Source organism: Clostridium beijerinckii, assembly GCF_036699995.1.
Taxonomy (GTDB): Bacteria; Bacillota; Clostridia; order Clostridiales; family Clostridiaceae; genus Clostridium; species Clostridium helianthi.
The window spans coordinates 5,260,755-5,307,500 of record NZ_CP144906.1 but is presented as its reverse complement, the minus strand read 5'-3'; the positions used below and the strand labels follow the sequence as shown (position 1 = coordinate 5,307,500).

40 protein-coding genes, 4 tRNA genes and 3 rRNA genes (2 of these 47 running past the window's edge) are annotated in these 46,746 nt (G+C 30.7%); 40 read left to right on the top strand and 7 right to left on the bottom strand.

The window, feature by feature from the left end; translation table 11 throughout:
* From PZA12_RS23810 to PZA12_RS23785, 6 genes are all read left to right on the top strand, one after another.
* Positions 1-2,003, top strand: a 23S ribosomal RNA gene (locus PZA12_RS23810); it begins 908 nt to the left of the window's first position.
* Positions 2,004-2,142: 139 nt separating this feature from the next.
* A 5S ribosomal RNA gene (gene rrf, locus PZA12_RS23805) occupies positions 2,143-2,259 on the top strand.
* Between the two features lie 44 nt (positions 2,260-2,303).
* A tRNA-Ile gene (locus tag PZA12_RS23800) sits at positions 2,304-2,380 on the top strand.
* Position 2,381: 1 nt separating this feature from the next.
* Positions 2,382-2,457, top strand: a tRNA-Ala gene (locus tag PZA12_RS23795).
* 256 nt (positions 2,458-2,713) lie between these two features.
* Positions 2,714-3,151 carry a hypothetical protein gene (locus tag PZA12_RS23790; protein ID WP_012061050.1) on the top strand — a complete coding sequence of 146 codons (438 nt, stop codon included), beginning with the start codon at positions 2,714-2,716 and terminating at the stop codon, positions 3,149-3,151.
* A 45-nt stretch (positions 3,152-3,196) separates the two neighbouring features.
* The gene (locus tag PZA12_RS23785; RefSeq protein WP_103698087.1) at positions 3,197-3,649 is read left to right on the top strand and encodes a VanZ family protein; all 453 of its coding nucleotides are present in this window, start codon (positions 3,197-3,199) and stop codon (positions 3,647-3,649) included.
* Positions 3,650-3,942: 293 nt separating this feature from the next.
* Here PZA12_RS23785 and PZA12_RS23780 read toward each other — a convergent pair whose 3' ends face one another.
* The gene (locus tag PZA12_RS23780; RefSeq protein WP_103698086.1) at positions 3,943-5,442 is read right to left on the bottom strand and encodes a hypothetical protein; all 1,500 of its coding nucleotides are present in this window, start codon (positions 5,440-5,442) and stop codon (positions 3,943-3,945) included.
* A 272-nt stretch (positions 5,443-5,714) separates the two neighbouring features.
* Here PZA12_RS23780 and fusA point away from each other — a divergent pair, with 272 nt between their 5' ends.
* The 4 genes from fusA (at position 5,715) to PZA12_RS23760 (ending at position 11,067) form a co-directional block, all read left to right on the top strand.
* On the top strand, positions 5,715-7,796 hold the full coding sequence (gene fusA, locus PZA12_RS23775; protein ID WP_103698085.1) for an elongation factor G: 2,082 nt from the start codon (positions 5,715-5,717) through the stop codon (positions 7,794-7,796).
* A gap of 253 nt (positions 7,797-8,049) precedes the next feature.
* Positions 8,050-8,286, top strand: a complete 237-nt coding sequence (locus PZA12_RS23770; RefSeq protein WP_012061046.1) for a hypothetical protein — start codon at positions 8,050-8,052, stop codon at positions 8,284-8,286.
* A 111-nt stretch (positions 8,287-8,397) separates the two neighbouring features.
* Positions 8,398-9,351, top strand: coding sequence for an ROK family protein (locus PZA12_RS23765; RefSeq protein WP_077837826.1), 954 nt, complete (start codon positions 8,398-8,400; stop codon positions 9,349-9,351).
* A 483-nt stretch (positions 9,352-9,834) separates the two neighbouring features.
* Positions 9,835-11,067 carry a competence/damage-inducible protein A gene (locus PZA12_RS23760; protein ID WP_103698084.1) on the top strand — a complete coding sequence of 411 codons (1,233 nt, stop codon included), beginning with the start codon at positions 9,835-9,837 and terminating at the stop codon, positions 11,065-11,067.
* A gap of 171 nt (positions 11,068-11,238) precedes the next feature.
* On the opposite strand, the gene PZA12_RS23755 is transcribed toward PZA12_RS23760, so the two are convergent.
* Positions 11,239-11,970, bottom strand: a complete 732-nt coding sequence (locus tag PZA12_RS23755) for an NAD-dependent protein deacylase (protein ID WP_103698083.1) — start codon at positions 11,968-11,970, stop codon at positions 11,239-11,241.
* A 189-nt stretch (positions 11,971-12,159) separates the two neighbouring features.
* Here PZA12_RS23755 and rrf (PZA12_RS23750) point away from each other — a divergent pair.
* Positions 12,160-12,276 (top strand): 5S ribosomal RNA (gene rrf, locus PZA12_RS23750).
* Positions 12,277-12,281: 5 nt separating this feature from the next.
* Positions 12,282-12,357, top strand: a tRNA-Phe gene (locus PZA12_RS23745).
* A gap of 222 nt (positions 12,358-12,579) precedes the next feature.
* Here the strand turns inward: PZA12_RS23745 and PZA12_RS23740 are convergent.
* Together PZA12_RS23740 and PZA12_RS23735 are read right to left on the bottom strand one after the other, a co-directional pair.
* Positions 12,580-12,990, bottom strand: a complete 411-nt coding sequence (locus PZA12_RS23740; protein ID WP_077837823.1) for a DUF3785 family protein — start codon at positions 12,988-12,990, stop codon at positions 12,580-12,582.
* Positions 12,991-13,136: 146 nt separating this feature from the next.
* Positions 13,137-13,814 carry a uracil-DNA glycosylase gene (locus tag PZA12_RS23735; RefSeq protein WP_078114190.1) on the bottom strand — a complete coding sequence of 226 codons (678 nt, stop codon included), beginning with the start codon at positions 13,812-13,814 and terminating at the stop codon, positions 13,137-13,139.
* A 180-nt stretch (positions 13,815-13,994) separates the two neighbouring features.
* On the opposite strand from PZA12_RS23735, the gene PZA12_RS23730 reads away from it, so the two are divergent.
* Positions 13,995-14,741, top strand: a complete 747-nt coding sequence (locus tag PZA12_RS23730; RefSeq protein ID WP_012061040.1) for a peptidylprolyl isomerase — start codon at positions 13,995-13,997, stop codon at positions 14,739-14,741.
* Between the two features lie 290 nt (positions 14,742-15,031).
* Here PZA12_RS23730 and PZA12_RS23725 read toward each other — a convergent pair whose 3' ends face one another.
* Positions 15,032-15,676: an HAD family hydrolase gene (locus tag PZA12_RS23725; protein ID WP_078114191.1), complete on the bottom strand. Its 645-nt coding sequence runs from the start codon at positions 15,674-15,676 to the stop codon at positions 15,032-15,034.
* Between the two features lie 224 nt (positions 15,677-15,900).
* Positions 15,901-15,976: transfer RNA gene (locus tag PZA12_RS23720), tRNA-Pro, on the bottom strand.
* A 343-nt stretch (positions 15,977-16,319) separates the two neighbouring features.
* Here PZA12_RS23720 and PZA12_RS23715 point away from each other — a divergent pair.
* From PZA12_RS23715 to rsmI, 3 genes are all read left to right on the top strand, one after another.
* Positions 16,320-17,558 carry an NlpC/P60 family protein gene (locus PZA12_RS23715; protein ID WP_078114192.1) on the top strand — a complete coding sequence of 413 codons (1,239 nt, stop codon included), beginning with the start codon at positions 16,320-16,322 and terminating at the stop codon, positions 17,556-17,558.
* Positions 17,559-17,749: 191 nt separating this feature from the next.
* Positions 17,750-18,499, top strand: a complete 750-nt coding sequence (locus PZA12_RS23710; protein WP_078114193.1) for a tRNA1(Val) (adenine(37)-N6)-methyltransferase — start codon at positions 17,750-17,752, stop codon at positions 18,497-18,499.
* 1 nt (position 18,500) lies between these two features.
* Positions 18,501-19,346: a 16S rRNA (cytidine(1402)-2'-O)-methyltransferase gene (rsmI, locus tag PZA12_RS23705; RefSeq protein WP_103698082.1), complete on the top strand. Its 846-nt coding sequence runs from the start codon at positions 18,501-18,503 to the stop codon at positions 19,344-19,346.
* 103 nt (positions 19,347-19,449) lie between these two features.
* Here the strand turns inward: rsmI and PZA12_RS23700 are convergent, their stop codons facing one another.
* On the bottom strand, positions 19,450-19,695 hold the full coding sequence (locus PZA12_RS23700) for an AbrB/MazE/SpoVT family DNA-binding domain-containing protein (protein ID WP_012061035.1): 246 nt from the start codon (positions 19,693-19,695) through the stop codon (positions 19,450-19,452).
* A 550-nt stretch (positions 19,696-20,245) separates the two neighbouring features.
* On the opposite strand from PZA12_RS23700, the gene PZA12_RS23695 reads away from it, so the two are divergent.
* The 24 genes from PZA12_RS23695 to PZA12_RS23580 form a co-directional block, all read left to right on the top strand.
* A complete protein-coding gene (locus PZA12_RS23695; protein WP_012061034.1) occupies positions 20,246-20,836 on the top strand; it encodes a DUF1836 domain-containing protein in 591 nt (196 codons plus the stop codon).
* Between the two features lie 156 nt (positions 20,837-20,992).
* Positions 20,993-23,278, top strand: coding sequence for an ATP-dependent DNA helicase (locus PZA12_RS23690; protein ID WP_103698081.1), 2,286 nt, complete (start codon positions 20,993-20,995; stop codon positions 23,276-23,278).
* A 237-nt stretch (positions 23,279-23,515) separates the two neighbouring features.
* Positions 23,516-24,697, top strand: coding sequence for a DegT/DnrJ/EryC1/StrS family aminotransferase (locus PZA12_RS23685; protein WP_077842506.1), 1,182 nt, complete (start codon positions 23,516-23,518; stop codon positions 24,695-24,697).
* Positions 24,698-24,782: 85 nt separating this feature from the next.
* A complete protein-coding gene (locus PZA12_RS23680) occupies positions 24,783-25,358 on the top strand; it encodes an acyltransferase (RefSeq protein ID WP_077842505.1) in 576 nt (191 codons plus the stop codon).
* Between the two features lie 112 nt (positions 25,359-25,470).
* Complete coding sequence (locus PZA12_RS23675; protein WP_077837813.1) at positions 25,471-26,787, top strand: nucleotide sugar dehydrogenase; 1,317 nt, start codon at positions 25,471-25,473, stop codon at positions 26,785-26,787.
* Positions 26,788-27,017: 230 nt separating this feature from the next.
* Positions 27,018-27,872: a YihY/virulence factor BrkB family protein gene (locus PZA12_RS23670; RefSeq protein ID WP_103698080.1), complete on the top strand. Its 855-nt coding sequence runs from the start codon at positions 27,018-27,020 to the stop codon at positions 27,870-27,872.
* A 124-nt stretch (positions 27,873-27,996) separates the two neighbouring features.
* Positions 27,997-28,338 carry a single-stranded DNA-binding protein gene (locus PZA12_RS23665; RefSeq protein WP_077837811.1) on the top strand — a complete coding sequence of 114 codons (342 nt, stop codon included), beginning with the start codon at positions 27,997-27,999 and terminating at the stop codon, positions 28,336-28,338.
* 751 nt (positions 28,339-29,089) lie between these two features.
* Complete coding sequence (locus PZA12_RS23660) at positions 29,090-29,419, top strand: DUF6514 family protein (RefSeq protein WP_103698079.1); 330 nt, start codon at positions 29,090-29,092, stop codon at positions 29,417-29,419.
* Between the two features lie 72 nt (positions 29,420-29,491).
* Positions 29,492-29,863, top strand: a complete 372-nt coding sequence (gene acpS / locus PZA12_RS23655) for a holo-ACP synthase (RefSeq protein ID WP_103698078.1) — start codon at positions 29,492-29,494, stop codon at positions 29,861-29,863.
* A complete protein-coding gene (locus tag PZA12_RS23650; RefSeq protein ID WP_103698077.1) occupies positions 29,863-31,371 on the top strand; it encodes an NAD(P)H-hydrate dehydratase in 1,509 nt (502 codons plus the stop codon). Before acpS ends, PZA12_RS23650 begins: the two co-directional genes overlap by 1 nt.
* A gap of 65 nt (positions 31,372-31,436) precedes the next feature.
* The gene (locus PZA12_RS23645) at positions 31,437-32,069 is read left to right on the top strand and encodes a germination lipoprotein GerS-related protein (RefSeq protein ID WP_103698076.1); all 633 of its coding nucleotides are present in this window, start codon (positions 31,437-31,439) and stop codon (positions 32,067-32,069) included.
* Positions 32,070-32,295: 226 nt separating this feature from the next.
* Complete coding sequence (locus PZA12_RS23640) at positions 32,296-32,553, top strand: hypothetical protein (RefSeq protein ID WP_012061023.1); 258 nt, start codon at positions 32,296-32,298, stop codon at positions 32,551-32,553.
* A 9-nt stretch (positions 32,554-32,562) separates the two neighbouring features.
* Positions 32,563-32,916, top strand: a complete 354-nt coding sequence (locus PZA12_RS23635; protein WP_009172938.1) for a type II toxin-antitoxin system PemK/MazF family toxin — start codon at positions 32,563-32,565, stop codon at positions 32,914-32,916.
* A 226-nt stretch (positions 32,917-33,142) separates the two neighbouring features.
* Positions 33,143-33,964 (top strand): transketolase, encoded by an 822-nt coding sequence (locus PZA12_RS23630; protein ID WP_012061022.1) that lies wholly within the window; start codon positions 33,143-33,145, stop codon positions 33,962-33,964.
* Positions 33,964-34,908, top strand: coding sequence for a transketolase family protein (locus tag PZA12_RS23625; RefSeq protein ID WP_103698075.1), 945 nt, complete (start codon positions 33,964-33,966; stop codon positions 34,906-34,908). Before PZA12_RS23630 ends, PZA12_RS23625 begins: the two co-directional genes overlap by 1 nt.
* Positions 34,909-35,070: 162 nt before the next feature.
* Positions 35,071-35,925, top strand: a complete 855-nt coding sequence (locus tag PZA12_RS23620) for a YitT family protein (protein WP_077842500.1) — start codon at positions 35,071-35,073, stop codon at positions 35,923-35,925.
* Between the two features lie 126 nt (positions 35,926-36,051).
* Positions 36,052-36,738 carry a cell division ATP-binding protein FtsE gene (ftsE, locus tag PZA12_RS23615; RefSeq protein ID WP_077837806.1) on the top strand — a complete coding sequence of 229 codons (687 nt, stop codon included), beginning with the start codon at positions 36,052-36,054 and terminating at the stop codon, positions 36,736-36,738.
* Complete coding sequence (ftsX, locus tag PZA12_RS23610) at positions 36,728-37,618, top strand: permease-like cell division protein FtsX (RefSeq protein ID WP_077842499.1); 891 nt, start codon at positions 36,728-36,730, stop codon at positions 37,616-37,618. The genes ftsE and ftsX overlap by 11 nt, the downstream gene beginning before the upstream one ends.
* 161 nt (positions 37,619-37,779) lie before the next feature.
* A complete protein-coding gene (locus tag PZA12_RS23605; RefSeq protein ID WP_077842498.1) occupies positions 37,780-39,042 on the top strand; it encodes a S41 family peptidase in 1,263 nt (420 codons plus the stop codon).
* Positions 39,043-39,053: 11 nt separating this feature from the next.
* Entirely contained in the window at positions 39,054-40,424 is a 1,371-nt protein-coding gene (locus PZA12_RS23600; RefSeq protein WP_103698074.1) for a signal protein PDZ, read from the top strand.
* A 275-nt stretch (positions 40,425-40,699) separates the two neighbouring features.
* On the top strand, positions 40,700-42,673 hold the full coding sequence (gene uvrB, locus PZA12_RS23595) for an excinuclease ABC subunit UvrB (protein ID WP_103698073.1): 1,974 nt from the start codon (positions 40,700-40,702) through the stop codon (positions 42,671-42,673).
* Positions 42,674-42,749: 76 nt separating this feature from the next.
* On the top strand, positions 42,750-45,575 hold the full coding sequence (gene uvrA, locus PZA12_RS23590) for an excinuclease ABC subunit UvrA (RefSeq protein ID WP_103698072.1): 2,826 nt from the start codon (positions 42,750-42,752) through the stop codon (positions 45,573-45,575).
* Positions 45,576-45,942: 367 nt separating this feature from the next.
* The gene (locus PZA12_RS23585) at positions 45,943-46,386 is read left to right on the top strand and encodes an FHA domain-containing protein (protein WP_077842494.1); all 444 of its coding nucleotides are present in this window, start codon (positions 45,943-45,945) and stop codon (positions 46,384-46,386) included.
* Between the two features lie 152 nt (positions 46,387-46,538).
* A protein-coding gene (locus PZA12_RS23580) for an FtsW/RodA/SpoVE family cell cycle protein (protein ID WP_103698071.1) crosses the window boundary here: on the top strand, positions 46,539-46,746 show its start. It continues 1,013 nt past the right edge of the window; only the first 208 of its 1,221 coding nucleotides appear in the window; its start codon is at positions 46,539-46,541; its stop codon lies beyond the right edge, outside the window.

The following is a 46,746-nucleotide window of genomic DNA, read 5'->3' as shown; positions in this document are numbered from 1 at the left end:
AATAGGCTAGGGGGCATAGCGCTTACCGAACCTTATCAAACTCCGAATGCCACATACTATCAGTCCGGCAGTCAGACTATGAAAGATAAGTTCCATGGTCAAAAGGGAAACAGCCCAGATCGTCAGCTAAGGTCCCAAAGTGTAAGTTAAGTGGAAAAGGATGTGGGATTTCTAAGACAACTAGGATGTTGGCTTAGAAGCAGCCACTCATTAAAAGAGTGCGTAATAGCTCACTAGTCAAGAGATCCTGCGCCGAAAATGTCCGGGGCTCAAACTTACCACCGAAGCTACGGGTTCACGTTTTACGTGAGCGGTAGAGGAGCGTCGTAATCGGGCTGAAGTCGTACCGTAAGGAGCGGTGGACTGATTACGAGTGAGAATGTTGGCATTAGTAGCGAGATGTAGGCGAGAATCCTACAGGCCGAATATCTAAGGTTTCCTGAGTAAAGTTTGTCTTCTCAGGGTTAGTCGGGACCTAAGGCGAGGCCGAAAGGCGTAGTCGATGGACAATTGGTTGATATTCCAATACCACTATAATCGTTATTATCGATGGTGTGACGGAGAAGGATAGGATGTGCTAGCTATTGGATGCTAGTCTAAGCGTTTAGGGAGTTGGGATTGGCAAATCCGTTCCAACAATTCTGAGGCGTGATGGGGAAGGTTCTACGGAACCGAAGTATCTGATTCCATGCTTCCAAGAAAAGCATCTAGAGAGAGAAGTAGTGCCCGTACCGCAAACCGACACAGGTAGATGAGGAGAGAATCCTAAGGCCGACGGAAGAATTGCAGTTAAGGAACTAGGCAAATTGACCCCGTAACTTCGGGAGAAGGGGTGCCTGAGAAATCAGGCCGCAGAGAATAGGCACAAGCAACTGTTTAACAAAAACACAGGTCTCTGCTAAAGCGAAAGCTGATGTATAGGGGCTGACGCCTGCCCGGTGCTGGAAGGTTAAGGGGAACACTTAGCGAAATATCGCGAAGGTGTGAACTTAAGCCCCAGTAAACGGCGGCCGTAACTATAACGGTCCTAAGGTAGCGAAATTCCTTGTCAGGTAAGTTCTGACCCGCACGAATGGCGTAATGACTTGTGCACTGTCTCAACTGCAAATCCGGCGAAGTTGTAGTGCGAGTGAAGATGCTCGCTACCCGCGATTGGACGGAAAGACCCCGTAGAGCTTTACTGTAGCTTAGCATTGAATTTCGGTATTGTCTGTACAGGATAGGTGGGAGACTGGGAAACTAGGGCGTCAGCCTTGGTGGAGTCGTTGTTGGGATACCACCCTGATAGTATTGAAGTTCTAACTGGATGCCATGAAACTGGTGACAGGACATTGTTAGGTGGGCAGTTTGACTGGGGCGGTCGCCTCCTAAAATGTAACGGAGGCGCCCAAAGGTTCCCTCAGAACGGTCGGAAATCGTTCGAAGAGTGTAAAGGCAGAAGGGAGCCTGACTGCGACACCTACAAGTGGAGCAGGGACGAAAGTCGGGCTTAGTGATCCGGTGGTACCTCGTGGGAGGGCCATCGCTCAACGGATAAAAGCTACCTCGGGGATAACAGGCTGATCTCCCCCAAGAGTTCACATCGACGGGGAGGTTTGGCACCTCGATGTCGGCTCGTCGCATCCTGGGGCTGAAGTAGGTCCCAAGGGTTGGGCTGTTCGCCCATTAAAGCGGCACGCGAGCTGGGTTCAGAACGTCGTGAGACAGTTCGGTCCCTATCCGTCGCGGGCGTAGGAAATTTGAGAGGAGCTGTCCTTAGTACGAGAGGACCGGGATGGACTGACCTATGGTGTACCAGTTGTTTCGCCAGAAGCATAGCTGGGTAGCTAAGTCGGGAAGGGATAAACGCTGAAAGCATCTAAGTGTGAAGCCCACCTCAAGATGAGATTTCCCATAGCATAAGCTAGTAAGACCCCTTGAAGACTACAAGGTTGATAGGTCAGAGGTGTAAGTGCGGCAACGTATTTAGCTGACTGATACTAATAGGTCGAGGGCTTGACCAATATAATCAAGTTGTAATATACATTAAAGAAACTGTGTGCAATTTTGAAAGAACAAAGTTTTTTCAAAAAGGAAACTCGCTCAACGAAGTTGAGGAGTACAGTTCATGAAGCCAAATCAAAGATTTGGAATGAACTAGCATCTCGTGATGATGGCATAGAGGTAACACTCCTTCCCATTCCGAACAGGAAAGTTAAGGTCTATAGCGCCGATGGTACTGCATGGGAGACTGTGTGGCAGAGTAGGACGTTGCGAGGTAATCTTGTAGATTACAAGAGTTAAGTTAAAGAAATTTAACTTACGGATCTTTAGCTCAGTTGGTTAGAGCAACCGGCTCATAACCGGTAGGTCTAGGGTTCGAGTCCCTGAAGGTCCACCATGGGGGTATAGCTCAGTTGGGAGAGCACCTGCCTTGCACGCAGGGGGTCAAGAGTTCGAATCTCTTTATCTCCACCATTGAAAACTATGAATTTTATTCATAGTTTTTTTATTTTTTTATTATAAATATTATTTAACAACAATATTTATTACTAGCATGAGTTATATGATGCAGAAAATAGTAGAACAACAGTATAAAATAGGCTAAAAATACTAATTGTTAAAGTATACAATGAATGAATTATAATATATAATTTATATGTAAAATATATGTAAAAATGTAATTTAGTATTTTTATTTATTGTATAAAAATTATATTGCGAGGGGTAGGATTATGGTAAGAACTATTGTCTGCAAAAAAGATGGATGTAGCGGTAATGAATTTCATATATCAACAGAAGACAATAAACTTAAATTAGTCTGTAAAGACTGTGGAAGTACTTATTATTATGATGTGAGTTATTATGAATTTATAATGTTATCAAATTGTGCAGAGTGTAATAACGATACATTTAAGGTGTTTAATAATTTAGATAAACAAGGAATATATGCTAAGTGTTCTAAGTGTGGTGCTCCACCAGAAAAAATATACATTGATGATGAAGGTGTACAAGTTACTTATGAAGCAAAGTTGCTACAAGATATAAAGCAGTTTATGTATCAAATTGATCAAAGAATCTGTAGTTTAGAGATGAAAATAGATGGTTTGGAAAAGGGGCAAGAATTATTAGAAGAATCACTTGCTTATATAAATAGATATATGTCTGAGTAATATAATATCTGTGAATTTTAAAATTGTACTTAAAGAGGATGGCGTATGAAGAACAAAAGGAAAATTATTTACTGGTTTTTATTAATAGTTTGGATGATAGGGATATTTATTATGTCTAATCAACCTGCTCAAATATCTGATTCTCAAAGTGAAGGCGTAATAAATATTCTTTCTGCTATAGGTATCAATATGAATGGAATCTTTGGGCAGCTTACTAATTTTATAGTTAGAAAATGTGCACATTTTCTTGAATATATGGTATTATCATTACTAGCATTTAATGTGTTTAAATTGTATTTTAACATCAGAAGGGTTATTTTTGTGACAGTAGCTTTTGTATTTTTTTACGCTTGTTCTGATGAAATACATCAATTATTTGTTTTAGGAAGAGAAGGTGCTTTTAGAGATGTTATAATAGATACGGTTGGAGGCATTACACTAATATTGATTAATCTATTTAGAATGCATATAGTTGCCAAGTTTAATGAAGATAAATAAAAGATAATTTGAATAATTGGGATATAGTAATTTAAGATTAAAACCAAATTAATCATTCAAATTTTAAAATAATATAAATCAGTTAATTATATTAAGGTATGAAAATAAGGAATAAAAATTGTGAAGGCTAAGTATATGATGCAAATTAAGCATTATGTACTTAGCCTTCATTTTCTATAACAGAAATTAAATATGTTATGCAAACATAAGTATAAGTTAGTGAGAAACAAATATAGACATTGGTTTAATTGGAGTAAACAAAATTACAATTACTCTAAAATTACTTATTAAACCTATTTATGAGATGAATTAAATTTTATTTTAAATAGATCATTTACTTTAAATAGAATATAAATAAGAATAAGTATTAATAATCCATCAAAAGTGAAGTTGAACAAAAATAATTGTTTCGCGGTATCAGCCTTTCCATTGCCTACAAAAGGCATTGGAAATTGAAGCATACCTATAAATATAACAGTCCAAAGCAAGAAAATTTTGTTCTTTATTTCAGGATTAGAACTATTTCGAATATATTTATACAGTGAGCATAACAGAATAATAAGATAAATTAATCCTATAAAATATAAATTTCTAGGTAATATTTTTTCCCTTATAGATGACCAAAGTGTGAAACGATGGAAATCCCTAACTGGGGTTGAACTATCAGCTTTTGAGTACTTACCTAGTCCAGTACTAGTATAAAATGCCTTACTTGCGGTATATTTCATGCCATTTAATAAACGAGTAGGGTGAGTTAAATAGAATTTTGCAAGTTTAAAGTTATTTATTTTGCTGTAGAATTTTTCATCAGTTATTTCTGAACCAGGAATATATTTGACATATTCATCGGAATCCAAATAAGCATGTTTCCCAGCCTCAGCTGATAAATCAGGATCTAAGCCTAAATCTACCAAGTCTTGCTCTGGAGTAGTAGATTCGTTTAATACGCCATAAAAGACTGAGTTATACTGGGTGTCTTTACTTAAGTTGTTGCTATTCATATTGATGCGAATAGGATAGATTATCAATAAGCATGTAATAACATATAAAATAGCTAAACTGATTTTATTTAGATTATATCTATTATTCAATAATATTTTACATATAAGAATTATAATAATAGGTAAAGAAGTAATAACTTGTAATTTAGAACCTAAAAATAAAAAGGCTGAAAATAATATATAAAGTATTTTCGACATTAATTTTTCCGTTCCCTTTATTACGTATTTGTATTGAATATAGTTAAGAATGGATGCAACAAGCAATGATAGTGTAGTTATCATCATTGGTTCTCCATATAGGCTATTAAACCAAATTAAATAATTGCCATCAAAGAAAATGAATGCGGTTATTAGTACAACCATCATAGATTTAATATTATTTTTTATATTCAAAGATTTTAATATTATGATAAATGAAAGAATATATATAATACTATAGATGACAGCTAAATATTGAGTTTTAAATATATTATGATCAAGTGATTTGCATATATAATTAACAAGTATTATTAGATAGCTCAAACTACAATTCCAGATGCTTTTAGAATCGGTATTGTTTAAAGGGGTAATCTTATAATCAGTCACAATAAAGTCGTAATATCCTACAGAGTTAGGATTGTTCGTATCTGAGTCTAATAATGACAGACCAGATATATTCATAATTCTATAGAAATCACCTTGGTCAGCAACACCCACTTGGGGTTTTATAAATAGGACTCCGATAGTTATAGAAATTGCAAGTAAAGCAAACCAAAACATATAGAAGTTTCTTAAATTCTTTTTTGCTTTCATTAAATTTTCCTCCACAAAGATAGATTTAAAGTAATAAACATGATTATAAAGATATTAACAGATAAAATTATAATGTTTTTTGGTTAATACTACAAGAAAACATCAAATTAATTTAAAGGGCTACTTCAAAAATAGGATAAATATAAATTTTCAGAAAATTAAGAAAATAAGGAGGATTTAACGAATAGAAATAGAAATATAACATATAGCATTATTAAGTGAAAGGCAGGTGGGAGCCAATCTCTAGGGTAGATTAAGGGTTTGGCAGCATTATGAAAGATTATAGTATTAAAAATTTAAGAAATGTAGGATTAATGGGGCATAATGGAACTGGAAAGACTTCCTTAGCGGAAAGCCTTCTGTATTATTCAAAAATTACAGATAGATTAGGGAATATTGAGGATGGGACTACGGTTTTAGATTTTGATACTGAAGAAAAGAAGAGACAATTTTCTATTGCTCTTTCAGTAGCACCAATTGAATTAGATAATGTTAAAATAAATCTTATAGATATTCCTGGATATGCAGACTTTCAAGGTGAATGTATCGAAGGAATGAGAGCCGTGGATGTAGGTATGATAGTTGTAAGCGGAGTTTCAGGTGTCAAGGCGGGAACTGAAAGAGCCTGGGAATATTGTAACAAAATTAAATTGCCTAGAACATTTTTTATAAATAAATTAGATAGAGAGAACTCGGATTTTAATAAAGTATTAGCATCTCTTAAAGAAAAATTTGGCATCAGCGTGGTGCCTATTCAGTATCCTATAGGAGAAGAAGACAATTTTAAAGGGGTAATAAATATAATATCCAAACAAGCAAGAGTATACGATGTAAAGACCAAGGAAATAAAAATACTGGATATACCTGAAGAGCTCCAGGATGAAGTTGAAAATTGTAAGAAGATGATTATGGAAGCTGTCGCTGAGACTGATGAAGTATTGCTTGATAAATATTTTAGTGAAGGCGAATTGAGTGATGAGGAAATATATAAGGGCCTTATAAGTGGATGTGCTAGTGGAGATATTGCCCCTGTTATGTGTGGAAGTGCTACAAAAGTTATTGGAATGGATTCTTTAATTGATGATATTGTAGAATGTTTTCCATCGCCAGAATATGCTATTCCACAAAAAGCTGTAGACGTTTTAAATGATGAAGAGGTTTTTGTTAATCTCAATCAAGATAAGCCTTTTTCTGCATTAGTATTTAAAACTATTGCAGATCCATTTGTAGGTAGGATATCATTTTTTAGAGTTATTACAGGTGAAGCGAAAGATGATATGACAGTATTAAATGTTAATAAAGATAAGAATGAAAAGTTATCCCATATATGTTTTATTAGAGGTAAGACACAAATACCAGCTAAAAGAATAATAGCTGGTGATATAGGTGCTATTTCTAAGTTACAGTATACAAATACAGGCGATACTTTAGCTAGTTCTGATTTTAAAGTAATATATGACAAAATGAATTTTCCTAAAACAGTTTTCTCAATGGCTGTAATCCCTCAAGCTAAAGGGGATGAGGAAAAGATATCTCAAGCCTTGGCCAAGTTAAAAGATGAAGATCCTGTTTTTCAAATTGATAGAGATGTAGAAAACGCAGAAATTGTAATCTCAGGACTAGGAGAAACACATATTAATGTAATCGCAAGTAAAATAAAAAGTAAATTTGGTGTAGAAGCAGTATTAAGTTTACCAAAGGTACCTTATAAAGAAACTATAAAGGGATTTTCAGATGTACAAGGAAAACATAAAAAGCAGTCTGGTGGACATGGACAGTATGGAGATGTGGTAATTAAATTTGAACGTAGAACAGATGGGGAGGAAGAATTAGAATTTATTGATAACGTTGTTGGTGGCGCAGTCCCAAGAAATTTTATTCCAGCAGTAGAAAAAGGATTAAGAGAGTGTATAACTCATGGTGTTTTAGCAGGATGCCCAGTTATAGGTCTTAAAGCGACTCTTCATGATGGATCATACCACTCTGTAGATTCTTCTGAAATGGCTTTTAAGGTTGCAGCTTCTATAGCTTATAAAAAGGGATTAGAGCAAGCTAAACCTATTCTATTGGAACCTATAATGAAAGTAGAAGTTATATTACCAAATGAATATATGGGAGATGTGATAGCTGATATAAATAAAAAGAGGGGAAGAGTAATCGGAATGGAGCCAGAAGGGGACAAACAAAAGGTTATATCAGAAATTCCGCTTGCCGAAATTAGAAAATATGCTACTGAATTGAGATCTTTAACTCAAGGAAGAGGAGTATTTACAAAAGAATTTGCAAGATATGAAGAAGTTCCAGAGATAGAGGTAGCAAAAGCAATAGAGAGCATTAATGAATTAAGAAAATAACATTATGGAAAGTTATAGATAAAGTTCATTAAATAGGAATAAAGAGTACTCTAGTGTAGGTATTACATAAAGGGTACTTTTTATTTATGTGCTTAATATTTGGGCTTAATAAAGAGAAATAAAATAAAAATTACTATAATTAAGGAATAAGGTAAATTTTACATTAATATATATAGGATAAAATCATGTGCAGAAAGACATAATATTTTAGTAATAGTATATTTTATACAATTTGAACAAGGGGGCCTGTACAATGTCAGATTATAGCATGGATATTAATGGAAACATAGAATTGAGTGATTATAGTAATATATTTGACTATTTAAATATAATAGACAAAGATGATAATTTTGTAATAAGGATAGATAGAAATAATAAGGATGATATAGAATTAATTAATTCTATGCTTCAAGATAACAAATTTAATATCAATTATACACAATATGACGATTTTGGGAACTACTACATAAGCGCCAATAAAGGATCTTGAAAAAATATTATTTAAAATACAGGTTTTATTGGAATAGCATAATATAGTATAATATGTATTAGCAAATTGTTTTTTATTGGTATATTAAATAAAATAAAGGAGAGTTATATTATGCAAAAATATGTTATAGGAGTAGATTTAGGGGGAACTAAGATAAGTACTGCATTATCTAATTTAAATGGAGAAGTGTTATGTCAAACAACAGTTCCTACAAATGCAAGCGAGGGAGAAATTCCAGTATTAAATAGAATTATAGAATCTGTTGAAAAAGTAATTAAAGATGGATCAGTAACTTATAAAGATATAAAAGGAATTGGTATCGGTTCCCCTGGACCTTTAGATGCTGAAAAAGGAACTATAATCTATACACCAAACCTTCCATTTAAGAATTTTAATTTAGTGGAACCTTTGAATAAAAAGTTTGAAGTTCCTGTATTTTTAGATAATGATGCAAACGTTGCAGCTATTGGGGAATATATGTTTGGTGCAGGAAAAGGCGCTAAAGATGTAGTATTCTTCACAGTAAGCACTGGAGTAGGTGGCGGTGCTGTCTTAAATGGAAAGGTATATAGAGGGCACACTTCAAATGCATTAGAAATTGGACATATGACAGTAGCACCAGATGGACCAAGATGTAATTGTGGAAATATAGGATGTGTAGAAGCAACATCATCAGGAACTGCAATTGCAAAAAGAGGGCAGGAAGCATTAGCTAGCAAAGTTGAAACTTCATTAAGAAAGTATGATACTATTACTTCATATGAGGTGTTTACAGAGGCGGCTGCAGGAGATCCAGTTTGCGTGGATATAATTAATAATGCACTGAATTATTTAGGAATAGCTGTAGCTAATGCAGTATCTATATTTGATCCAGAAATTATAATAATAGGCGGTGGTGTATCAAAAGCTGGAGATATTGTTTTTGATACAGTAAGAAAAGTTGTTGATAAGAGATGTTTTAAATCTATGGCAGAATCAGTTAAGATTGTTCCAGCAGGATTAGGTACAGATGCAGGAGTAATTGGTGCGGTAGCATTAGCATTGCTTGAAACAGAAGATAAGTAATGCTAAGAATGAATTAAGTAAAGTAGTGGGATTTTTAGCTTAATCCTAGAACTCTAAAGCATTTAGAATAGACTTTTAGAATAGAATTACAGATAGATGTGAATAAATATTAAAAATTTCACATAAAATTAGAACAAAAAGCTCTCTTTGCAATAAATTTTTTCTTCTCATACATATTACTAAGTTTATTCTAGGTTAATTACTTAATTAGGGAGACTTTTATTTTGATATTTAAAGTATTTACCTATAATAGATCGGGATGAAAAAATTTTTTATATAAGCTATCTCTAGATATACTTAGAGATAGTGTATTATAAAAGAGTATATTTTATATGAAACCTATTCAATAGATTGTTGGATAGGTTTCAATCTTTAACTATGATATAAAAAGAGATTATTGTAATGAGTAACAGTTTAGTAGTATAATTTCTAATTAATAATATTATTGTGGACTTGCAAATTAAATAAGAAGAAGGTAATAAGATGAAAGCAGAGATTATAGCCATAGGAACAGAAATTTTATTAGGCGATATAATTAATTCAAATGCCCAATATTTAGCTCAGGAGTTAGCAGCTCTTGGAATAGATATGTATTATCAGCAAGTAGTAGGAGATAATGAAATAAGAATTATGCATGCATTTGATGAGGCATATAGCAGAAGTGATATCATAATAACTACAGGAGGACTTGGACCAACTGATGATGATATTACAAAAGAAGTTGCGGCTAAATATTTTAATAAAGAATTGATTGAGGATGAAAATTCCACTAAAAAAATAAGAGATTATTTTAAATTTAGAGAAAGAGCAATGACTCAAAATAATTTAAAGCAAGGGTTAATTCCAGAAGGAGCAACTGTTATAAATAATAATAATGGAACAGCACCAGGAGTTATAATGGAAGATGATAATAAGATAATGATCATTTTACCTGGGCCACCAAAAGAAATGAAACCAATGTTTGAAGAATCGGTTAAACCATATCTTCAAGAGAAATCAGATTCAATATTGGTTTCAAGAGTTGTTAAGATACTTGGAATAGGGGAAAGTGCTGTTGCAGAAGAGATTAAGGATCTAATAGACGCTCAAACCAATCCTACAATTGCGCCTTATGCAAAAGATGTAGGAGTAATGCTTCGTATAACTGCAAAGGCTGAAACTAAAGATGAAGCACTAAAATTGATAGAACCAATTGAGGAAGAAATTAAGAACAGACTTGGGGATAATGTTTATGCAACTGAGGATATTAACATAGAAGAAGTTGTAGCTAGGCTTTTGATAGAGAAGAAACTAACAATATCTACAGCAGAATCTTGTACTGGTGGCATGATAGCAAGCTATCTTATTAATTATCCAGGTATATCGGAAGTTTTTTTAGAAGGCGCTGTAACATATTCTAATGAGGCTAAGCATAATAGACTAGGCGTTAATAATGATATTTTAAACCAGTATGGAGCTGTAAGTGAAGAAACCGCAAGAGAAATGGCAATTGGTATTGCAAAGACAGCTAATACTGATGTTAGTATTGTAACAACAGGAATTGCAGGACCAGAAGGCGGTACTTTAGAAAAACCTGTTGGATTGGTTTTTATAGGTGTGTATGTTCAAGGAAAGGTAACGATAAAAAAATGTTTGTTTAAGGGAGACAGAAACAAAGTAAGGCTTCAGGCTACAATTACAGGATTAGACATGCTAAGAAGAATTCTTATTAAATAAATTATGCAAAATAAAAATGCCATAATATATTTCAAACGAAGTAATATATTATGGCTTTACAAATTGTATATAAATAAAAATGGGGGAGAGGCGATTAAATATTGAAGTTAAATACTTCATTATTATTTATTGCCAAATTAAATTTATTTATACATAATTTAGATAAAAAATTTATAATTCTTTTATAGCCTCGCTCAATGTTTTCCCGAAGGAATCGTTAATAACCAAATTAGCCTTGGAATCAGCAGAGGTAGAACTTTTATTTATTAATACAAGATTCTTTCCTTTAAAATAATTGATAAGTCCGGCAGCAGGATAAACAACAAGTGAAGTGCCACCTATAATAAGAGTATCTGCATTAGAAATTGCAGTTATAGAGTCTCTAATTACTTTATCGTCTAGACCCTCTTCATAAAGAACTACATCGGGCTTAACAGTTCCACCACATTTAGTGCAAATAGGAACTCCTTTAGATTGTAGGATAAAATTCACATCATAGAATTCGTGACATTTAACACAATAATTTCGATGAATGGATCCGTGAAGTTCGAATACATTTCTGCTTCCAGCCATTTGATGGAGTCCGTCTATATTTTGTGTAACGATAGCTTTTAATTTTCCCATTTCTTCAAGTTTGGCTAATGCTAAGTGTCCAGCATTTGGTTTAGCATCTGGGTATATAAGTTTTGCTTTATAAAATTTAAAAAATTCTTCAGGATATCTAATATAAAAAGTATGTGATACTAACTGTTCAGGAGTTAATGTAGCATTTAATTTCTCGCTAAACAGGCCATTTGAACTTCTAAAGTCAGGTATATTAGATTCCGTACTGATACCAGCTCCGCCGAAAAAGACTATATTACTACTATTCTTTAATATTTCTGATAACTTTTCAATGCTCATAGAAAAACCTCCAAATTAGAATTTATTTTAAGTATTAAAAACACATTATCATGTATATTTAATTATTGCACAATTGATTAGAAAAATAAAATATAAGCCCTGATAAATTAAACATTTTAAAATATTTATAATAAAAAAATAAAAAATGTGTTGACATAATATAAATAACTCGATATAATACTACTTGTATCTGGTGATGACGGCGTAGAGGTAACACTCCTTCCCATTCCGAACAGGAAAGTTAAGGTCTACAGCGCTGATGGTACTGCATGGGAGACTGTGTGGAAGAGTAAGACGTTGCCAGGTAATATGGCTCGATAGCTCAGTCGGTAGAGCAGAGGACTGAAAATCCTCGTGTCACTGGTTCGATTCCAGTTCGAGCCACCAAAAAAGCACTAACATAAGTTAGTGCTTTTTTCTATATCTTTAGAAAATTATAATTCAGTAAAATCTGTATACAATTTTTTGAATGGTTTAATTAACTTAGTTTACTATTCTAAGGGAATAAAAAATAAATTATATTCGTTAAAAAGATAACATTTAAATTATATTTCTAAATGTTATCTTTTTTAATCTTAACTATTTGTAAAGAAGTTATATAGAAATTCCTTAAACAGTACATTGATCTATATATATTGAGTAGATACCGCAGTTAGGACATACAGTCACACTAACTATATAGCTATCATCAATTTTTCCTAAACCAAAAAGTTTATTAAAAGATGTATTCTTATATTCATTACATAAAGTATTTATTACATATTCATTATCCTTTGTATATATGTAAAAGTGGTACTCTAAGTAACGATAAGATTTATTTATTTGCTCTTGAGTATTACATGCACATTTATCACCATAATATTCTGTTGAAAAACTTACTTCTTCTCCTTCATTTAGAGCATTCAATATTATATCTAAGGAAAGACCTGTAATCTCATTTTCGCCTTCAAAAAATATCCCATCGCAATTATTATCTGTTAGTACGTATTCTTTATTCTCATAAACAAATTTATAATCCACAAAACAACCTCCTCAAAATTAGTGTATAATCAATTATACACCAGCATATGCACAATGTTTAGCAAAACTATATTTAAACATTTAATTTACTTTATAATAGAAAGGCTTAATTTGAATGTAAGCATTGGAAAAAGTAAATTAAATGATTATATATTTTCGATTTGCCAGTCAATTGGTTCTTGATTTGTAGAAATTAGAAAATTGTTTGTTTTTGAAAAAGGTTTACTTCCGAAGAAGCCTCTTGATGCAGATAATGGACTAGGATGAACGGATTTTATTATAAGATGCTTAGGATTAGTAATAAAATCAGTCTTTGAAATAGCATTATTACCCCAAAGTATGAATACTATAGGTGTTTCCTTTTTATTTAGCACCTTAATAACCTGATTTGTGAATTCTTCCCATCCCTTATTTTTGTGGGAATTAGCTTCTCCAGCTCTAACTGTAAGTACTGTATTTAGCAATAAGACTCCTTGATCAGCCCACTTTCTTAAATAGCCATTGTTTGGGATATAGCAACCTAAATCAGTATGTAGTTCCTTATAGATATTAATTAAAGATGGTGGAGTTTTTACACCTGGATTAACAGAAAAACTCAATCCATGCGCTTGGCCAGGTCCATGATAAGGATCTTGACCTAATATAACAACTTTAACTTTATTATAAGGTGTAAAATGTAAGGCGTTAAAGAGATCATACATATTAGGATAAATGGTCTTAGAATTATATTCATTTATCAAAAATTTTCTTAGATTAATATAATAGTCTTTTTGGAATTCTGACTCCAAATAATTTTTCCAATCATTTTTTAATATATCGGACATTAAATCACCCCTAAATTAGTATAACATTTTATGGTGGTTTTATGTATACTATGTATTTTTGATTAAAAATCTAAAATTTATTTAGTTATATTATTGTTAGAAGTAGTAGATACTGTTAAAATGAAGTGTATATAACAAACTGTTAAAAATAATATAAAATGATTATAAAGGAGAATTCACATGGAAAATAAAGTGTTAGCTGTTGCAGCAGGATATGAAATAACAGAAAAAGATTTAAATGCAATAATTAGTAGATATCCACAAGAGCAAAGAGGAGCTTTACAAAGCGAAGAAAAGAAGAAACAATTGGTAGAACAGTTGATTTCATTTGAATTAATGAATAAGTTTGGAAAAGAAATACAATTAGATAAAACTCAAGAATACAAAGACGCTATGGAAAATATATCAAAGGAAGTTATAACTTCAATGGCAATAAATAAAGTATTGAGTGATGTAACAATAACAGATGAAGAAGTAAAGAAATACTATGAAGATAATAAAGAAGCTTTTGGTCAGCCTGCAACAGTTTCAGCTAGACATATTCTAGTAGAAACTGAAGAGGAAGCAAATAAGGCAAGAGAGGAAATCTTAAGCGGTAAGATTTCATTCGGAGATGCTGCAATGAAATATTCAACATGCCCATCTAATCAACAAGGTGGAAATTTAGGTGAATTCTCAAAAGGTATGATGGTTCCAGAATTTGAAGAAGCTGCTTTTACATCAGAAATAGGAAAGGTTACTGAACCGGTTAAAACTCAATTTGGGTATCATTTAGTGTTAGTAGATGCAAAAAATGAAGCCTCAATCAAAAGTTTTGAAGAAGTTAAAGACAGTGTATTAGATAATTTAATTAAAGAAAATCAACATAAAAAATATGATCAAATATTGAAGGAATTAGAAGCTAAATACGGAGTTGAAAGAAAATAGAAATTTCTATTTAATAGTACTATAGTTTCAAAAATAAAGGTAATGATGTATGCATTACCTTTATTTTTTTATTTTAAAGTTCATATGTTATTATTTTAAAATATAATACAATACTGAAATATGATTTTATGTTATAAAAATGTATTCAGCTGTCCCTATATTACAGATCTATACATTAACAGCATGAGAAAAAGCTTGTCTTAAATTTGCATTGTAGAATGCTGAATTATTTTTAGTAATCTAATTATTTGTATGTGAGCGATAAAACAAATATTTATAATACCCGATATCTATAAAAGCTCAGTAAAGGAAGAAATATATTTATCACAATACTTAAGAATTTCAGATATAGGTTCTAAACATAAATCATCTTTTATTCCGATTACCCTCATATTTGCTTTTCTTGCACTTTTCATAGCAGGGAGTATATCCTCAAATACTAAACAGCTTTCAGGTTTTATATTTAACTTTTTTGCTGCTAATAAATATATGTCAGGACAATCTTTTCCTTTAGCGACTTCATCAGTAATAGTGATTGAATCAAAGTAGTCATAAACCCCATTGTTTTTTAAACAAGCCTCAAGCAGTGGGATAGAATTGCTAGTCGCTAATGCAATTTTTATTTTATTATCTTTTAAATATCTTAAAAAAGTTTTTACACCTGATTTGAGTTTTACATTATTAGCGTAATGATGAAATGCTGCATGATGCCAATCACTAAGTATTTCATCCACTGAATCTTCAATTTTAAATCTATTTTTAAAATATACTGCTGTCTGATAAAAACTTAAGTGTTCAATATCGTTTTTTAAGTCATTAGGTACAGCATGTCCTTTCTTTTTGAGATAATCTATGTCGATCTGAGACCATACCCACATGGAATCTACAATAGTTCCATCTAAATCGAAAATTACACCTTTTATATTACTTAGCATTTTACACCTCCAAATAATTGTTATTTATATAAACGAATAAATATTGATACAGCTTAGTGCCAAACTTAATCTTTTATAGGTGCACCTTAGTGTCAATAAATATTATAATTGAAGCATTAGACACGAGTAGGAATTAGTAATACAATATATCTGATATATTAATAAATTACTAAATAAAAAAACTTAAGGATCAATCCTTAAGTTATAATAGTCTAATAATATATTGGTCGGGGTGACAGGGATTGAACCTGCGACCTCATGGTCCCAAACCACGCGCGCTCCCATCTGCGCCACACCCCGATTATACATTAATTATATATTCAAGTAAATCTTATGTCAAGGACTTTAGAAGATGTAATAAATATGGAAAGAAGTTGATTGTAGGCATTAGAATAAATAATTTTGTAATGATGGAAGCTAGAATTGTTAAGTTAAGTTTATTGATGAAAATTTTTATATATAAGCTATAATAAGAATCACAAAGAATAAGCTAGAAAAAGTGGGGAATACGGACGATATTTAGATAATAGTAGGATAAACTAAATTCTCGCTATATATATGAATTGTTCATTCTTATCCAAGGTGTTATAATTATGTAGTAATATAGATTAATGGAGGAGGGAAGGTTTAAAACCGATATTTAATGAGGAGTAGAATTCTAGCTATTATGTTAGCAACCGTAATCGTTGTAGGTAGCTCGATACCAGCGTTTGCGACGCCAGATAATCAACAGTTGAGTGATTCAAGACAGAAATATGCAGAAATTGAAAGTAAGATAACAGATATTCAGAATAAAATTGATGATTTAAATATGCAGATAGAGCCGCTACAATTAACAGTAGATAAGAATAAAAAAGAAATAACAACTATCAATAAAGTTATTGATAGTAGTACAAAAGACATTGAACAATATAAGAAAGAGATTAATACATTAGATTTAGCTTTAGGACAAAGAGTCAAAGCTATGTATATGTCAGGTGATTTAGAATTTGGTTACTTGAATTTTATACTTGAATCAGAATCAACAAGTGATTTCTTTTCTAGAGCAGAGGCAGTTAGTAAAATTATAGGAAAAGACAAATCTGCCATAGAAGATGTTACAAGTAAAAAGGAAGAATTAAATAACAAAATAAAATCCTTAGAAGATAAGAAAGATGAAATAGATAAACTTAATAAAGAAATACAAGTTAGCTTAAGTGAACTCGATGGAAAGAAAAAGGAAGCAGAAACTTTATCAAGTCAAGCTAAGGATGAAAAAAGTAAATTTGACTCACAATACTTATCACAATTAGAAAGAGAACTTGTAAAATCTCAATTTGATGTTATAGGTAACTCTAATAGTTCAGCTGCTGATCTTCAAGGAGCAATTAATCAATTAAGAAATATTAGAGATAATCAAATTAAGAGTGAGATTGTTACTTCAGAGATAAATGATAAAATTGAAAAGGCTAAAACAATGGTAGCTGATAAAAAAGCAGCTGAAGTAAAAGTGGCAACGCCAAGTAGAGGCGGAGGCGGAAAAGTAGCTGTACCATCAGCAGGAAATGCTCAATCTATTCTAAATGAGGCATATGCACAGCTAGGAAAGCCTTATGTGTGGGGTGCAACTGGAGATGCAAGTTTTGACTGTTCAGGATTTACTCAATATGTTTATGAGCATGCTGCAGGAGTAGATATAACAAGAACAACTTATTCTCAAATTGGAGTTGGACAACCAGTTAGCCAAGATCAGCTTCAACCTGGAGATTTGGTGTTTACTCATCCAGGTCACGTTGGGATATATGTTGGTAATGGCCAAATGATTAACGCACCTCAAACAGGTGATGTAGTTAAAGTTGCGCCAGTTTATAGCTTTTATGCTGCAAGAAGAGTTCTTAATTAGTTAACATAAGAAATTAGTTGTTAATATCTGATTTCAAATTATTGTCCTTCTGTAAAAGATCAGAAGGACTTTTTTTATTTTACTTGTATGATATAATGTGGAATATATACTTTAGAGATTAGGTATATACAAACATTGATATTAGATATTTTAAAGTAGAATATTGTAAAGTTAAGTAAAGGAAGAATAATATGAATAATAAATTGCAATATGTGAGAGATGATGAGACAGTAGATGATTTGCAACTTAAGGGATTAAATCTAATTCAAAAGAAGGAGGGATTTAAATTTGGTATAGATGCTGTTTTATTATCTGATTTTGCTTATATAAAAAATAAACATAAGGTGATGGATTTATGTACAGGAACTGGGATAATTCCATTTTTGATATATGGCAAATATAAGCCTGAGCGTGTATATGGATTAGAAATTCAAGAAGATATGGTAGATATGGCTAAAAGGAGCGTAAAATTAAATGGGCTTGAAGGAAATGTATGTTTTATAAATGAAGATTTAAAAAATATAGATTATCTAAAGACACTTGATAAGTTTGATGCAGTGACAGTAAATCCACCTTATAAACTAAACAATTCAGGAATTATAAATCCAAATGATAAGCTTGCTATAGCTAGGCATGAAATATTATGTAATTTAGAAGATGTGATTTCAGCTGCAAGAATTTTATTAAAGGATAATGGAAGACTCTTTATGATACATAGACCTGAAAGATTAGCAGATATTTTTGTCTTAATGAGAAAATATAAAATAGAACCGAAAAGAGTAAAAATGATTCATCCTAAGGTAGGAAAAGCTCCTAATATTGTATTGGTTGAAGGACAAAGAGATGGGGGAGCCTATTTGAAGTGGGAAGCACCATTGTATGTCTATAATGAAGATGGAAAATATACTAAAGAAATAGATTCAATATATTGGAGGTCATGATATGGAAAATGGAAAGTTGTATTTAGTACCAACTCCTATTGGAAACTTAAAAGATATAACATTGAGGGCTCTAGAAACTTTAAAAGATGTTGATATTATAGCGGCTGAAGATACAAGACAAACTTTGAAGTTACTAAATCATTTTGAAATAAAGAAACCATTAATAAGTTATCACAAATTTAATGAGCAAATAAAAAGTGATAAAATTATAGATTTACTAATGGAAGGTAATAATGTTGCCTTAGTTTCAGATGCTGGAACGCCCGGAATATCAGATCCAGGAAGTGTTATTGTTGGACGTTGCATAGAAAAAAAGATAAATTTCGAAGTACTTCCAGGAGCGACAGCTATAACTACGGCATTAGTCTATTCTGGATTAGACACAACTAAATTTTTATTCAGGGGTTTCTTACCAAGAGAAAATAAAGAACGTAAGATAGTCACAAATGAGTTATTGCAAAGTCAGGAAACTATTATCTTTTACGAAGCACCGCATAGACTGACAGATACGCTTGAATTCTTATTAGATACGTTCGGAGATAGAAAAATTGCTGTATGCAGAGAATTAACTAAGATTTATCAAGAAATATATAGGGGGACGTTAAAAGAGGCTGCTCAATATTTTCTAGAGAATAAACCAAGAGGAGAATTTGTTCTTGTTCTAGAAGGAAAAAGACTTGAAGAGATAAAGGAAGAGCAAAGGGAAGAGTGGATTCATTTATCTATTGAAGAGCACATAGTTAAATATATTAATGGTGGTGCGAGTAAGAAAGAAGCAATAAAGCTTGTAGCCAAGGAAAGAGAATTACCTAAAAGTGAAGTATATAAATTCTCAACTAATATATAATTAAGTTAAGAAAATAGACTATCTCAAATTAACTCTTGAGATAGTCTATTATTTATTGATTATATAATTAATTATATAATAGGAAATTAGAATATATCAAATACTATCTGTTTGTTTTAATTTCGTCTAAACATTTAGTACAGATATTCTTACCTTTATAGTTAATTACGTCTCTTGCATCTCCACAGAAAATACAAGCTGGTTCGTATTTCTTTAAGATTATTTGCTCTCCGTCTACATAAATTTCTAATGCATCTTTTTCAGCAATATCCAATGTTCTTCTAAGTTCTATAGGAATAACTATTCTTCCTAATTCATCTACTCTTCTAACTACACCTGTTGATTTCATAAAAAATTCCTCCTAATTCCATGATTCGACATTCTACTATGATATATTACCAAGTATGTAATATAAAGTCAATGTATATTTTTAAATATTTATAAGAAATTACAAATTTCAACTTTAATAAACATCTTATATAAAATATACTACCATATTTTAGAAAAGTCAAGAGGGTTTATTTGTAAAATTATCATATTAATCCAAATTAATAATTTTGAGGAATCTAGATGTACCAATGGTTAGAGAAATGTATATGAATTATATTCATGATTATATAATAGTAAATTTACAAATAAAGTAATATAAGGCATATGTCCGCTTTTTTTGTAGAAATGCAAATACTATAAATAATAATGTCGATTGATTACATAAATTAGATATTTTTTATCAATACTATATTTAAAAAAAATTAGATATGTCATATAATACTATTATTATACTAAGAGTATAAACTAGTAGAAAAATTTTTGCATTACAATGTTTATAATAACTTGTAACAAGTTGATGATTACTATATAATATATAATATAGATTGAGAAAGAATAGGTGCATGATAATGGCAGGAAAATTTGATTCAGATTATATAAAAGAATTAGCTAAAGAAATGTCTAAAAGTACTTCCGTTTCATATGAAGATATTCCTAAATATGATTTGTTTTTATCCCAAGTAATCGATTATTTGAACGATAAGTTTGTTGATGAGAAGTTTACTAACAATATAGTTCAAAATTATACTAAAAGCGAAGTTATAACTAAGCCGGAAGATGGCAAAAAAAGAGGATATACAAAAATGCATTTAGTACAATTAGTACTGCTTAGCCATATGAGGCCCTTATTAACGACGGAAGAAATAAAGAAAGTTTTTCGGCTTGCATTTAATGAAATCAATGACAGAAGCGATGATATACTGTCATGGGAAGAGACATATAAAACTTTCACACAAATACAAAAGGAAAGTTTGGATAACTATTTAGATACGTTTATATCAAATGATGATAAATTAGAAGATATAATAAAGAATTTTGACTTGAAAGATAATGATAAGGAAAGAATTAAAATTTTCCTATTAGTTCTTTCTTTAATAGCAGAAGCAAGTGTTATTAAAAAGTTAGTTCAAAAAATAGTTAAAGAGTATGAAGAAGAATAAATTATATGAGATAAAATATTTACAATAGCAATAAACTAAAAAACACTTACTTAATTAGAACTTGAATTTTGTTAGGCTAATTAAGTAAGTGTTTTATGACTATGTTTATGATTTAATATGGAAAATGTGATTTTAACTATAGTGAGGAATTAATTTATGGATAAAATTCTTATACGAGAGTCTGTGAGAAATTTAGTAGAATTTTGCTTGAAAAAAGGTGATATAGATAATAGGTTTTCTGGAAGTGCTAGGGCAGTAGAAGGAGTAAGAGCACATCAAAAGCTTCAGGAAGATAACGGAAGGATTTATGAGAACTATGAAAAGGAAGTATATTTAACTCATGAGTTCGAGACGAATAAAAGCTTGATCTATATTGAAGGAAGAGCAGATGGAATTATAACGGAAAGAGATAAAATTATAATTGAAGAAATAAAATCAACTTATAAGAATTTTGCATACATTGATGATTTGAATGAGGTCCATTGGGCTCAGGCAAAGGTGTATGCTTTTATTTATGGAAATCAAAATAATCTTGAAGAAATTTATGTGCGATTATCCTACATGCAGTTAGAAACGAATGAGGTTAAGAGTTTTGAAAAAAGATTTGCTATAGGAGAATTAGAAGAATTTATATCTGATTTATTAAGAGAATATGAGAGATTTAGTGTTTTAATATTTAAATGGAAAAACATTAGAGATGAAACTATAAAAGTGCTAAATTTTCCTTTTGAAAAATACAGAGAAGGTCAAAGGAAACTTATTAATGTTTCATATCAAACTATAAAAGAGGGGGAAATATTATTTGTTCAGGCACCGACAGGCATAGGAAAAACTATATCAACCATATTCCCAGCTGTAAAGGCTATAAGCGAAGGAATTGGAGAAAAAATTATATATTTGACAGCAAAGACGATAAATAGGGAAGTTGCTGAAGAAACTTTTGAAAGATTGCGTCAAGAAGGATTGAAATTTAGGACTATCACAATTACTGCAAAAGAGAAAACATGTATTAATGATGATTTTGATTGCAATCCAGAGAAGTGCATGTATGCCAAAGACTATTATGGTAAAGTAAAAAAAGTAATTACAAATATTATCGAAAAGGAAGAAAGAATTTCCACGGAAATATTGAAGGAATATGCCGAAAAATATCAAGTATGCCCATTTGAGCTATCTTTAGATATAAGTACTTATTGTGATGGAATTATAGGTGATTATAATTACATCTTTGATCCAAGAGTATCTTTGAGTAGAGTTCTAGAAAGCAAAGGAAATATAGTTTTGGTGGATGAAGCACATAATTTAATTGATAGGTCAAGAAATATGTATTCCGCATCCTTATATAAGAGCCAAATTCTAAATTGCAAAAAGATAACTAAGGGTAAATTAAATAAACTACATTCCTTATTGGGAAAGATTAATGATTATTTCATTGATTTAAGAAATGAATGCGACCATAGAGAAGTGAAATCATTTTATGAAGAGGAACATCCTAAGGAATTGAGTAAGTATTTGCAGTTATACTTAAAAGAAAGTGAAGAAGTGCTAGTAAGAGGAAATAGATTTGATGGTTATGAAGATATATTGAAATTATATTTTGATATAAATGCTTTTACTTCTACGACACAGCTCTATGATGAAAATTATAGGACTTGTATAGAAAAGGATTCTCAAGAAATCAAGTTGTCTTTATATTGTGTAAATCCAGCTAAGAATTTAAGAGAATACTTAGGGAAATGCTACTCGGTAATATTTTTTTCTGCAACCATATCACCAATAAAATATTATGTAAATATGCTGGGCGGAGATGATAATACATATAGGTTAAAGCTTCCATCTCCTTTCAATAAAGAAAACTTAAAAGTTCATATTAGTCCTATTAATATTAGATATTCATATAGAAAAAGGACCTTATCATCAGTGAAAGATAAAATTTGTGGCTTTATAAAGCAGCAAATTGGAAACTACATGATTTTTTCACCATCATATGCATATATGGAAGAGTTATATAGCCATATGGAGGAGTCGAAGCTAGAAGAATTTAATCTTATGAAACAGAAGCCTAATATGACGGAGGAAGAAAAAAGTGAATTTTTAAGAAGATTTAAAAATAGCAATAATTTATTAATGTTTTGCGTGCTTGGAGGGATGTTTTCAGAAGGAATAGATTTGCCTGGTGATCAGTTAATTGGAAGCATAATAATTGGAGTAGGATATCCTATGGTAGATATGACAAATGAAGTTATAAAGGATTTTTATAAAGAAGATGGTTATGACTATGCGTATGTATTTCCAGGAATAAATAAAATTCAGCAGGCTGTAGGAAGAGTTATAAGAACTGAGACGGACAAAGGAAGAGTTCTGCTTATTGATGATAGGTATATAAACAATAAATATAGTGTTCTTTTACCAAATGAGTGGTATCCTATAAATAAATATTAAATTACCTATAGTTGTATGAAATAAGCTACTAGATTGTATTGTGCATTGTGAATTAAAAATAAGTATGTTAAAATATTCATGGTAGTTTTATGAAATAGTATATCTACATATAATTTTAGTATTTACACTACAATTTAAAAAATATTTAGTTATTGATATCGTCAGTCAGAAGTTTGAGTCGGAGATATATTGGTGATGATTAATAACATATTAAAGTAGAATTAAGGAGCGAGGATAATGAATATTCCATTAATTGATTTAAAAGCTCAATATAAGTCTATTGCTGAAGATTTAGATAGAGTAACTAAAGAAGTGCTTTCTTCTGCGAATTATATTATGGGCAAGAATGTAATTGAATTTGAGAGAGAATTTGCAGGATATATAGGAGTTAAACATGCGATATCAGTGGCGAATGGAACTGATGCATTGGTTATTGCATTAAAATCTTTAGGAATAGGGAATGGAGATGAAGTAATAACTTCGACATTTACTTATTTTGCTTCAGCTGAAGCTATTTCAGCAGTAGGTGCAACGCCTGTTTTTGTTGATGTTGAAAAAGAAACATTTAATATAGATCCAACTAAAATAGAAGAAAAAATTACAAATAAAACAAAGGCTATTATACCAGTTCATATATTTGGACAATGTGCTAAGATGGATGAAATAAATGAAATAGCTAAAAAGCACAATTTAAAGATCGTAGAGGATGCTGCGCAAGCATCAGGTTCTAAATATAAAGGAAAGATGGCGGGAACTTTAGGTGATGCAGCATGCTTCTCATTCTTCCCAACTAAGAATCTTTCATGTGCTGGCGATGGTGGTATGATAGTGACAAATGATGATAATATAGCAACAATAGCAAAAGCTTTAAGAACACATGGAAGTGGAGAAACAGGACAAAAAGCTTATAATTTGCTAAATAATATAAATGATGAGATAGAGACGTCTAAAGATGGTGACGATACTGTATATAATGCTTTAAAATACTATAATTATTTAATCGGGTTCAACTCTAGGTTAGATGCTATTCAAGCAGCAATTCTAAGAGTAAAATTACCACATTTAGATGATTGGAATAGTAGAAGAAGAGAAGTAGCAAAAATATATAATGAAAAATTAAAGGATTCTAATGTAGTTGTACCTACTGTTGATGAAGAAAATGAAACTATATATCATCAATATGTGTTACAATGCGAAAATAGAGAAGATATGATAAATAAACTTAAAGAAAATGGTATAGCAACTGGAGTTTATTATCCAGTCCCATTACATTTGCAAAAAGTATATAAAGATCTAGGATATAAAGAAGGGGATATGCCGGTTGCAGAATATTTATCACATAGAACATTTGCAATACCAGTTTATCCAGAATTAACAGAAAATGAAATAAATTATATAGTTGAAAATATAAAGGCATAATATTAATATTGTAATATGCAAATTCCTATATATTTTGAACTTGAGGTTTACTTAAGGAAAATATTGATAAGTGCGAGGGTTAATTATGGATAAGAATTATTTTGTACATGAATCAAGTTACATTGATAACGACGTAGTGATAGGTGACGGAACGAAGATTTGGCACTTCTCTCATATTATGAGTAATTCTGTAATTGGAGAAAAGTGTAATATAGGTCAAAACGTTGTAATATCGCCTGGTGTAAAAATTGGAGATGGAGTAAAGATACAAAATAATGTGTCTGTATATACAGGGGTTATTTGTGAAGATTATGTATTCTTGGGACCATCTTGTGTGTTTACCAATGTAGTAAATCCGAGAAGCTTTATTGAAAGAAAAAGCGAGTATAAGGAAACTATAATTGGAAAAGGGGCTTCTATAGGTGCTAATGTAACAATTGTGTGCGGCCATAATATAGGAAAATATGCATTAGTAGGTGCTGGAGCAGTGGTTACTAAACACATACCTGATTATGCCTTAGTGGTAGGTAATCCGGCAAGTATAATGGGATATGTATGTGAATGTGGAGAAAAGTTGAACTTTAAAGATGAGCATGCAACTTGTGAAGCTTGTGGGAAAAAGTATAGTAAAGATAGAGAAAAAGTAGAATGTATAGATTAGAAAAATAGGTTTTTATTTATTAACATTTCATTATGTAATTTGTTAATAAAACTTTTTATTAAATTATGTTCTGTGGATAAAATTTTAGACCGTACATTACAGGAGGTATAAGATGTCATTATTAAAACAACAATTATTAGACAAAATAAATAATAAAACTGCAAAAGTTGGTGTGGTTGGTCTTGGTTATGTTGGATTACCATTAGCTGTGGAAAAAGCTAATGCTGGTTATCAAACTATTGGATTTGATGTTCAAGATCAAAAAGTAAACATGGTTAATGAAGGGAAAAACTACATTGGAGATGTAGTAGATGAAAATTTAAAGAAGATAGTAGAAGAAAATACTTTAAGAGCTACTACAGACTTTAGTTTTGTTAAAGATGTAGATACTATTTGTATTTGCGTGCCTACTCCATTAGATTTATATAAGCAACCAGATTTATCATATGTTGTAGATTCAACAAAAAGCGTTGCACAATATCTACATAAAGGTATGCTTGTTATTCTTGAAAGCACTACATATCCAGGAACAACAGAAGAAGTTCTTAAGCCAATACTAGAAGAAAGTGGACTTAAGTGCGGAGAAGACTTTTTCTTAGCTTTTTCACCAGAAAGAGTTGATCCAGGTAATAAGGACTTTAATACTAAAAATACTCCTAAAGTTGTTGGAGGTTGCACACCTGATTGCACAGAAGTTGCAGCAGCATTATATAGAAATATATTAGAGGGAGATATCCATACTGTATCATCTCCAGCCGTAGCTGAAATGGAAAAGATATTGGAAAATACATTTAGAAATATAAATATTGGATTAGCTAACGAAATGGCTATTTTATGTAATAGAATGGGAATAGATGTATGGGAAGTTATAGATGCAGCTAAGACCAAGCCATACGGATTTATGCCATTTTATCCAGGCCCAGGCTTAGGTGGACATTGTATTCCTCTTGATCCATTTTACTTAGAGTGGAAAGCAAAAGAATATGATTATCACACAAGATTAATAGAAACTTCAGGAGAAATAAATGATTCTATGCCTGAATTTGTATTAGATAATGTAATGAAGATTTTGAATAAGAATAAAAAGGCATTAAATGGTGCTAAAGTTCTTTTATTAGGAGTTGCATATAAGAATGATATAGATGATTATAGAGAATCTCCAGCATTCAAGGTAATAGAGCTATTAGAAAAGAATGGTGCTGATTTAATGGTAAATGACCCTTATTGTCCAATTTCTAAATATAAAGGTAAGGTTTATAATTCTGTTGATTGGAAAGAGGTTATAGACGAGTCTGATATAGTAATTATAACTACAAATCATAGCTGTTATGATTACGAATCAATTGTGTCTAGAGCTAAAGTTGTTTATGATACTAGAAATGCAACTAAAAATGTTGTTAATAATAGAGAGAAGATTTATAAATTATAAGTTTTGCAAGGTGTATATAAGCTGATTCTATGTGAGAATGGTACATTAATTCCAATGAGTTACAATTAGATGGAATATACTGTTTATAAGAAGAGCACATCCATAATTTTATGGATGTGCTCTTTTATTACATTTATTAAGGGTACATATAATTTGTGAAAAGCGAATAAAATAAGTACTACATAAAATAAATAGATTTTTAATTAATATAGATAGAAATTGGTGATTAAATGAAATATATAAAGTTAAGTAGCAAAGTTAATTTAATTATACATCTTATAGTAAAAATTAAGAGGGACGATGTGTTTGCACTAGCATCTCAGTTAGCATATTATTTAATATTATCCTTTTTCCCGTTTATGTTATTTTTGATGACTTTAGCTGGGTTTAGCAGCATAAGTTCTAAACAAATACTGGGACAATTAAATGTTATGCTTCCTAGGAGTGTATTGGAATTAACTCAATCGACTGTTGTAGAGATATTTGACAATCAATATACTGGATTGTTAGGAATATCTATATTATTAACGCTATGGACAGCATCATCTGCATTTAAGGCTATAATAAAAAGCATAAATAAGGCGTACAACTTTAAAGAAGAGAGGTCATTTATTAAACTCTCAATTATTTCTATGTTAGGAATATTAGCATTAGCTGTAACTATAATTCTAGCTTTAACAGCGCTAGTATTTGGAAATGTAATAGGTGATTATATTAAAAGTATCAATCCCTTTTATGAAATAGTATTGATTATTTGGAATATATTCAGATATACTTTTATACTAGCTATAATGATATCTATATTTATTTGCGTTTATAAATTTGCTCCTGCTAAAAAGTTGGTATGGAAAGAGGTAATCGCAGGGTCCATATTTAGCACGGTGGGCTGGGTGCTAGTGTCTTTTGTTTTTTCATTTTATATCGATAATTTTAACAATTATTCTAGGTTTTATGGAAGTCTTGGCGCAGTATTTATACTTATGACATGGTTATTTTTAATATCAATAATATTCATCTTAGGAGTGGAGATAAATTTTGTTACATCTGAGTTAAGGGGTAGAAATGGAATGATTAGAAACAGGTAGATAATAATATTGAAAATTTTGTATAAGTTTCTTTTTCTATTTTATTATAAAGTTTGATTTTTTATTGAATAGAAATTACCGAAGTGGGTATAACTTTAGAAGAAAAATATTCAGGAGGTAAAAGATGAATAAAATAATATTATTAGGAAGATTAGTTAAAGACCCTGAACTTAGGCACACTGAAAATGGAGATAAAATTTATACCAAGTTTACAATTGCTGTGCAACGAAATTTTAGATTACCTGATGGAATTAGAGAAGCGGATTTTATACCTATAAAAGTTTGGGGAAAAAAAGCTGAAGTTATAGTAAAATATATGAAAAAGGGAAGCCTTATTACTTTAAGTGGTAGATTAAGGACTGGTAGTTATGAGGATAAGGAGGGAAATAGAAAGTATATAGCAGAGGTTATAGCAGAAGATTTCAAATTTCTTGAGAATAAGAAAAGCCAAACTGAGGCGTTGTAAAAATATTGGTCTAGTTGATTTTAATAATATAAGCTATATGGATAGATAAGTATACTTATTATAGATGAGGTTATCTAATTGTTGGGTATTATTAATGCGTTTAGATAACCTTTGTAATAACATAAAAAGTATATTTTTACTTATAAATAAAAGTAGACTTAAAATAAATATTCTTTTAATAAAATGCTTGGTTGCAAAAAATGCTGATAATATTAGTTTAATTTAATAAAACTAAAAATGAATACTAAAGTCATTAAAGTAAGACAAGCAGTATTTATATAGAAATGCAAAAAAATATTTTTCTTATATTGAAAAATAAATGAAAAATATTTGTAGAAAAAGTGTTGTATTTATGTGAATATGTGTTATAATAATGTTGTAAACGATATCTATTATATGTTTTTCAATTATGGTGAAACAAAAAAAGAGATTATGAGGTGAAAAAAGAGCTATTGGCTCTTTTTTTATTTCTTTATAATAATAAATAAGATTTTAATTGTAAATAAAAGCCATATTGAGTTTTTAAAAAATATATATAGTGTGTTATTCGTCTAATTTCGACAAAAGACTTTTTTTATGTGAAAATTTAAAGAATGTATATGTTGTAAAAAATAAAGGAAGAAGTTTTATTGTCAATAAAAAAAATATAAATCTTGAAAAAGAGGACATGCTTTGACAATTTATTGATACATTATGTGATACTATAGGTTTGTAAACAAGGAATTACTATCTTGAGGGAGTTGAAAGGGTTATGAATTTGGTTGAGGAATATACATCAATTAATAGTGATGCTGATGTAGAGTATAGATATGCATATAGGCTCATAAAGAAGGATTATAAGGGGATAACTGCATATGGAATTGAAATTGAAAGAAAAGATTATATTGGTCTAAAAAATGTGAATTTAGAGAGAGAAAAGATAGATATAATATCAATTCATAGGTACAAAGTAAAACAATTACTTATGAAATTGTTTAATAATCAGGTATCACCACTTCACTTAATTGATATTATAGGGACGTATGTGGATGAGCATGCTTATGAGTTTGATATTGGTATGGGAGAGAAAGCTATAAATTAATATTAAGGTATAGAAATAATTAAATATTTACGCTAATATATGGTAAGAGATTACTAAGAAAGGCGATAAATCATGATTATTGGAATTGGAACAGATATAATAGAGATAAGTAGAATAGAGCGTGCGATAGAAAGAACAAGTGCTTTTATTGAAAGATCATTTACTTGTAATGAGATTGCATATTTCAAATTGAAAGGATTTAAGGGGAATGTAGTAGCAGGAAATTTTGCTGCTAAGGAAGCGATTAGTAAAGCAATAGGAACTGGATTTAGAGGATTTGGATTAAAAGATATTGAAATATTGAGAAATGAGTTGGGAAAGCCAATAGTGAATTTAAGTGATAAAATATATAACCTATTGGAGATAAAAGAATTTAATATCCATGTTAGTATTTCACATAGTAATGAAAATGCGATAGCTTATGCAGTTATGGAGGCAATATAATGTTAGAAATTTTTTCGGCTAAACAATGTAGAGAAATGGATAGAGAATGCATTGATTACATTGGAATTCCTAGTATAGTATTGATGGAAAATGCTGCGATAAGTTTATTTGGGGAGCTTTCAGATAAAGGTGAATCATTTTTAATATTATGTGGAAAAGGAAATAATGGGGGGGACGCCCTTGCATTAGCTAGGCATTTGATATTAGGTGGGAAAAAGGTAAGGGTTTATATTGTAAGTAAAGACGAAAATTATAGTCAAGATTTTAAGATTAACTTTAATATATTAGAAAAAATAATTGAAAAGAGAGACATATTATTTATAAAGTCAGAGAACGATATAGATGAAAACGTAATAAGGGACATTAAAGATTATGATCTATTAATAGATGGAATTTTTGGGGTTGGTCTTAATAAAGATTTAATGGGAATGTTTAAAAGTATTATAGAATGTATAAATTTATATGCAAAATTTGTAGTGTCAATTGACACGCCATCAGGTTTAGACTGTGACTTAGGGATTGAGAGAGGAATTGCGGTTCATGCTAATATAACTTATACATTTGAGGTTGTCAAACAGGGCTTTTTAGATTATAAAGCTATTGATTGTGTCGGGAAAATTAAAATATTAAAAATTGGTATTCCAGAATATATAAAAAAGAAAAACTCTAATAATTTTTATATATTAGAAAAAAAGGAATATAATAAGATGCTTTTAAAAAGGCAGGTTTATGGTCATAAAGGAGATTACGGTAGAGCAGTAGTTGTAGCTGGAAGAATCGGATTTACTGGAGCTGCCTTTATAACTACGGAATGTACGGTTAGAGCGGGTGCAGGATTAACTACACTAGTATGCAGTAGCGAGGTGCAAAGGATACTATCAAGCAGATTAACAGAAGCTATGACATTAGACTGTGAAGATAATGATAACTTTATAGAACTTATAAAAAGAGCAAGTTCTATTGCTTTTGGTCCTGGAATTGGAGTTGGAGAAAGAGAAAAAAGCTTGTTAGAAAAGATAATAAATAACAGTAAATGCCCTATTGTGATTGATGCGGACGGAATATCGATTATAGGGGAAAATAAGTATTTGCTAAATGATTTAAAGGGTAGGGCAATTATTACTCCACATCCAGGTGAAATGGCACGGTTTCTAGGAATGAGTATTGAAGACGTGGAGGCTAATAGAGTTAGCATAGCAAAATCAGTTGCTAAGAGGTATGGAATAATTGTCTTATTAAAAGGGTATAATACCGTAATTTCGAACGGAAAAGAAGTTTATATAAATCCTACTGGCAACAGTAAGATGGCATCAGGAGGCATGGGAGATGCATTGACCGGAATAATAAATGCATTTCTGTCACAAGGAGCTAGCATAAATCAGGCTGCTCTTTTAAGTGCATATATTCATGGGAATATAGCTGATAAATTAAGCAAACAAGTTTACATAGTAAATGCAAGAGATATTATAGCCGAATTACCTAAAGAAATTAACAGTATTATTGATTAATTAAGAATAAAGTCACTAGGATTTTCATAAATAGTAATATGTAGTAATAAATCTTAGGAGGCCTTATGGATTTTAGAAAAGTATTGTTCAATAAAAAAATAATTATAGGTATTTTGGTGCTTATTCCAGTACTTATGATTTTGTTAGTTATTTTATGTAGAGACGTAATTACCCCTTCAAATGAAGATATAATTAGTGAACTGAAAGACACAAAGTATTATAGTAGTAAAGTTGATTATCTGTTTAAGAATTCTAAGTCGGAATTCGAGGAAAATACAATGCAATACTATAGTTTTGATAAGGGGTCAAGAATAGAATTCGGAAATGACTATAACAGAGTTAAGGTTTATAACGGTTCAGAGATAAAAGTTGAGGGTGACGAAGATAAAGAGGGATATACACTTGATAAGGATATAGACGTAATTTATCCTTTAGCATTCATAGAAAATATACTATCTAATAAGCAAGCTGATGAAATAAAAGAGGTTAAAGCAGATTGGGGACCAGGAGTATATTTACAAATAGATATAGAATTTAACAGCAAGAATAAGCATTTAAATAAAGCTGAATTCTATGTAGATAAGGATAAGAAGGTTCCAGTATTATTAAAGATTTTAGATGATGATAATAAAGAGAGAGTAATAGTAAAGTATAGTGATTTTAGAAAAGAAAAAACATTAAGTGATGATTTATTTTGATTTGAATAAATTTATTAATTAGAAATCAAGCCAACATTAATATTAAAAAACGATATACTAAATCTAAATATAAATTAAAGTACATATTAGAAATTTTGTAGAGAAAACATTTAGTAAGAATTATCTAGAGAATGGTAAAGAAGTAATACAAATCCTTTGACAAATTGACATAATTTGCAATATAATCATAGTTATAAGAACTTTTTACTGCTATGGAGGCGAAAAGATGTCAATAATTAATCTAAATAACATGAAAAATAAAAAAATAGTTAACTCAGGGAATAATAAAATTAAAAAAAATAGTGGAATTATGGAGAAATCGTTAATACAATATATTAACGAGGGATTTTCAGCTGATTTTGAAAAACTAATGAAAAATGGTTATCAAGAAATGGCTGAAATAAACTTGGAATATTCTAAATTAGGTTTTGAATATATGTTAGATGATGTTAATGAGTATGAGGCATGGATTTGCGGAGTGTGATTATTTAGAATGGCAAACATTGTGGTAAAAAGAGGGGAAATTTTCTATGCGGATTTAAGTCCAGTTATAGGATCCGAACAGGGCGGGATAAGACCTGTTATTATAATACAAAATGATATTGGAAATAGATATAGTCCTACTGTTATTGTAGCTGCAATAACATCTCAAATAAATAAGGCTAAGCTTCCTATTCATGTTGAAATTTCATCAGAAGAGTATGGATTAAATAGAGATTCTGTTGTCTTATTAGAACAGATAAGAACATTAGATAAGAGAAGACTTAAAGAAAAAATTGGACATATGACTGAAGCGGACATGAAAAAGGTTGATAAAGCATTAGCGGTTAGCTTGAATTTAAGCTAAAGAGAAAACAAAAGGGTTTTATATCTATTAATATTAGGAGTGGTATGGATAATTTTTTATTTGTACTACTCTTTTTATGCGTGAGAATACTCTATATTATATAAATATACTTAAAAGTATATCACATTGATGAATGAGGTATACAAAATATATTTTGTATGCTAGAATAAATATGTTAAAATAAAACATAATATAAATGAGTAAATTAATAATAGGGGGTTGTATAATGAATAATGAATACAAACTTGAAGAAATCTCAAAGTTAATGAGAAAAGATATAGTTTCTATGCTTACAGAATCATCATCAGGTCATCCAGGAGGTTCTTTGTCAATAGCTGATATTATGTCTGTACTATTCTTTAAAGAAATGAACATAGATGTATCTAACGCAAAAGATCCAAATAGAGACAGATTTGTTTTATCAAAAGGTCATGCGGCACCAGCATTATATAGTGCTTTAGCTAGAAAGGGATATTTTGAAGTAGAAGAGTTAAAGAGCCTAAGAAAAACAGGCTCAAGATTACAAGGACATCCTAATATGAATGATTTACCAGGAATTGATATGTCTACAGGTTCGCTAGGACAAGGAATTTCTGCTGCTGTTGGAATGGCATTAGCAGGAAAACTTGATAAGAAGGATTATAGAGTATACGCTATTTTAGGAGACGGAGAGCTTGAAGAAGGCCAAGTTTGGGAAGCATCAATGTCTGCGGCTCACTACAAATTAGATAATTTAACTGCATTTATAGATAATAATGGACTACAAATAGATGGGAACATAGAAGATGTTATGAATCCTGGTCCTATAGATAAAAAATTTGAAGCTTTTGGATGGAACGTTTTGACTATAAATGGTCATGATTATGATGAAATTATAAATGCTATTGCAAAAGCAAAGGAAGTTAAAGGAAAACCAACTGCAATTATATGCAACACAGTAAAAGGTAAAGGCGTTTCATTTATGGAAAACCAAGCAGGATGGCATGGAACTGCTCCAAATAAAGAACAATGTGAGCAAGCATTAAAGGAAATTGGAGGGGAAAACTAATGGGAAATAAAGTAGCAACTAGAGAAGCTTATGGTAAAGCGTTAGTAAAACTTTCAAATTTAAATAAAGATGTTGTAGTACTAGATGCTGATTTATCGAAATCAACTAAAACAGCTGATTTTAAAGCTGTTTCACCAGAAAGATTTATAAATATGGGAATAGCAGAATCAAACATGATGGGAGTTGCAGCGGGGCTTTCAACTTGCGGGAAAATTCCGTTTGCTAGTACTTTCGCAATGTTTGCAGCAGGAAGAGCTTTTGAGCAAATAAGAAATTCTATATGTTATCCAAATTTGAATGTTAAAATTTGTGCAACCCATGCAGGATTAACAGTTGGAGAAGATGGAGCGACTCATCAATCTATCGAAGATATATCACTAATGAGAAGTATTCCAAATATGACTGTAATTAATCCAGCAGATGATATAGAAACTGAGGCAGCAATATTAGCTATAGCAGAATACAATGGACCTTGCTATGTTAGATTAGGAAGATTAGCTGTTAGTACTGTAAATAACATAGAGAATTATAAGTTTGAAATTGGAAAAGGTGTGACATTAGCCGAAGGTAACGATGTTACTATAGTTGCAACAGGACTAATGGTTGAATTAGCGTTAGAAGCTAAAAAAGAGTTGGCTAAATATGGAATTGATGCTAGAATAATAAATATACATACAATAAAACCAATTGATAAAGAGCTATTAGCTAATGCAGCGAGAGAAACAGGAGCAATAGTTACAGCAGAAGAACATAGTATAATTGGTGGTTTAGGTTCGGCAGTCGCTGAAGTTTTAACAGAAGAATGTCCAGTACCAGTATTAAAAGTTGGGATAAAAGATACTTTTGGTGAAAGTGGTAAGCCAAACGAATTATTAAAAGCGTATGGATTAACAGTAGAAGCCATAGTAGAGCATAGTAAGAAAGCTATTTCATTAAAGAAATAATCAACCTAGAATAATAGAATATAACATACCGAAAATGCAAGATACAAAGCTTATGAAATAGCTGAGGATCTTGCATTTTCTATTTTTGAATAATCAAAAATAAACAAGGGAAACTATGAGAGAAATTCTAATATAAATGAAAATTAAAAGGGGAAGATGACAATGAAAAAATCAAAATTTAGAGAATATTTAATAATAACATTTGGGATAATTCTAGTTGCGCTTTCTATTGAGTACTTTTACGCTCCAAATAATATTGCAGCAGGTGGAGTAACGGGAATAGCAATAATTATTAATGCAGTTATACCATCTTTTTCAATAGGTGTAGTGAGTTTTGTTTTAAATGGATTGTTATTTATAGTCGCACTTATATTTATTGATGGAAAATTTGGTGTGAAGACGATTTATGCTAGTTTAGGATTATCAGTTATAATATGGGCAATTGAGAGGTTCATTAAGCCAGTTGCAATCACAAATGACTTAATGATGGCAACTATTTTCGGAACATTAATTTCAGCATTCGGAATGGCTATTATATTTAATGAAAATGCATCAACAGGGGGCACTGATATATTAGCAAAAATGCTAAATATATTTTTTCATTTAGATATAGGAAAATCTTTATTAGTAGTAGATTTTGTAATAACCTTGGCAAGTGCGTTTGTATTTGGAGTGGATGTTGCGTTGTATTCTATGCTAAGTATAATACTACTTGGTTTAATAGTTGATAGAGTTATAGAAGGATTTAATGCTTGTAAAAGTATATTTATTATTAGTAAAAGTAATTATGAGATAAGTAGATATATAATAGATACATTAGATAGAGGATGTACATTTATAAATGGAGTTGGGGCATTTACAGAGAAAGAAACTAATATACTTTATGCCGTTTTAAGTAGGAATCAATTCATAAAATTGAAGAAATTTATAAAAGATGTAGATCCTGATGCATTTATAACAGTTGGGGAAGTTCATGAAGTATTAGGTGAAGGATTTAATGATATAAAACAACATTAATTACCAACAAATGGCTCCAAATTTAATAAAATTGTATAACATTAGAAAGTATTCTTATGTTATAATTAATTTTGTAGGTTTTGCAATTAATTTGCGGAATATACAATAAAGAAGGAGTGTTTGAGTATGATCGAGTTTAGAGGAGTATCTAAAATTTACAATAATAATGTAAAAGCCTTGTCAGATATTAATGTTGAGATAGAAGCAGGAGAATTTGTATTTTTAGTAGGACCAAGTGGATCTGGGAAATCTACTTTTATAAAAATGCTTTTAAAGGAAATTGAACCAACCAACGGAAAAATATTAATAGGAGATAAAGATTTATCAACTATTACTAGGCAGCAAATACCTTATTACAGAAGAAAGATAGGAATGGTATTCCAAGATTTCAGATTGATACCAACTCTTAACGTATATGAAAATGTTGCATTTGCTATGAGAGTAGTAGAAGCATCTCAAAAAGATATAAGAAGAAGAGTTCCAATGGTATTGTCGTTAGTTGGATTATCTCATAAATATAAGATGTTTCCTAATGAATTATCAGGAGGAGAACAACAGAGAGTTTCTTTAGCAAGGGCACTAGTTAATAATCCATCTGTTTTGATTGCTGATGAACCTACTGGTAACTTAGATCCAGATACAGCGAGAGAAATAATGTCATTACTTGAGGATATAAACAAGTCTGGAACTACAGTTCTTATGGCTACACACGCAAAGGAAATTGTTGACTATATGAAAAAAAGAGTTATAGCTATTGAAAAGGGAGAAATCGTTAGAGACGAGAAAAGAGGTAAGTACGAAGATGAAAATTAATACTATTGCACATTTTATTAAGGATGCATTTACAAGCTTAAAGAGAAATAAGACTATTAGTATTGCTTCAGTAATTACTGTTCTTATAACTTTCTTTGTTTTGGGAATATTCGTATTAGTTGCTAATAATATAAACAAAGGAATAAATACTGTTCAGAATAAAGTAGAACTAAAAATATTTCTTAAGGATGATATAAAACTTATTGATCAAAGGGAAATAGAAATAAAATTACGAGAAATTGAAGGCGTTAAAGATGTAATTTACCAATCAAAAGAAGAAGAGTACAAGAATTTTCAAAGTACTACGAATGAAAATGAAGGATTACTAAAAGGATATACATTGCAAAATAATCCTTTTTCAGCATCATTTACAGTTAAATTGGAATCTCCAGAATATGCATCAGCTGTAAGCGAAGGAATAAAAGATTTCGAAGGTGTTGAGACTATAGGTGATCAACAAGAATTAGTAGACAAGATTGTAGGAATAGTAAATGGTGTAAAAATAGTTGGTTTTGGATTGTTTATAATATTAGTAGGTGTTTCAATATTCTTAATAATGAATACTACAAAACTAACTGTATATTCAAGAAGAAGAGAAGTTGGAATTATGAAATTTGTAGGGGCTACTGATTGGTTCATTAGATGGCCATTTGTAATAGAGGGAATGGTAATAGGGTTTATTGGAGCAACATTAGCATGTGGAGCTTTATTTGCAGCATATAATGGACTAGTTAGGTGGATTGCTTCACAATTGGTATTTGTAAGCCTTGTACCAGCAACATTTATATTCTCAACTCTATTATGGCAATTTATGCTTGGTGGTATTATAGTTGGTGGAATTGCTAGTATAATTTCATTAAGGAAATTTTTAGTGGTATAATTTTTGCAAATAAGTGTAAATATAATAAAAATAGGAATAAAGAAAAATAGTATTTTATACTATGAAATCTTGAGAAAAACTTTACAATATAATCCACTTTAATCTATAAAGATATATATTGGGATTATATGTATGATGCATATGAAAGGGAGTCTTTATAGGTGAAGGAATCAAGAAAATACATATTTGCAAATAGAAGGCAAAATAGAAAAATACTTTTAGTACCAACAGTAATCTTTATAATATTTCTTATATGTGTATCCTTTTTAGGAGGAAACTATATTGCTACTAAAGGGATATTTCTAGTAAGAACATCGCCAGAAGTCAAGAGTACAGCTTCGCAGATAAATGATAAGAGTAAATATTCAGCACTTTTTACAGTGAGAGATAAATTAATTGAAAAGTTTGATGGTGAAATTGATGATAATGCTCTTTTAGAAGGAGCGATTAAGGGAATGACTAATGCCTTAAATGATCAATATACCGTATTTATGAATCAAAGCGAATTTGATGATTTAATGAAACAAAGTAGTGGAAGTATGACGGGAATAGGTGTTACTGTAACGTTAAAAGATAAACAGGTAACAATTTTAGATACTGTTAAAGGAGCACCTGCTGATAGGGCTGGACTACAGGAAAATGATATAATAGAAAAGATAAATGATATCGATGTGTCTGGTGACGATTTAAAAAAAGCAACGTCTATGATTGCAGAGGCAAATAATTCAGAGTTAAAACTGACTATTAAGAGAGCAGATACTGATGAATTTGATGTTAATGTAACACCTGAAAAAGTAAAGATTGAATCAGTAAGCGGGAATATGCTAGATTCTTCAATAGGGTATATTCGTATAAAAACTTTCATGAATGAAAATACGGCAGAAGATTTCAAAAACACCATTGATGAATTGAAATCTCAAGGGATGAAAGGCTTGATAGTAGATCTGAGAGAAAATCCTGGCGGGCTATTAACAGAAGCAGTAGGTGTTGCATCACAGTTTATTCCGAAAGGAAAGATAATAACTTACACAATTGATAAATATGAAAACAGAAATGATTCATTATCAATTGGTGGAGATGCTGAAGGCATGCCATTGGTATTACTAGTTAATGAAAATAGCGCTAGTGCATCAGAAGTTGTTACAGGGGCTTTAAGAGATTATGGAGCAGCAACAATTGTTGGGAAAACTACTTTTGGGAAAGGTATAGTTCAGCAAACAGTTAAATTTGATGATAATATCGGTGGACTTAAAGTAACTATTTCTAAATACTATACTCCGAATGGAGAGAATATTCATAAAAAAGGAATAGCCCCAGATTTCGATGTTACAACGCCTGTTGGTATTGATGAAAAGAGCTATGATAAAAATGCTGATGAGCAGCTAAAGACAGCGGTTGAAAAAATAGGAGAAAAGATTCAATAGGGAGGGATTAAATGGGTTTATTTATATATACGCTACGGAGCGTATCTGGCGCTATAGTAACCCCTCCATTAGTATTCTTATTAATACTCTTAATAATGATACTACATTCAAAGAACAAAAAAGTAGTAACTATGCAAAAAATAATTTTAGGAGGTAGTGTAAATTCATCTATTGAACTTACACTATCTCAACTTGTTTTAGGAATTATAGGTGGAATTATAGGAAGCATAATACTTACAAGTTTAGGTGTAGTTTTTAGTGAAAATTCTGGAATATCGTATTTGTTTGTTATATCAATATTATTAATGCTTATAAGACCAAGGTTAATATGCTTTTCTTATTCGGGAGCAATTCTAGGTGGTATAGTAATTATAATTAAATTGATTAATATATTCATTCCTTATAGTTTAGGAGTTTTTGATCTAAATATATTTTATTTAGCAATTCTTATAGGAGTATTCCATGTTATTGAAGGGATATTAGTAATTGTCGATGGAGATAGAGGAGCTGTACCTGTATTTACAAATAGAGATAATAAAATTTTAGGTGGATATGCATTAAAAAGATATTGGGCATTGCCAATAGCAATAATTATTGCTATGAATTGGAATAATTCGATGTTGAGTTATATGACAGAATCTATATCTAATCCAGATTGGTGGCCATTAATTAAATTACCATATGGACTCGCCTTAATAGCTGGAAGTATTATTTCTATAGTTCCTTTTTATATGGTATTAGGTTATTCATCAATTACATTTACAAAAAGTAAAAGAGAAAAAGCTATATCTTCAGGAGTACACATACTAGCTTATGGAATTATTCTAATAGTTTCAGCTCAAATTTCTAGGTTTGGAATTATTGGTGAAATATTTGTTGTGATTTTCATGCCAACAGCGCACGAATTAATGCTTAAGCTTCAGGCAGATCGAGAGAAAAAGCAAGTGGCTAAGTTTGTTAGTGATGAAGAAGGGCTGGTAGTTTTAGAAATGTCAGCGGATTCTAGGATGCGGGAATTTGGAGTTGATATTCAAAGTAAAATTTTATCAGTGAACGGTAAAAAAATTAATTCCGAAGCGGAAGTTTATTCTATTTTAAAGGAAAACTTATATAATGCAGTTTTAAAGATAAAGGATTCTCATGGAATGGTAAAAGATATTCAATTTAGACATAATAAAAACACTAGGCTTGGAATTTTGGTAGTGCCTAGAAATGTAAGCAAGGAAGATATTGTGCCAGTCGATGGAGGAAATTTTAAAAATGTTTTGAATTCATTAAAGGGTTCCGAAAAGGGTTCTAAAAATAAAGTTGAATATAAAATAGAAAAAGAGAATGATGGAAAACATGATAAGGATGTTAAGAATAAAGATAATAAAATGTAATTAGAAGGTGGCTTGGCCACTTTTTTCTTTAGCTAATAATAATATTTTTATTTGAGAGATATTTAAGATAAATTTTATTTTTTTAATAAATAATTTTAATTGCAACTGATTTAAATAAAGTAAACATCTAATAATTATAATATTTTAGATATATGGAGAGTATTAAAGGCATGAGCAAGCATTTAAAATAAATAGGATAATTTATTGACTTAATACTTAAGGAAAAGTAAAATAGACATATAATACGAATGTCTGTTCGGATCGGAGGTAATATAATGGGAGAATTTAAAATACAATCGAGATTTAAACCTACAGGGGATCAACCACAAGCAATCGATAAATTAGTCAATTCCATAAAAAGCAATAATAGAGGTCAAACTTTGCTTGGAGTAACAGGTTCAGGAAAAACATTTACTATGGCAAATGTTATAGAAAAATTACAAAGACCTACTATAATATTAGCTCATAATAAAACTTTAGCAGCGCAATTATGTTCGGAATTTAAGGAGTTCTTTCCTGATAATATAGTAGAATACTTTGTATCTTATTATGACTATTATCAACCAGAAGCATATGTGCCTCAAACAGATACATTTATAGAAAAAGATGCATCAATTAATGATGAAATAGATAAATTAAGGCATTCAGCTACTTCAGCTCTTTTTGAAAGAAGGGATGTAATAATTGTCGCATCTGTTTCCTGCATATACGGGCTAGGTAATCCAGATGAATATAAAAAGTTGACTATAAGTCTTAGAACTGGAATGGAAAAAGAGAGAGATGAGGTTATAAAGAAACTCATAGAAATTCAATATGAAAGAAATGATATAGATTTTTCAAGAGGAACTTTTAGAGTTAGAGGAGATTCTTTAGATATAATTCCTGCTTCGTATTCAAATAAAGGGATTAGAATTGAATTTTTTGGAGATGAAATTGATAGAATAAGAGAATTTGATGTATTAACAGGAAGTATACTAGGAGAAAGAAATCATGTAGCCATAACTCCAGCATCCCACTTTGCAACATCTAGAGAGACTGTTGATAAAGCAATTGGCATAATTGAAGGAGAATTAGAGGAGAGGCTTAGAGAACTTAATGCTCAGGATAAACTTTTAGAAGCTCAAAGATTAAGGCAAAGAACTAACTTTGATATTGAGATGATAAAAGAAATGGGATATTGTAGTGGGATTGAGAATTATTCTAGAATATTAGATGGTAGAGCTTCAGGAACACCACCTAAAACATTAATAGATTATTTTCCGGAAGATTTTCTTATGTTTATAGATGAGAGCCACGTAACATTACCTCAGGTTAGAGCAATGTATGCAGGAGATAGATCAAGAAAAAATACATTGGTAGACTATGGATTTAGATTACCTTGTGCATATGATAATAGACCGCTAAAATTTGAGGAATTTGAAAAGAAAATTAATCAAGTAGTGTTTGTAAGTGCTACTCCATCGGCTTATGAAATAGATAATTCTGAAGAAATCGCTGAACAAATCATAAGACCTACAGGATTGTTAGATCCAGAAATCATTATAAGGCCTATTAAAGGACAAATTGATGATTTATATGGAGAGATTAATAAAACGATAGAGTGTGGATTTAGAATATTAATAACTACATTAACCAAGCGTATGGCAGAAGATTTAACTAAATATTTAATAGAACTTGGTGTTAAAACAACTTATATGCATTCAGATATTGATACGATAGAAAGAATGAAAATAATAAGAGATTTGAGGCTTGGTGAGTATGATGTACTTGTAGGAATAAATCTTTTAAGAGAAGGATTAGATATACCAGAGGTAGCTTTAGTTGCAATTTTAGACGCCGATAAAGAAGGATTTTTAAGATCAGAAACATCATTAATACAAACAATAGGAAGAGCGGCTAGAAATTCAGAAAGCAAGGTTATAATGTATGCTGACAATATAACAAAGTCTATGGATAAAGCAATGAAGGAAACGGAAAGAAGAAGAGCTATACAAAAAGATTATAATGAGAGACACGGAATAGTACCAACAACAATAATTAAAGATGTAAGAGATATTATAGAAGCAACAAAGGTTTCAGAAGAAGTCGAAGAATATAAAGCTGCGGATAAGAAAAAACTTACTAAGAAAGAAAAAGATAAGTTAATTAAGGATCTTACAGAAGAAATGCTTTTAGCGGCAAAAAATCTTCAATTCGAAAGAGCAGCTGAGCTTAGAGATATTATTAATGAAATTAAGGATGGAAAGTAATGGGCAATAATCAATATATGATATATTGCATAAAACTATGAATTATGTATTGTCCATTAAGTAGGAGGTTAGTTTAATGAACGATAAGATAGTAATAAAAGGTGCGAAAGTTAATAATTTAAAGAATGTAAGTTTAGAAATACCGAGAGATAAATTAGTTGTACTTACAGGATTATCAGGCTCAGGTAAGTCATCATTGGCCTTTGATACATTATATGCTGAAGGGCAAAGAAGATATGTGGAATCTTTATCTTCTTATGCACGGCAATTTTTAGGACAAATGGATAAACCGAATGTAGAATATATAGAAGGATTATCACCGGCAATATCAATAGATCAAAAGACTACAAGTAAAAATCCAAGATCAACAGTTGGAACAATAACTGAAATATATGATTATTTGAGATTATTATATGCAAGAGTAGGAATTCCTCACTGTCCAAAGTGCGGTAAAGAAATTACTAAACAATCTGTTGATCAGATTGTTGATAAAATTATGGGTTATGGAGATAGATCTAAACTTCAAGTATTATCACCTGTAGTTAAAGGGAGAAAAGGAACTCATGAAAAGATATTAGAACATATAAAGAAGAGCGGCTTTGTTAGAGCAAGGATTGATGGGGAAATCTATGACTTAACTGAAGAGGAAGTAAAGTTAGATAAAAATAAAAAGCATAATATTGAAGCTGTTATTGATAGAATTGTCATAAAGGAAGGGATTGAAGGTAGACTTACAGAATCTGTAGAAGCGTCTTTAAAGATGGGCGAAGGATTAGTTATAATTAGCGTTATTGGAGGAGAAGAAACTTTATTTAGCGAAAATTTTGCTTGCCCAGATTGTGGAATAAGTATTGATGAGCTATCGCCTAGATTATTTTCATTTAATGCTCCATATGGAAAGTGCGATCATTGTGATGGGCTTGGAAGTCTTATGGAGATAGACGAAAAGCTTGTTATACCTAATAGAGAGCTAAGTGTTATGGAAGGAGCTATAGCAAGCTGGGGAAGTGGAAGACTAAAAGAAGATTCTTGGACATATGCAATACTTCAGGCTCTAACTAAAGAGTATGGATTAGATTTAAGCAAGCCTATAAAAGATTTGGATAAAGAACATGTTGATTTATTGTTGTATGGAACAGGTGGGAAAAAACTTAAAATTGAATATGTGAAAGATGGAGTTAAAGCTATTTATAGTTATGCATTTGAAGGGGAAATTAATGCATTAAGCAGAAGGTATAGAGAGAGTAATTCAGATCTTATAAAGGGTGAAATAGAGCAATACATGAGCAATGATTCATGCCCAAAATGTAAAGGCGCTAGGTTAAAAAAAGAAGTGCTAGCAGTTACTGTTGGTGGAAAAAATATATATGAATTTACAAGTATGTCAATAAAAGAAGAACTTGAGTTTATAAATGGAGTGGAATTTTCAGAAAAAAATAAACTTATAAGTGAGCAGATTATAAAAGAGATTAAAAATAGATTGCAGTTTTTATTAGATGTTGGTTTAGATTACTTAAGTTTATCAAGAAATTCTGGAACCTTATCAGGTGGGGAATCACAAAGAATAAGGCTTGCAACACAAATTGGTTCAGCACTTATGGGAGTTCTATATATATTAGATGAACCAAGTATTGGATTGCATCAAAGGGATAATGATAGGTTAATACATACTTTGAAAAATCTAAGAGATGTTGGAAATACAGTAGTAGTTGTAGAACACGATGAAGATACTATGAAGGAAGCAGATTATATTGTTGATATTGGACCGGGTGCAGGAGAGCACGGAGGAGAAGTAGTTGTTGCTGGAACACTTGATGAAGTTAAGGCATGTGAAAAATCAATAACAGGTCAATATTTAACTGGAAGAAAATCAATTCAAATTCCGGCAGTGAGAAGGAAAGGTAATGGACAAAAAATAAAAATTGTAGGCGCTAAGGAAAATAATTTAAAAAATATAAATGTTTCAATTCCTCTTGGTACTTTAACTATGGTTACAGGAGTTTCTGGTTCTGGAAAAAGTACTCTAGTAAATGAAATACTTTATAAAGGTTTAAATAGATTAGTAAATAAGAGTAAAAATCCAGTAGGAAACCATAAAGAAATAGTTGGTTATGAAAATATAGATAAAATAATAGATATAAACCAAAGTCCGATTGGAAGAACACCTCGTTCTAATCCAGCAACTTATACAGGTACATTTGATATAATTAGAGAATTATTTTCACAAACTACAGAAGCTAAAATGAGGGGATATAAGCAAGGGCGATTTAGTTTTAATGTAAAAGGTGGAAGATGTGAAGCTTGTTCTGGAGATGGAATAATAAAAATAGAAATGCAATTCCTATCAGATGTTTATGTTCCGTGTGAAGTGTGCAAAGGAAAGAGGTATAATAGAGAAACTTTAGAAGTAAAGTATAAAGGGAAGAATATAGATGATGTATTAAAAATGACAGTTGAAGAAGCATTAAAATTCTTTGAAAACATACCTAGAATTGAGAATAAGTTGAGGACATTAAATGATGTAGGACTTGGATATATTAGATTAGGTCAGCCTTCAACTCAATTATCAGGAGGAGAAGCTCAAAGAATTAAGTTAGCATATGAATTATCAAAGAGAAGTACAGGAAAAACTCTCTATATACTGGATGAGCCAACAACAGGATTACATGTAGATGATGTTAGTAGATTAATAGAAATACTTCAAAGTTTAGTTGAAACAGGAAATACTGTAGTTGTAATTGAGCATAATTTAGATATGATCAAATGTGCAGATCATTTAATTGATTTAGGTCCAGAGGGTGGAGATAAGGGAGGAACCATTATAAAATGTGGGACTCCAGAAGAATTATGTAAAGTTCAAGAATCTTATACAGGTAAATATTTAAAAGATGTGCTTAGATAAAACTTATGAATATTAAGGAATGAGTACTCATATTTAGAACTATATAATATTAAAACCTATAATTTGGTAGTTATAATGCCTAATTGGCAATATATATATAACATAAAATTAAAAATAATAAAGTTTTTATGAAGAAATTATATTGAAAATTGACAATTGGGGCATTATAGGACAGAATATGATAAGTAGATATTAAAATAATCTAGATGATATAATAATATATATTAATTAAGTGGCACTTTTGCATGTCATACTTACTTTTTTATTGTATAATCATTAATGAGGTAAATGTAAATTACAGCTTATAAGCTTCTGAAAGTTATTTTACATATACAATGGATACAGGAATGAATATTGAGGTGAAAATATGAGTTTTTCGAGAATAATTGCTGGTTTTTTTGGAATTGTTTTTATTATTATACTGTATGTAATAATATACTATGCGCTAAAGATAATGTATAGGGATGTTAAAAACGGAGGGAAGAAAAGAAGGCCTACTGCAGCAAAAGGAAGTTATGGCTTAGAAATTATAAATTCTGGAAGTAGCAAAGATTTAAAAGATGGATCTATTATTCCTATTAGATCGGATTTGACAATAGGAAGAAAAGATGATAATTCTATTGTATTATGTGATCAACATGTTTCTGGAAGTCATGCAAGAATTATCATAAGGAATAGTGCATTATTTATAGAAGATTTAAATAGTACAAATGGTACCTACTTAAACAAGAATAAGATAAGTGGCAAAGCAAAATTGTCTAATAAAGATGAGATAAGAATTGGTACAGCAATTTTTAAGATTTTAATTTAAGATATTTTAATAAAGAGAATATTAAAAGCATTTTTTATTAAAAAAATTAGGCTCAGCGGGAAAGTATTGTAAAGCTATATTTTCCGCTGGGCTTTACAAAAGTATTTTAGAAATCTAAATATCAAAGGAATAGCACGGTGGGGTGATATGGATTGAAGATAAAAAGAGATGAAATAAAGCTATTACTGTTAACTTATTTGTTATGTATAGCGCTTTTTACAAATTTAGCAATATTGAAAGATGACATGGATAAAGGCGCTATATATATGGGGTTGATAGTATGTGGCTTAATAACTGCTACCCAAATATTAATACGTAAGTTTTATCCCCATGGGGATAAGTTTTTGATTACATTTGCAT

Coding starts and splice junctions, on each gene's coding strand:
- PZA12_RS23680 (WP_077842505.1), top strand. CDS start 24,783: ATGGATAAGAATTATTTTGTACATGAATCAAGTTACATTGATAACGAC.
- PZA12_RS23670 (WP_103698080.1), top strand. CDS start 27,018: ATGAAATATATAAAGTTAAGTAGCAAAGTTAATTTAATTATACATCTT.
- ftsE (WP_077837806.1), top strand. CDS start 36,052: ATGATCGAGTTTAGAGGAGTATCTAAAATTTACAATAATAATGTAAAA.
- PZA12_RS23650 (WP_103698077.1), top strand. CDS start 29,863: ATGTTAGAAATTTTTTCGGCTAAACAATGTAGAGAAATGGATAGAGAA.
- PZA12_RS23790 (WP_012061050.1), top strand. CDS start 2,714: ATGGTAAGAACTATTGTCTGCAAAAAAGATGGATGTAGCGGTAATGAA.
- PZA12_RS23735 (WP_078114190.1), bottom strand. CDS start 13,814: ATGTCCGATATATTAAAAAATGATTGGAAAAATTATTTGGAGTCAGAA.
- PZA12_RS23770 (WP_012061046.1), top strand. CDS start 8,050: ATGTCAGATTATAGCATGGATATTAATGGAAACATAGAATTGAGTGAT.
- acpS (WP_103698078.1), top strand. CDS start 29,492: ATGATTATTGGAATTGGAACAGATATAATAGAGATAAGTAGAATAGAG.
- ftsX (WP_077842499.1), top strand. CDS start 36,728: ATGAAAATTAATACTATTGCACATTTTATTAAGGATGCATTTACAAGC.
- PZA12_RS23585 (WP_077842494.1), top strand. CDS start 45,943: ATGAGTTTTTCGAGAATAATTGCTGGTTTTTTTGGAATTGTTTTTATT.
- PZA12_RS23780 (WP_103698086.1), bottom strand. CDS start 5,442: ATGAAAGCAAAAAAGAATTTAAGAAACTTCTATATGTTTTGGTTTGCT.
- PZA12_RS23730 (WP_012061040.1), top strand. CDS start 13,995: ATGGAAAATAAAGTGTTAGCTGTTGCAGCAGGATATGAAATAACAGAA.
- PZA12_RS23660 (WP_103698079.1), top strand. CDS start 29,090: ATGAATTTGGTTGAGGAATATACATCAATTAATAGTGATGCTGATGTA.
- PZA12_RS23710 (WP_078114193.1), top strand. CDS start 17,750: ATGAATAATAAATTGCAATATGTGAGAGATGATGAGACAGTAGATGAT.
- PZA12_RS23785 (WP_103698087.1), top strand. CDS start 3,197: ATGAAGAACAAAAGGAAAATTATTTACTGGTTTTTATTAATAGTTTGG.
- PZA12_RS23665 (WP_077837811.1), top strand. CDS start 27,997: ATGAATAAAATAATATTATTAGGAAGATTAGTTAAAGACCCTGAACTT.
- PZA12_RS23765 (WP_077837826.1), top strand. CDS start 8,398: ATGCAAAAATATGTTATAGGAGTAGATTTAGGGGGAACTAAGATAAGT.
- PZA12_RS23725 (WP_078114191.1), bottom strand. CDS start 15,676: ATGCTAAGTAATATAAAAGGTGTAATTTTCGATTTAGATGGAACTATT.
- uvrA (WP_103698072.1), top strand. CDS start 42,750: ATGAACGATAAGATAGTAATAAAAGGTGCGAAAGTTAATAATTTAAAG.
- PZA12_RS23760 (WP_103698084.1), top strand. CDS start 9,835: ATGAAAGCAGAGATTATAGCCATAGGAACAGAAATTTTATTAGGCGAT.
- PZA12_RS23635 (WP_009172938.1), top strand. CDS start 32,563: ATGGCAAACATTGTGGTAAAAAGAGGGGAAATTTTCTATGCGGATTTA.
- PZA12_RS23715 (WP_078114192.1), top strand. CDS start 16,320: ATGAGGAGTAGAATTCTAGCTATTATGTTAGCAACCGTAATCGTTGTA.
- PZA12_RS23640 (WP_012061023.1), top strand. CDS start 32,296: ATGTCAATAATTAATCTAAATAACATGAAAAATAAAAAAATAGTTAAC.
- fusA (WP_103698085.1), top strand. CDS start 5,715: ATGAAAGATTATAGTATTAAAAATTTAAGAAATGTAGGATTAATGGGG.
- uvrB (WP_103698073.1), top strand. CDS start 40,700: ATGGGAGAATTTAAAATACAATCGAGATTTAAACCTACAGGGGATCAA.
- PZA12_RS23695 (WP_012061034.1), top strand. CDS start 20,246: ATGGCAGGAAAATTTGATTCAGATTATATAAAAGAATTAGCTAAAGAA.
- PZA12_RS23685 (WP_077842506.1), top strand. CDS start 23,516: ATGAATATTCCATTAATTGATTTAAAAGCTCAATATAAGTCTATTGCT.
- PZA12_RS23690 (WP_103698081.1), top strand. CDS start 20,993: ATGGATAAAATTCTTATACGAGAGTCTGTGAGAAATTTAGTAGAATTT.
- PZA12_RS23645 (WP_103698076.1), top strand. CDS start 31,437: ATGGATTTTAGAAAAGTATTGTTCAATAAAAAAATAATTATAGGTATT.
- PZA12_RS23675 (WP_077837813.1), top strand. CDS start 25,471: ATGTCATTATTAAAACAACAATTATTAGACAAAATAAATAATAAAACT.
- rsmI (WP_103698082.1), top strand. CDS start 18,501: ATGGAAAATGGAAAGTTGTATTTAGTACCAACTCCTATTGGAAACTTA.
- PZA12_RS23700 (WP_012061035.1), bottom strand. CDS start 19,695: ATGAAATCAACAGGTGTAGTTAGAAGAGTAGATGAATTAGGAAGAATA.
- PZA12_RS23755 (WP_103698083.1), bottom strand. CDS start 11,970: ATGAGCATTGAAAAGTTATCAGAAATATTAAAGAATAGTAGTAATATA.
- PZA12_RS23625 (WP_103698075.1), top strand. CDS start 33,964: ATGGGAAATAAAGTAGCAACTAGAGAAGCTTATGGTAAAGCGTTAGTA.
- PZA12_RS23600 (WP_103698074.1), top strand. CDS start 39,054: ATGGGTTTATTTATATATACGCTACGGAGCGTATCTGGCGCTATAGTA.
- PZA12_RS23620 (WP_077842500.1), top strand. CDS start 35,071: ATGAAAAAATCAAAATTTAGAGAATATTTAATAATAACATTTGGGATA.
- PZA12_RS23630 (WP_012061022.1), top strand. CDS start 33,143: ATGAATAATGAATACAAACTTGAAGAAATCTCAAAGTTAATGAGAAAA.